The sequence below is a fragment of the Pseudomonas sp. M2 genome (assembly GCF_015751845.1).
Taxonomy (GTDB): Bacteria; Pseudomonadota; Gammaproteobacteria; order Pseudomonadales; family Pseudomonadaceae; genus Aquipseudomonas; species Aquipseudomonas putida_E.
In genome coordinates, this window is record NZ_JADOUD010000001.1 from 5,602,495 (window position 1) to 5,657,131 (window position 54,637).

Annotated in this window: 57 protein-coding genes (2 of these 57 running past the window's edge); 27 read left to right on the top strand and 30 right to left on the bottom strand. The window is 63.4% G+C overall.

What is annotated here, in order from left to right:
• The 3 genes from IWW33_RS25880 to IWW33_RS25890 all read right to left on the bottom strand — a co-directional run.
• A protein-coding gene (locus IWW33_RS25880) for a TIGR00366 family protein (RefSeq protein WP_012314293.1) crosses the window boundary here: on the bottom strand, window positions 1–854 show its 5' portion. It extends 565 nt beyond the left edge of the window; the window shows 854 of its 1,419 coding nt (coding positions 1–854); it begins with the start codon at window positions 852–854; the stop codon falls past the left edge of the window.
• Between the two features lie 148 nt (window positions 855–1,002).
• Window positions 1,003–1,659, bottom strand: a complete 657-nt coding sequence (locus IWW33_RS25885; protein WP_046787689.1) for a CoA transferase subunit B — start codon at window positions 1,657–1,659, stop codon at window positions 1,003–1,005.
• Between the two features lie 35 nt (window positions 1,660–1,694).
• Window positions 1,695–2,393 carry a CoA transferase subunit A gene (locus IWW33_RS25890; protein ID WP_046787715.1) on the bottom strand — a complete coding sequence of 233 codons (699 nt, stop codon included), beginning with the start codon at window positions 2,391–2,393 and terminating at the stop codon, window positions 1,695–1,697.
• A gap of 139 nt (window positions 2,394–2,532) precedes the next feature.
• Between IWW33_RS25890 and IWW33_RS25895 the strand changes: the two genes are divergently transcribed.
• The gene (locus tag IWW33_RS25895; protein ID WP_125923048.1) at window positions 2,533–3,438 is read left to right on the top strand and encodes a LysR family transcriptional regulator; all 906 of its coding nucleotides are present in this window, start codon (window positions 2,533–2,535) and stop codon (window positions 3,436–3,438) included.
• Complete coding sequence (locus IWW33_RS25900) at window positions 3,426–4,247, top strand: aldo/keto reductase (RefSeq protein ID WP_115275012.1); 822 nt, start codon at window positions 3,426–3,428, stop codon at window positions 4,245–4,247. The genes IWW33_RS25895 and IWW33_RS25900 overlap by 13 nt, the downstream gene beginning before the upstream one ends.
• 55 nt (window positions 4,248–4,302) lie before the next feature.
• Here IWW33_RS25900 and IWW33_RS25905 read toward each other — a convergent pair whose 3' ends face one another.
• The 4 genes from IWW33_RS25905 to lexA are packed head-to-tail and all read right to left on the bottom strand — an operon-like array spanning window position 4,303 to window position 10,042.
• Window positions 4,303–7,383, bottom strand: coding sequence for an error-prone DNA polymerase (locus IWW33_RS25905; protein ID WP_174141490.1), 3,081 nt, complete (start codon window positions 7,381–7,383; stop codon window positions 4,303–4,305).
• A complete protein-coding gene (locus tag IWW33_RS25910) occupies window positions 7,380–8,798 on the bottom strand; it encodes a DNA polymerase Y family protein (RefSeq protein WP_115275014.1) in 1,419 nt (472 codons plus the stop codon). The genes IWW33_RS25905 and IWW33_RS25910 overlap by 4 nt, the downstream gene beginning before the upstream one ends.
• Before the next feature lie 6 nt (window positions 8,799–8,804).
• Window positions 8,805–9,425, bottom strand: coding sequence for a translesion DNA synthesis-associated protein ImuA (imuA, locus tag IWW33_RS25915; RefSeq protein ID WP_046787694.1), 621 nt, complete (start codon window positions 9,423–9,425; stop codon window positions 8,805–8,807).
• On the bottom strand, window positions 9,425–10,042 hold the full coding sequence (gene lexA, locus IWW33_RS25920) for a transcriptional repressor LexA (RefSeq protein ID WP_174141489.1): 618 nt from the start codon (window positions 10,040–10,042) through the stop codon (window positions 9,425–9,427). The genes imuA and lexA overlap by 1 nt, the downstream gene beginning before the upstream one ends.
• 93 nt (window positions 10,043–10,135) lie before the next feature.
• Between lexA and IWW33_RS25925 the strand changes: the two genes are divergently transcribed.
• From IWW33_RS25925 to IWW33_RS25935, 3 genes are all read left to right on the top strand, one after another.
• Entirely contained in the window at window positions 10,136–10,801 is a 666-nt protein-coding gene (locus tag IWW33_RS25925) for an HAD-IA family hydrolase (protein WP_174141488.1), read from the top strand.
• 119 nt (window positions 10,802–10,920) lie between these two features.
• Window positions 10,921–11,643, top strand: coding sequence for a thioredoxin family protein (locus tag IWW33_RS25930; RefSeq protein ID WP_115275016.1), 723 nt, complete (start codon window positions 10,921–10,923; stop codon window positions 11,641–11,643).
• 131 nt (window positions 11,644–11,774) lie between these two features.
• Window positions 11,775–13,355, top strand: coding sequence for a sensor domain-containing diguanylate cyclase (locus IWW33_RS25935; RefSeq protein ID WP_231386202.1), 1,581 nt, complete (start codon window positions 11,775–11,777; stop codon window positions 13,353–13,355).
• Here the strand turns inward: IWW33_RS25935 and ureG are convergent.
• From ureG to IWW33_RS25975, 8 genes are read right to left on the bottom strand one after another with little or no spacing between them, the layout of a single operon-like run.
• Window positions 13,318–13,941 carry an urease accessory protein UreG gene (gene ureG / locus IWW33_RS25940; RefSeq protein WP_119688944.1) on the bottom strand — a complete coding sequence of 208 codons (624 nt, stop codon included), beginning with the start codon at window positions 13,939–13,941 and terminating at the stop codon, window positions 13,318–13,320. The two genes, IWW33_RS25935 and ureG, sit on opposite strands and share 38 nt — an antisense overlap.
• An 11-nt stretch (window positions 13,942–13,952) precedes the next feature.
• Window positions 13,953–14,627: an urease accessory UreF family protein gene (locus IWW33_RS25945; protein WP_046787699.1), complete on the bottom strand. Its 675-nt coding sequence runs from the start codon at window positions 14,625–14,627 to the stop codon at window positions 13,953–13,955.
• Complete coding sequence (locus tag IWW33_RS25950) at window positions 14,627–15,172, bottom strand: HupE/UreJ family protein (protein ID WP_046787700.1); 546 nt, start codon at window positions 15,170–15,172, stop codon at window positions 14,627–14,629. The genes IWW33_RS25945 and IWW33_RS25950 overlap by 1 nt, the downstream gene beginning before the upstream one ends.
• A gap of 20 nt (window positions 15,173–15,192) precedes the next feature.
• The gene (ureE, locus tag IWW33_RS25955) at window positions 15,193–15,684 is read right to left on the bottom strand and encodes an urease accessory protein UreE (RefSeq protein ID WP_119688943.1); all 492 of its coding nucleotides are present in this window, start codon (window positions 15,682–15,684) and stop codon (window positions 15,193–15,195) included.
• 10 nt (window positions 15,685–15,694) lie between these two features.
• The gene (gene ureC / locus IWW33_RS25960; RefSeq protein WP_012314277.1) at window positions 15,695–17,398 is read right to left on the bottom strand and encodes an urease subunit alpha; all 1,704 of its coding nucleotides are present in this window, start codon (window positions 17,396–17,398) and stop codon (window positions 15,695–15,697) included.
• Window positions 17,395–17,712: an urease subunit beta gene (locus IWW33_RS25965; protein WP_039602758.1), complete on the bottom strand. Its 318-nt coding sequence runs from the start codon at window positions 17,710–17,712 to the stop codon at window positions 17,395–17,397. The genes ureC and IWW33_RS25965 overlap by 4 nt, the downstream gene beginning before the upstream one ends.
• 19 nt (window positions 17,713–17,731) lie before the next feature.
• Window positions 17,732–18,034: an urease subunit gamma gene (locus tag IWW33_RS25970; RefSeq protein WP_046787702.1), complete on the bottom strand. Its 303-nt coding sequence runs from the start codon at window positions 18,032–18,034 to the stop codon at window positions 17,732–17,734.
• A 9-nt stretch (window positions 18,035–18,043) separates the two neighbouring features.
• On the bottom strand, window positions 18,044–18,877 hold the full coding sequence (locus IWW33_RS25975) for an urease accessory protein UreD (protein ID WP_174141486.1): 834 nt from the start codon (window positions 18,875–18,877) through the stop codon (window positions 18,044–18,046).
• A 328-nt stretch (window positions 18,878–19,205) separates the two neighbouring features.
• Between IWW33_RS25975 and IWW33_RS25980 the strand changes: the two genes are divergently transcribed.
• The 6 genes from IWW33_RS25980 (at window position 19,206) to IWW33_RS26005 (ending at window position 25,129) form a co-directional block, all read left to right on the top strand.
• The gene (locus IWW33_RS25980) at window positions 19,206–19,583 is read left to right on the top strand and encodes a glyoxalase superfamily protein (protein WP_119688940.1); all 378 of its coding nucleotides are present in this window, start codon (window positions 19,206–19,208) and stop codon (window positions 19,581–19,583) included.
• Complete coding sequence (locus IWW33_RS25985) at window positions 19,580–19,939, top strand: hypothetical protein (protein WP_119688939.1); 360 nt, start codon at window positions 19,580–19,582, stop codon at window positions 19,937–19,939. Before IWW33_RS25980 ends, IWW33_RS25985 begins: the two co-directional genes overlap by 4 nt.
• Window positions 19,940–20,107: 168 nt before the next feature.
• Window positions 20,108–21,700: an ATP-binding cassette domain-containing protein gene (locus tag IWW33_RS25990; RefSeq protein ID WP_115275022.1), complete on the top strand. Its 1,593-nt coding sequence runs from the start codon at window positions 20,108–20,110 to the stop codon at window positions 21,698–21,700.
• A 122-nt stretch (window positions 21,701–21,822) separates the two neighbouring features.
• The gene (locus IWW33_RS25995) at window positions 21,823–22,842 is read left to right on the top strand and encodes a branched-chain amino acid aminotransferase (RefSeq protein WP_046787706.1); all 1,020 of its coding nucleotides are present in this window, start codon (window positions 21,823–21,825) and stop codon (window positions 22,840–22,842) included.
• A gap of 237 nt (window positions 22,843–23,079) precedes the next feature.
• Complete coding sequence (locus IWW33_RS26000; RefSeq protein ID WP_046787707.1) at window positions 23,080–23,760, top strand: response regulator transcription factor; 681 nt, start codon at window positions 23,080–23,082, stop codon at window positions 23,758–23,760.
• Window positions 23,738–25,129, top strand: coding sequence for a HAMP domain-containing sensor histidine kinase (locus IWW33_RS26005; RefSeq protein WP_161871477.1), 1,392 nt, complete (start codon window positions 23,738–23,740; stop codon window positions 25,127–25,129). Before IWW33_RS26000 ends, IWW33_RS26005 begins: the two co-directional genes overlap by 23 nt.
• 487 nt (window positions 25,130–25,616) lie before the next feature.
• Here the strand turns inward: IWW33_RS26005 and cysS are convergent, their stop codons facing one another.
• Window positions 25,617–26,999: a cysteine--tRNA ligase gene (gene cysS / locus IWW33_RS26010; protein ID WP_039603150.1), complete on the bottom strand. Its 1,383-nt coding sequence runs from the start codon at window positions 26,997–26,999 to the stop codon at window positions 25,617–25,619.
• A 9-nt stretch (window positions 27,000–27,008) separates the two neighbouring features.
• Window positions 27,009–28,712, bottom strand: coding sequence for a glutamine--tRNA ligase/YqeY domain fusion protein (locus tag IWW33_RS26015; RefSeq protein WP_115275025.1), 1,704 nt, complete (start codon window positions 28,710–28,712; stop codon window positions 27,009–27,011).
• Between the two features lie 249 nt (window positions 28,713–28,961).
• Here IWW33_RS26015 and IWW33_RS26020 point away from each other — a divergent pair, with 249 nt between their 5' ends.
• Together IWW33_RS26020 and IWW33_RS26025 are read left to right on the top strand one after the other, a co-directional pair.
• On the top strand, window positions 28,962–29,462 hold the full coding sequence (locus IWW33_RS26020; protein ID WP_039603152.1) for a peptidylprolyl isomerase: 501 nt from the start codon (window positions 28,962–28,964) through the stop codon (window positions 29,460–29,462).
• On the top strand, window positions 29,459–30,181 hold the full coding sequence (locus IWW33_RS26025; protein WP_115275026.1) for a UDP-2,3-diacylglucosamine diphosphatase: 723 nt from the start codon (window positions 29,459–29,461) through the stop codon (window positions 30,179–30,181). Before IWW33_RS26020 ends, IWW33_RS26025 begins: the two co-directional genes overlap by 4 nt.
• Before the next feature lie 118 nt (window positions 30,182–30,299).
• Here the strand turns inward: IWW33_RS26025 and IWW33_RS26030 are convergent, their stop codons facing one another.
• Window positions 30,300–32,591: an acylase gene (locus tag IWW33_RS26030; RefSeq protein WP_115275027.1), complete on the bottom strand. Its 2,292-nt coding sequence runs from the start codon at window positions 32,589–32,591 to the stop codon at window positions 30,300–30,302.
• A 223-nt stretch (window positions 32,592–32,814) separates the two neighbouring features.
• Here IWW33_RS26030 and IWW33_RS26035 point away from each other — a divergent pair, with 223 nt between their 5' ends.
• Entirely contained in the window at window positions 32,815–33,189 is a 375-nt protein-coding gene (locus IWW33_RS26035; RefSeq protein ID WP_115275028.1) for a fe2+ zn2+ uptake regulation protein, read from the top strand.
• A 36-nt stretch (window positions 33,190–33,225) separates the two neighbouring features.
• Here IWW33_RS26035 and IWW33_RS26040 read toward each other — a convergent pair whose 3' ends face one another.
• Window positions 33,226–33,414 carry a hypothetical protein gene (locus tag IWW33_RS26040; protein WP_012314261.1) on the bottom strand — a complete coding sequence of 63 codons (189 nt, stop codon included), beginning with the start codon at window positions 33,412–33,414 and terminating at the stop codon, window positions 33,226–33,228.
• Window positions 33,415–33,565: 151 nt separating this feature from the next.
• Between IWW33_RS26040 and IWW33_RS26045 the strand changes: the two genes are divergently transcribed.
• The 4 genes from IWW33_RS26045 to IWW33_RS26060 all read left to right on the top strand — a co-directional run bounded on the left by IWW33_RS26045 (window position 33,566) and on the right by IWW33_RS26060 (window position 36,033).
• The gene (locus IWW33_RS26045) at window positions 33,566–34,024 is read left to right on the top strand and encodes a hypothetical protein (RefSeq protein ID WP_046785436.1); all 459 of its coding nucleotides are present in this window, start codon (window positions 33,566–33,568) and stop codon (window positions 34,022–34,024) included.
• Window positions 34,025–34,299: 275 nt separating this feature from the next.
• Window positions 34,300–34,680, top strand: coding sequence for a transcriptional regulator (locus IWW33_RS26050; RefSeq protein ID WP_115275031.1), 381 nt, complete (start codon window positions 34,300–34,302; stop codon window positions 34,678–34,680).
• A gap of 65 nt (window positions 34,681–34,745) precedes the next feature.
• The gene (locus IWW33_RS26055) at window positions 34,746–35,402 is read left to right on the top strand and encodes a DUF2589 domain-containing protein (RefSeq protein WP_115275032.1); all 657 of its coding nucleotides are present in this window, start codon (window positions 34,746–34,748) and stop codon (window positions 35,400–35,402) included.
• Window positions 35,403–35,475: 73 nt separating this feature from the next.
• On the top strand, window positions 35,476–36,033 hold the full coding sequence (locus IWW33_RS26060; RefSeq protein WP_115275033.1) for a DUF2589 domain-containing protein: 558 nt from the start codon (window positions 35,476–35,478) through the stop codon (window positions 36,031–36,033).
• A gap of 10 nt (window positions 36,034–36,043) precedes the next feature.
• On the opposite strand, the gene IWW33_RS26065 is transcribed toward IWW33_RS26060, so the two are convergent.
• From IWW33_RS26065 to IWW33_RS26075, 3 genes are read right to left on the bottom strand one after another with little or no spacing between them, the layout of a single operon-like run.
• Complete coding sequence (locus tag IWW33_RS26065) at window positions 36,044–39,718, bottom strand: translocation/assembly module TamB domain-containing protein (RefSeq protein ID WP_115275034.1); 3,675 nt, start codon at window positions 39,716–39,718, stop codon at window positions 36,044–36,046.
• The gene (locus IWW33_RS26070) at window positions 39,715–41,457 is read right to left on the bottom strand and encodes an autotransporter assembly complex family protein (protein ID WP_115275562.1); all 1,743 of its coding nucleotides are present in this window, start codon (window positions 41,455–41,457) and stop codon (window positions 39,715–39,717) included. The genes IWW33_RS26065 and IWW33_RS26070 overlap by 4 nt, the downstream gene beginning before the upstream one ends.
• Before the next feature lie 51 nt (window positions 41,458–41,508).
• Window positions 41,509–42,159, bottom strand: a complete 651-nt coding sequence (locus IWW33_RS26075; protein WP_046785440.1) for a GNAT family N-acetyltransferase — start codon at window positions 42,157–42,159, stop codon at window positions 41,509–41,511.
• Window positions 42,160–42,322: 163 nt separating this feature from the next.
• On the opposite strand from IWW33_RS26075, the gene xthA reads away from it, so the two are divergent.
• Window positions 42,323–43,135 carry an exodeoxyribonuclease III gene (gene xthA, locus IWW33_RS26080; RefSeq protein WP_115275035.1) on the top strand — a complete coding sequence of 271 codons (813 nt, stop codon included), beginning with the start codon at window positions 42,323–42,325 and terminating at the stop codon, window positions 43,133–43,135.
• 159 nt (window positions 43,136–43,294) lie between these two features.
• Here xthA and IWW33_RS26085 read toward each other — a convergent pair whose 3' ends face one another.
• The gene (locus IWW33_RS26085) at window positions 43,295–44,047 is read right to left on the bottom strand and encodes an anti-sigma factor (RefSeq protein ID WP_046785442.1); all 753 of its coding nucleotides are present in this window, start codon (window positions 44,045–44,047) and stop codon (window positions 43,295–43,297) included.
• On the bottom strand, window positions 44,044–44,565 hold the full coding sequence (locus tag IWW33_RS26090) for a sigma-70 family RNA polymerase sigma factor (protein WP_046785443.1): 522 nt from the start codon (window positions 44,563–44,565) through the stop codon (window positions 44,044–44,046). Before IWW33_RS26090 ends, IWW33_RS26085 begins: the two co-directional genes overlap by 4 nt.
• A gap of 129 nt (window positions 44,566–44,694) precedes the next feature.
• Between IWW33_RS26090 and IWW33_RS26095 the strand changes: the two genes are divergently transcribed.
• The 4 genes from IWW33_RS26095 (at window position 44,695) to IWW33_RS26110 (ending at window position 48,180) form a co-directional block, all read left to right on the top strand.
• Window positions 44,695–45,741 carry a catalase family peroxidase gene (locus IWW33_RS26095; RefSeq protein ID WP_115275563.1) on the top strand — a complete coding sequence of 349 codons (1,047 nt, stop codon included), beginning with the start codon at window positions 44,695–44,697 and terminating at the stop codon, window positions 45,739–45,741.
• Window positions 45,738–46,271: a cytochrome b/b6 domain-containing protein gene (locus IWW33_RS26100; protein ID WP_115275036.1), complete on the top strand. Its 534-nt coding sequence runs from the start codon at window positions 45,738–45,740 to the stop codon at window positions 46,269–46,271. Before IWW33_RS26095 ends, IWW33_RS26100 begins: the two co-directional genes overlap by 4 nt.
• A gap of 84 nt (window positions 46,272–46,355) precedes the next feature.
• Window positions 46,356–47,558 carry an MFS transporter gene (locus tag IWW33_RS26105; RefSeq protein ID WP_115275037.1) on the top strand — a complete coding sequence of 401 codons (1,203 nt, stop codon included), beginning with the start codon at window positions 46,356–46,358 and terminating at the stop codon, window positions 47,556–47,558.
• 76 nt (window positions 47,559–47,634) lie between these two features.
• Window positions 47,635–48,180, top strand: a complete 546-nt coding sequence (locus tag IWW33_RS26110; protein ID WP_012314247.1) for a cupin domain-containing protein — start codon at window positions 47,635–47,637, stop codon at window positions 48,178–48,180.
• A 57-nt stretch (window positions 48,181–48,237) separates the two neighbouring features.
• Here IWW33_RS26110 and IWW33_RS26115 read toward each other — a convergent pair whose 3' ends face one another.
• Together IWW33_RS26115 and IWW33_RS26120 are read right to left on the bottom strand one after the other, a co-directional pair.
• Window positions 48,238–48,831 carry a 2-hydroxychromene-2-carboxylate isomerase gene (locus IWW33_RS26115; protein WP_115275038.1) on the bottom strand — a complete coding sequence of 198 codons (594 nt, stop codon included), beginning with the start codon at window positions 48,829–48,831 and terminating at the stop codon, window positions 48,238–48,240.
• 26 nt (window positions 48,832–48,857) lie between these two features.
• Window positions 48,858–49,589, bottom strand: coding sequence for an SDR family oxidoreductase (locus tag IWW33_RS26120; protein ID WP_046785447.1), 732 nt, complete (start codon window positions 49,587–49,589; stop codon window positions 48,858–48,860).
• Between the two features lie 89 nt (window positions 49,590–49,678).
• On the opposite strand from IWW33_RS26120, the gene IWW33_RS26125 reads away from it, so the two are divergent.
• Window positions 49,679–50,242 carry a TetR/AcrR family transcriptional regulator gene (locus IWW33_RS26125; protein ID WP_046785657.1) on the top strand — a complete coding sequence of 188 codons (564 nt, stop codon included), beginning with the start codon at window positions 49,679–49,681 and terminating at the stop codon, window positions 50,240–50,242.
• The gene (locus IWW33_RS26130; protein WP_115275040.1) at window positions 50,229–50,822 is read left to right on the top strand and encodes a DUF4157 domain-containing protein; all 594 of its coding nucleotides are present in this window, start codon (window positions 50,229–50,231) and stop codon (window positions 50,820–50,822) included. Before IWW33_RS26125 ends, IWW33_RS26130 begins: the two co-directional genes overlap by 14 nt.
• A gap of 15 nt (window positions 50,823–50,837) precedes the next feature.
• On the opposite strand, the gene IWW33_RS26135 is transcribed toward IWW33_RS26130, so the two are convergent.
• On the bottom strand, window positions 50,838–51,830 hold the full coding sequence (locus tag IWW33_RS26135) for a bile acid:sodium symporter family protein (RefSeq protein WP_046785449.1): 993 nt from the start codon (window positions 51,828–51,830) through the stop codon (window positions 50,838–50,840).
• Between the two features lie 118 nt (window positions 51,831–51,948).
• On the opposite strand from IWW33_RS26135, the gene ampC reads away from it, so the two are divergent.
• Window positions 51,949–53,088, top strand: coding sequence for a class C beta-lactamase (ampC, locus tag IWW33_RS26140; RefSeq protein WP_119688930.1), 1,140 nt, complete (start codon window positions 51,949–51,951; stop codon window positions 53,086–53,088).
• 298 nt (window positions 53,089–53,386) lie between these two features.
• Window positions 53,387–53,719 carry a hypothetical protein gene (locus IWW33_RS26145; RefSeq protein ID WP_012314240.1) on the top strand — a complete coding sequence of 111 codons (333 nt, stop codon included), beginning with the start codon at window positions 53,387–53,389 and terminating at the stop codon, window positions 53,717–53,719.
• 57 nt (window positions 53,720–53,776) lie between these two features.
• On the opposite strand, the gene IWW33_RS26150 is transcribed toward IWW33_RS26145, so the two are convergent.
• The 3 genes from IWW33_RS26150 to IWW33_RS26160 all read right to left on the bottom strand — a co-directional run.
• Window positions 53,777–54,076 carry a hypothetical protein gene (locus tag IWW33_RS26150; RefSeq protein ID WP_115275043.1) on the bottom strand — a complete coding sequence of 100 codons (300 nt, stop codon included), beginning with the start codon at window positions 54,074–54,076 and terminating at the stop codon, window positions 53,777–53,779.
• 143 nt (window positions 54,077–54,219) lie between these two features.
• The gene (locus IWW33_RS26155) at window positions 54,220–54,408 is read right to left on the bottom strand and encodes a hypothetical protein (protein ID WP_115275044.1); all 189 of its coding nucleotides are present in this window, start codon (window positions 54,406–54,408) and stop codon (window positions 54,220–54,222) included.
• A gap of 142 nt (window positions 54,409–54,550) precedes the next feature.
• Window positions 54,551–54,637, bottom strand: partial view of a YbjQ family protein gene (locus IWW33_RS26160; RefSeq protein ID WP_012314237.1) — the 3' portion only. 234 nt of this gene lie beyond the right edge of the window; the window shows 87 of its 321 coding nt (coding positions 235–321); its start codon lies beyond the right edge, outside the window; its stop codon occupies window positions 54,551–54,553.

Genomic DNA, 54,637 nt, shown 5'->3' on the forward strand with positions numbered 1-54,637 from the left:
AGCCCGGAGATTGCAGTAATGGCCGGTTTGGTGGCGAACTCCTGGTACAGCCAGCCGCCGGCCAGCGCCACCATCAGCAGGATCAGGATCGGGCTGTATTCCAGCCATTCACCCGGGCGAGTGCGCTGGGGTGCGGGCGGCGCGGTAAAGCTGGGGTCGACGCCGCAGTCTTCGGCACTGCGCGCACTGTTCGGGCCGGGTGCGGTCGCGTAGGCGATCACCAGCGAGACGATGACCAGCGCGGCCAGCAACACCCCGGACTGCCAGAGGAAGATGGTCTCGGTGAACGGGATCACGCCGGTTATCGACAGAATGGACGGCGGCAGGCTGGCCGGGTTGGCCTGCAACTGCGCCGCTGAAGACGACAGGCCCAAGGCCCAGACCGCCCCCAGGCCCAGGTAAGCAGCGGCACCGGCGGCGCGGTAGTCCATCTTCAGGTCACTGCGCCGTGCCAGCGCGCGCACCAGCAGGCCACCGAACACCAAGGACAGGCCCCAGTTGAGCAAGGATGCCAGCATCGAGATCAGCGCCACCCAGCACACCGCCGAACGGCCGTTCTTCGGCACCCGCGCCAGGCGGTCGATCAGCCGTGCGGCAGGGGGTGAGCTGGCCACCACGTAGCCGCCGATGACCACGAAGGCCATTTGCATGGTGAAAGGGATCAGGCTCCAGAAGCCATCGCCAAAGGCCTTGGCGGTATCGGTAGGTTTGGCGCCCATGACCATGGCGCCGAGGCATACCAGCACCACTGCCAGGGCAGCGAACACCCAGGAATCAGGGAACCAGCGCTCGGCCCAGTTGGAGCAACGCAGGGCAAAGCGGGCGGAGCGGCTGTCTTGGATTTCAGCGGCCACGGTAACGTCCTTTTATTGGTTTTATGGGGGGCTACGTTTCAAGCACAACGCACAAAACCCTGTGGCAGCTACGGCACCCGCGAAAGCGTTGGTGCATTGACCATCGCATTCGTAGCTGCCGCCGCTGCCACAGGGCTGGGGGGGTGTATCAGAAGGTCATTTCCTTCACATCATCCGGCACGATCAGCTTGCCGGCGGTTTTCGCGATGATTTCTTCAACACTCACCCCGGGCGCGGTTTCGCGCAGGATGAAGGCGCCGTTGTCGATTTCCAGGTAGGCCAGGTCGGTGAGCACCTTGCGGATGCAGCCGGCACCGGTCAGCGGCAGGCTGCAGCGCGGCAGCAGCTTGGACTCGCCATCCTTAGAGGCGTGGGTCATGGTGACGATGATGTTCTCGGCCCCGGCTACCAGGTCCATGGCGCCGCCCATGCCCTTGACCAGCTTGCCCGGGATCATCCACGAGGCGATGTTGCCCTCGACGTCCACTTCGAAGGCCCCGAGCACGGTGAGGTCGACATGGCCGCCACGGATCATGGCGAACGATTGTGCCGAATCGAAGATCGAGGCGCCGCGGCGGGCGGTGACGGTCTGCTTGCCGGCGTTGATCATGTCGGCGTCGATCGTGCTCTCGGTGGGGAATTCGCCCATGCCCAGCAGGCCATTTTCCGACTGCAGCATCACATCCATGTCAGCAGGGACGTAGTTGGCCACCAGGGTGGGGATGCCGATGCCGAGGTTGACGTAAAAGCCGTCCTTCAGTTCACGTGCGACGCGTTGTGCCATCTGTTCGCGGGTCAGTGCCATGGTGAGAATCTCTTTGTTGTTCTGGAGGACGGCGCTCAGGCCTTGACGGTGCGCTTTTCGATGCGTTTTTCGAAGGTACCCACAATGACCCGGTCGACGAAGATGCCGGGGGTGTGGATCTCGCTGGGCAGCAGCACGCCTGGCTCGACGATCTCTTCCACTTCGACCACGGTGATCTTGCCGGCGGTGGCAGCCAGCGGGTTGAAGTTTTGAGCAGTGTTGCGGTAAACCACGTTGCCGTAGTGGTCAGCCTTCCAGCCTTTGACGATGGCGAAGTCACCGGTGATCGATTCTTCCAGGATGTATTTGCGGCCCTTGAACTCGCGCACTTCCTTGCCTTCGGCAACTGGCGTGCCATAGCCGGTGGCGGTATAGAAGGCCGGAATGCCGGCGCCGCCGGCGCGCATTTTTTCGGCAAGGGTGCCTTGCGGGGTCAGTTCCACTTCCAGCTCGCCACTGAGCAACTGGCGCTCGAACTCGGCATTCTCGCCTACGTAGGAGGCAATCATCTTGCGGATCTGCCGCTCTTCCAGCAGTACGCCCAGGCCGAAGCCATCGACGCCGCAGTTGTTGGAAACCACGGTGAGGCCCTTGACGCCACGGCGCTTGATTTCGGCGATGAGGTTTTCCGGGATGCCGCACAGGCCGAAGCCGCCGGCCAGTACCGTCATGTTGTCGGTCAGGCCTTCAAGGGCCTGTTCATAGGTTGCTACGCGCTTGTCCAGTCCGGCCATGCTGATCCGCCTTTTGTAGTTGTTGACCGACGAGGCTGTCGGTGAGCGTGTGCAGGCATCTTCACCGCTGGCGACTGATTTGTTAATTTTGTTTTCGTCATCGATTGATAACTTTTTCAAAACAACCTGTGAGCCCGCCATGAACGTCAAGCAACTACGCGCCTTCGTCGCCGTGGCCAAGTACCAGAGTTTTGCCCAGGCCGGCGAACACCTGCATGTCTCGCAACCGGCATTGAGCCTTACCATCAAGGCGCTGGAGGACAACCTTGGCGGCGCCCTGCTCACCCGTACCACGCGCAGCGTCAGCCTGACGGCCGAAGGTGAGGTACTGCTGCCACTGGCCCGGCGCCTGCTGGCCGACTGGGACGACACCGAGGAGATGCTGCGCCAGCGTTTCACCCTGCAATTGGGGCGGGTGTCGGTGGCGGCCATGCCGGCTTTTGCCGGCAACCTGCTGCCCCACTCACTCAAGGTGTTTCGCCAACGTTACCCGAAGGTCAACGTCACGGTGCACGACGTGATCAACGAGCAGGTACTGGAACTGGTGCGCCACCGCCGCGTCGAACTGGGCATCGGCTTCGAACCGGAAAACACAGACGGCCTGAGCTTCCACCCGCTGTACCTGGACCGTTTCGTTGCCGTGGTGCCCACCGACTCCCCGTTGGCCGAGCTGGCCGAAGTCAGCTGGGCGCAGTTGCTGGCCGAGGATTTCATCGCCCTGCAGCGCCCTTCGGCCGTGCGCCTGCTGCTGGAGCAGAACGTGGCGGCACTGCACGGCAAGCTGGCGGTGGCGTTCGAAAGCCACCAGCTCTCGACCATTGGCCGCATGGTCGCCAGTGGGCTGGGCGTGAGTGCGGTGCCGGCGCTGTGCATCAACCAGATGCAGGAGCTTGGCGCGCGTTGCATTACCCTGGTAGCGCCCACCGTAGAACGGCGGATCGGCGTAATTGCCTTGAGCGACCATAAACTTTCCACTGCAGCGCAGGCGCTGCTCGAGGTACTGCTTTCCCACACACAGACTCCGGAGGTGACATGCGTTACATGAAACTGGCAGGTTGCAATGTGCCGGCCATTGGCCAGGGCACCTGGTACATGGGCGAAGACCCGGCACGCAGGGCTGACGAGGTGGCCGCCCTGCAACAAGGCATCGACCTGGGCATGAACCTGATCGATACGGCCGAGATGTATGCCGAAGGTGGCGCCGAGGAAGTGGTCGGGCAGGCCATTGCCGGGCGGCGCGATCAGGTCTTTCTGGTCAGCAAGGTGTACCCGCACAATGCCAGCCGGCGCGGCGTACCCGCTGCCTGTGACCGCAGCCTCACTCGCTTGGGCACCGATGTCATCGACTTGTACCTGCTGCACTGGCGTGGCCAATACCCGCTGGAAGAAACCGTCGAGGCGTTCGAACGCTTGCGCGAACAGGGCAAGATTCGCCACTGGGGTGTTTCCAACTTCGATGTCGACGACCTGCGCGAGCTGGACAACCCTGATTGCGCCACCAACCAGGTGCTGTACAACCCGGTGCAGCGTGGCATCGAGTTCGACCTGCTGCCCTGGAGCCGGCAACGCGGGCTGCCGACCATGGCTTACTGCCCGTTGGCCCAGGCCGGGCAGCTGCTGCAGCATCCGCTATTGCACGAGATTGCAGAGCGCCATGGCGCCACCCCGGCGCAGGTCTGCCTGGCCTGGGTGACGCGCGAAGACGGGGTCATAGCGATTCCCAAGGCGGTGTCGCCGGAGCACGTACGGTTGAATGCGGCCGCCGCAGGCTTGACTTTGACCAGTGAGGACTTGCGGGCCATTGACAGGGCATTCCCGGCGCCAACACGCAAACAGCACCTGGCAATGGTCTGACAACTCGGCCAACAACGGCGACTGCGGCTGCTTTGCAGCCCGTTCGCCGGCCAAATCAATGGAAGTCCCGGCTCCTCACATCCAGCCCCTGCAGCAACACACTGACATCCTCCAACCGCCGTGCAATCAGGTGCCGCACCCCGTTCGCCTGTTCCAGGCGGCCACTCACCTTGAGCAATTGAGACCCCACCAGCGCGCGCCGCTGCCGCTCGGCCAACTCGCGCCAAACCACCACATTGACCATGCCGAATTCATCCTCAAGGGTCACGAACGTCACCCCGCTGGCGGTCTGTGGCCGTTGCCGCCCCACCACCAGCCCGGCCACGGCGACTGCATCGCCATGCTCAACGCCCGCCAGTTCCTGCGAGCTGCGACAGCCCAGCACCCGAAGGCGCTGGCGCAGCAACGTCAGCGGGTGGGGCCCCAGCGTGGTGCCCAAGGTGGCGTAGTCGGCCACCAGGTCTTCGCCGACAGTAGGCACAGGCAATGCCACCGCGGCTTCGGGCGTTGCCTGCAGCTCGGCGAACAGGGGCAGTTGCGGCTGCACCGCTGCGACCTGCCAGCGTGCTTGGTGGCGATCATGTGCCAGGGCGCGCAACGCACCGGCATCGGCCAGCCGGGCGCGGGCTTTGCTGTCGAGGCCGGCACGCAAGCACAGGTCCTCGACATCGCGCCACGGCCTGACCGCCCTCACCGCTTCGAGCCGCCGAGCATCGGCTTCGGCGAAACCGCGGATCTGCCGCAACCCCAGGCGGATGGCCAAGGCACCCTCGGCGACTGGCTCCAGTGTGCAATCCCACTGGCTGTGGCCTACATCCACCGGCCGTACCTCGATCCCTTGGCGGCGTGCCTCCTGCAACAGTTGGTCGGGGCTGTAGAAGCCCATCGGCCAGCTATTGACCAGCGCACAGGTGAAAATCGCCGGCTCATGGCATTTGAGCCAACTGCTGGCATAGCACAGCAAGGCGAAACTGGCCGCGTGCGATTCCGGGAAGCCATAACTGCCAAAACCCTTGATCTGCTCGAATATGCGCTCGGCAAACGCAAGGTCGTAGCCGTTGCGCAGCATGCCCTGCACCAGCCGTTCGCGGTGTGGCTCCAGGCCGCCATGGCGCTTCCAGGCGGCCATGCTGCGGCGTAACTGGTCAGCCTCGCCGGGGCTGTAGTCTGCCGCCACCATGGCCAGTTCCATGACCTGCTCCTGGAACAGCGGCACGCCCAAGGTGCGCTCGAAGACTTCCTTGAGCTTGAGCGATGGGTAGGTCACCGGCTCCTGCTTCAAGCGCCTGCGCAAGTAGGGGTGGACCATGTCGCCCTGAATCGGCCCCGGGCGCACGATGGCGACTTCGATTACCAGGTCATAGAAGGTGGTGGGCTTGAGCCGCGGCAGCATGGCCATCTGAGCGCGTGATTCGATCTGGAACACGCCCATGGTCTCAGCGCGGCTGATCATCGCGTAGGTGGCCGGGTCTTCGGGGGGGATCGTCGCCAGGGTCAGGTGCCGACCCCGGTGCTGCTGCAACAGGTCGAAACAGCGGCGCAAGGCACTGAGCATGCCCAGGGCGAGTACATCGACCTTGAGCAGGCCGACCATGTCCAGGTCGTCCTTGTCCCACTGGATGACCGTGCGTTCAGCCATGGCGGCGTTTTCGACCGGCACCATGTGGTCCAGCGGTTGCTCGGAAATGACGAAGCCGCCTGGGTGCTGAGACAGATGACGTGGAAAACCTATCAGCTGCGCGGCCAGCACCAGAATGCGGCGCAACGAAGGGCTGCCGGGCTCGAAGCCGGCCTCGGCCAGGCGTTGCTCGTCCGGGATGCGATCGCTCCAGCGGCCACAGCACTTGGCCAGGGCATCGACCTGATCGGCAGGCAAACCCAGCACACGGGCGACATCACGCACCGCGCCAGCGGCGTGATAGGTGTTGACCACTGCGGTGAGCGCTGCGCGGTGCCGGCCATAACGCCGGAACACGTACTGGATCACTTCTTCGCGACGATCGTGCTCGAAGTCGACGTCGATGTCCGGTGGCTCGTTGCGCTCGCGTGACAGAAAACGCTCGAACAGCAGACGATGCTTCATCGGGTCGAGCTCGGTGATACCCAGCACGAAACACACCACCGAGTTGGCTGCCGAACCGCGGCCCTGGCAAAGGATGTGCTGGCTGCGGGCAAAGGCGACGATATCGTGCACGGTCAAAAAGTAGCTTTCGTAGCCAAGCTCTGCGATCAAGGCCAGCTCCTTGGCCAGCACCTCGCGCACCTTGTCGCTCGGCCCCGACGGCCAGCGTTGCGCCAGGCCACGCTCGCACAGCTGGCGCAACCAACTGGCCGGGGTTTGCCCCTCGGGCACCAGTTCACGCGGATACTGGTAGCGCAATTCACCGAGGTCGAACTGACAGCGTTCGGCAATGCAGAGTGTTTCGCTCAGCAGGTCGGGCGGATAAAGCTCGGCCAGTTGCTCCAGCGTACGCAGGTGACGCTCGCCATTGGCGAAGAGAAACCGACCTGCCTCGGCGACGCTGCAATGCTGGCCGATAGCGGTCATGCAATCCTGCAAGGCCCGCCGGCCGCGTATGTGCATGTGTACATCACCGCAGGCCACGGCGCGAATGCCCAGTTGCCCAGCCAGGCCGCGCAGCCGGGCCAGGCGGGCCTGGTCATCGCTGCCCCGATGCAGGTGCACACCCAGCCACAAGCGTTCGCCGAACAGGGCATGCAGCCACTGGCCGGTGACCAGGTCGCTGGAGTCCTCGGCAAGCCATAACGCCAGCAGCCCTTGGTGCAGTTCGCGCAGGTCGTCACGGAACAATTGGTAGCTGCCCTTCTCCGCTCGCCGACGGGCGCGGGTAATCAAGGCGCACAGGTTCTGGTAACCACTAAGGTCCTGTACCAGCAACACAAGCTTCGGGCCGTCGTGCAGGCGCACTTCACTGCCGACGATCAAGCGTATCTGCTGCGCTTTGGCAGCCTGCCAGGCACGCACGATGCCGGCCAGGGTGCACTCATCGGTAATCGCCAGGGCTCGGTAACCCTGTTCCCGAGCCCGGCGCAGCAGCTCTTCGGCGCTGGATGCACCGCGCTGGAAGCTGAAGTTGGACAGGCAATGCAGTTCGGCGTAGCCCGGTGCGCTCATGCGAACCAGCCCTGCAGCCACAAGGGGCCGGGCTGGGCCAGGTCGCGATAGGCCCAGCCGCGCAGGCCTTCTCGGGTTTCGATGCGGTAATAGTCGCGGCGCACATCACCGCCATCCCACCAGCCCGACTCGATACGCTCGGCCTGGCCCAGCACCCTGTGAACGCTGGCGTCCAGTGCCATTGGCTGGGGCAACAGCCAGCCTGGGCGGCTCCCAGGCAAGGCGGGCAGGCTGCCCTGCCCGCCTTGCTCGGCGGACTGCCAGGCACATTCGGGGCGGTGGTCGGCTTCAGCGCGCAGGCCCTTGACCGCGTCGTCGCCAAGCCGGGCACGCAAGCGCTCACGCAGTTGCTCCCAGGGTTGGGCCTGCTGGGCGCGTGGGTCGAACAGCGCGTGGTGCTGGGGCACGAAAGCCGGCAAGTCATCGGCCACCAGGCGCAGTTTACGCACCGGTGCCGGAATGCGCAGAGGCTCCAGGCGCCCGCGCGCCAGCTCGAAGAGCATTGCCGCATCACGTTCTGCAGCCAGTAAGCCGACCTGCAGTTGCGTGTCCGGCCCCTCGGCGTGCTCCAGGTACAGGCAAAACCGCTGTACACCGCAGTCTCGCCCGGCGAGGAAAGCGGCCAGGTCGTTGAGCATGCGCCGCAACGGGAACAGCAACGCCTGGTGCGATTCGACGTCGAAGTTGAGCTCCAGTCGCGTTTCGAAACGGTCCGGCGGCTGATAGAAACCCAAGCCAAGCGTACGCAGGCCCAGCAACTGGTCCAGGTGCAACTGGACCTGGGCACTGAAGCGCCTGGCCAATGCATCACGCGGCAAGGCCAGTACCTGGCCGAGCTGATGCAGCCCCATGCGGGCGAACGCTTCGGCGGCGTCCTGCGGTAAACCCACCCGCGCAATGGGCATGCGCGCAAGCGCCGCCCGGGTTTCTTGCGGGCAGCTCAATGCCAGCCCGTCATGGCCGTTGGCAAGCATGCGCGCCGCCACCGGGTTGGTGGCCAGGACAATCCGCTGACGCAGCCCCAGGGCTGCGAGTTCCCCGCGCAGGCGCGCCTCGAATACCGGCCAGGGGCCGAACAGTTGCAGGCTGGAGCCCACTTCCAGCAACAAGGCACGCGGGTAGTGCAGGCTGACCTGGGCACTGAAGCGGTAGGCCCAGGCCGCCAGCAATTGCTGCAGTTGCTCGATGCGCGCCGGGTCTGCTTCAACACAGGTGAAACCGTCGGCCAAGGCGCGGGCGGCCGTCAGGGTTAGCCCAGCGCGCAGACCGAGCGCCGCCGCAGCGGGGTTTACGGCTTGCACCACACGCCGCTGCACAGGCCCGCCAATCAGCACCAGTGGCGCATCGGCGTCATCGCGTTCACGCAGGATCGAGTCCAGCGCCAACTGTGGCAATAAGATGCAGGCCCAGAGCATGTTGCATCAACCCTGCCCGGCACAGGCTATGGCTGCAGCCGGCGGTAAACCGCCCCGGCACTTGAGCACACGCCATTGTGCGGGCCGCGCGTCGATGGCGATGCGCACCGCGGCCGGTGATGGATTGTGCGCGGCCTGTTGCGGCCTGCAGGCAAAAGCCAGCGCCTGCCCGGTTTCTGCCGCCACCTGCAAGCGCCGCAGCGCACGGTCATCGGCACGCTCCGGCCAGCACAGCACGGCGGCGCAACTGCCAGAGCGCAGGCACTGCTCGGCAGCCCAGAGCGCGTCGGCCTGTTCGGCATCGACCTGGACCAGCCAGCGCAAGTCCACCCCGGCCGCTTGCCAGGCCGGTGCGTAGGGAATGAAAGGGGGCGCCACCAGCACCACTCGCCCGCTATCGGCGGTCAGCCGGGCCAACGAGGGCCACAGCAGTTGCAGTTCGCCACACCCGGGGCTGGCCAGCAGCAACTCGCTCAGCGCAGCCGCGGGCCAGCCACCCTCCGGCAACCGTTGATCAAGCGCCGCATGGCCAGTGGGCTGCAACCCGGTCGGCCGTACCCGGGCCTGCCGGCCGCGCCAGACCTGGCGCTGGTCCAGCAACCGGTCAAGATCGACCACCGCGCCCATCAGTCGCGCCTCAACAGGCCGCAGAACACGCCTTCGATGAAGAATTCGCGCTCAGGCCCCACATCGATCGGCGCATAGGCAGGGTTGCGTGGCAGCAGCCGGTAGCCGCCCGCTTGGCGTTGCAGGCGTTTGATGGTGACCTCACCGTCGAGGCGGGCGACCACGATCTGGCCATCACGGGCCTCGCCTTGCTGGCGGATGCCCACCAGGTCACCGTCGAAGATACCGTCATCGATCATGGAGTCGCCGCGCACCTTGAGCAGGTAGTCCGGTGTGCGTCGGAACAGGCTGGGGTCAATCAGCAACTGCTCGTGAATGCCAAGGTCGGGGCCAATCGGCGCGCCTGCAGCCACCTGGCCCAACACGGGCACTTCGAGAATTTCCGGGCGGCGCAAGGGTGCGGCCAGGCGGATGCCCCGTGCCTGGTTGGGCGTGACGTCGATGTAGCCGGCCTGACACAGGGCAGTGATGTGCTTGCGCGCAACGCTGCGTGAGGCAAAGCCGAAGCGGATGGCGATGTCGGCAAGGCTCGGCGGCTGGCCATGATCGGTGATGCGTTCACGGATGAAGTCGAGGATTGCGCGCCGTTTGGGGGTGAGATTGTCCATGGAGCACATTTGTACTCTTTTCGTCGAAGGCTGAACAGCCCCCTTCGTCGCCAGGTTTGGTTATCATCCCCTGACATGAGTTTTCTACTGCCTGGATGCCTGATGCTGACTGCACTGCTGTTCGATCTCGACGGGACCCTTACCGACACCGACACCCTGCATTTGCAGGCCTTCCGTCAGTTGTTGCGCGACCATGACGGCCGTGAACTGACCCAGGCCCAGTTCGATTCGCAGATCAGTGGCCGGGCCAATGGGCCATTGTTTGCCGAGCTGTTTCCAAACGCCGGCGCGCATGAATGCCTGGCGCTGGCTGATCGCAAGGAAGCACTGTTCCGCGAGCTGGCCCCTGCCCTTGAACCCATGCCGGGCTTGCTGCGCCTGCTGGACTATGCCCAGGCGAGCCGTATCGACATGTGCGTGGTGACCAATGCACCCCGGCTCAATGCCGAGCACATGCTCAATGCAATGGGCCTTGGCGCACACTTCGAGCATGTACTGGTGGCCGAAGAGCTGGAACGGCCCAAGCCTGACCCGCTGCCGTACCTGACCGGCCTGCAGCGCCTGGGGGCAACGGCCGAGCAAGCGCTGGCGTTCGAGGATTCGTTGCCGGGCGTGAACGCGGCGAGCGGTGCCGGGATCTTCACCGTGGGGGTGGCGACTACACAGACGGCAGAACGGCTGATGGCTGCGGGGGCCAGGCTGGTGGTGGATGATTTTGACGATCCACGGTTGTGGGAGGTCATTGAAGCGATGCAGTGTGGCGATTGAGCCTCATGGTGTGACTGGGGTGGCGCGGCGCACAACCATTCGTCGCAGCAACTGGGCCTGATGTCGATCTCACCCCGCCCCGCTCGACCACACTTGAACCCCCGTGCGGAGTCACCCTCATGAACCCTCAAAAGCCCGATATCGTCTCGCGCAGCCAATGGCTGGCCGCCCGCCGTCAGCTATGGCTGCATGAAAAGGCCTTCACCCACCAGCGCGACGAGCTGGCCGCCGCCCGCCGCGCCCTGCCCTGGGTCAAGCTGGAACAGCCCTACCGTTTTCAAGGCCCGGACGGCCAGCTGAGCCTCGCCGACCTGTTCGCCGGGCGCAGTCAATTGCTGGTCTACCACTTCATGTTCGCCGAAGGCTGGAGCGAAGGTTGCCCGGGCTGCTCGTTCCTCGCCGACCATTTCGACGGTGCCAACCTGCACCTGGCGCATCACGATGTTTCGCTGGTCGCCGTTTCGCGCGCACCCCACGCTGAGCTCCAGGCATTTCGCCAGCGCATGGGCTGGCGCTTTCCCTGGTACTCGTCAAACGGCAGCAGTTTCAATGAAGATTTCGGCGTCAGTGTCGCCACTGGAGGCAACAGCCAATACAACTACGAACCCTATACCGGCAACGAAAGCGAGCTGCCTGGGTTGAGCGCCTTCTACCGGGAGCCGGACGGCACAATATTTCATACCTACTCCACCTATGCCCGCGGGCTCGACATCCTGGTCAATACCTACAATTTCCTCGACATCGCGCCATTGGGGCGCAACGAGGCTGGTACCATGGATTGGGTGCGGCATCACGATCGCTACGAAGGCCAACCCGGCAAACCTCATTGCTGCCATGACTGAACACGCCACCGTGCCGCCTGCGCCATGGCTGAGCAGCCCGGGCGGCACAATGGCTGCAGTTCGGCAGAATACGGCCATACTTGAGCCCGTCGCCCTTGCATTACAGGCCCCCCATGCTCAAGCGCTTGCCCATGTTCCACCTACGAACCCTGGTCGTCGGCATTGTCGTGCTGGCGTGCCTGGCAACCCTGTGCAACACCCTCGCTGTCGCCTACCGGGTACAGCACCACGCCTTGGTAGACCTTGAGCTGAAGGCCAACCAAGCCTATGCGAGCAAACTGGCATCGGATATCAACGAGTTCCTGCGCTCGGCACACAACCACCTGTCCTACACCGCCGGGCAACTGGACGGTGGCCTGGACGACATGACCATGCTGAAAAAGGAAGCCAAGCGCCTGCAGGTGCAGGACAAGGACTTCAACTCCATCGTCATCGTCAACGCCCAAGGTCAGGTGCTGGTGGCTTATCCGAACATTGAACAGGTCACCAGCCACCACCAGCACTCCGGTGAAATCCGCCAAGCCGTGCAAGCCCGTCAGCCGTGGGTCAGTTCCGCCTACACCTCGCGGGGGGGCGAACTGGTGATATTCGTTTCGCAGCCGGTCTTTGCCGCCGATGGCCGTTACCTGGGCATTGTCGGCGGTTCGGTGTTCCTCAAGAAAGAAAGCGCACTGCATACGTTGATTGGCCTGCACTACCAGCAGGACGGTACCTTCGCTTTCGTCGCCGACGCCAATCGACGCCTGCTGCACCACCCCGACCATGCGCGCATTGGCACCCAGGTCAGCAGCAGCCCGACGATCAGCGCGGCCTTGCGTGGCGAGGCAGGCACCCTTGAAGTGCCCAACTATATCGGCGTTCCCATGCTCGCAGGCTTTGCCCCGGTGCCTGAAGCGCACTGGGCAGTGGTGGTCCAGACACCGCGGGATCTGGCCTTGGCACCACTGGGCGAAATGACCCGCAAGGTGCTGCTTTATATCCTGCCGGTCAGCATTATCGGCTTGCTGTTGATGCTATGGATGACCTACCGCCTGACCTTGCCGTTACGCCAACTGGCACACAGCGCCAGTCACCTGTCCGCCACCCAGACCGGCGAACAGCTGCGCCGTATCGACGCGTGGTACGTAGAGGTCGCAGCCATCCGCCGCGCCTTGCTGACAGGCGAGCAATTGCTGCAGGAAAAATTCGGCAAGCTGCGCCAGCAGGCTCAGAGTGATGCCCTCACCGGCCTTGCCAACCGGCGTGCCATGCAGCTGGCGCTGGATGCCTTGATGCAAAGCTCTAGAGCATTCGCCGTGCTGGCCCTGGACATCGACCACTTCAAACGGGTCAACGACACCTTTGGCCACGATGCTGGCGACGAGGTGCTCAAGCACCTCGCCGAGCTGCTGCGTCACAATTCACGCCAGGATGACCTGCCCTGCCGGGTCGGCGGCGAGGAATTCACCATGCTGCTGCCGGACACTGGCCTGGCCGATGCCCGGCGCATTGCCGAACGGATACGCAGCGCAGTCGAACAGGCTGACTCACCCCATGTGGGCAAGCTTAGCGTGTCGATTGGCGTAGCCTGCCGCCGGCCCGATACACAACAGGCCGACAGCGTGCTCAAGCAAGCCGACGAGCAGCTATACAAGGCCAAGCACAGCGGCCGCAACCGCGTCGAAGTGCTTGACCTCAGCCCCTCACCCCCAGCATCCCCCGCTCCACGATGAAATCGATCACCGCCTGCAGGCCCTCGCCTTTCTTCAGGTTGCTGAAAGTCCAAGGGCGCTCCGGGCGCATACGCTGTGTATCGCGCTCCATCACCTCCAGCGAGGCGCCGACGTAGGGCGCAAGGTCGGTCTTGTTGATCACCAGGAAATCGGACTTGGTGATGCCGGGGCCGCCCTTGCGCGGGATCTTCTCGCCTTCGGCGACATCGATCACGTAGATGGTCAGGTCGGCCAGCTCTGGGCTGAAGGTAGCACTAAGGTTATCGCCACCGCTCTCCACGAAGATCACTTCAAGGTTGCCGAACTTGCGTGCCAGCGCTTCCACTGCTGCAAGGTTCATCGAGGCATCCTCGCGAATGGCGGTGTGCGGGCAGCCACCGGTTTCGACGCCAACGATGCGCTCGGGCTCCAGGGCGCCAGCCTCGGTGAGGATGCGCTGGTCTTCCTTGGTGTAGATGTCGTTGGTGACCACGGCGATCTGGTAGTGATCACGCATGGCTTTGCACAGGCATTCGAGCAGCGCGGTCTTGCCGGAGCCGACCGGGCCGCCGACGCCGACGCGCAGGGGTTGCTGATAGCTTTGCATTAAGGCAGTCCTCAAGAACGGAACAAACGGGTGTATTGGGTTTCGTGACGCGATGATGCAATGGCCAATAGCGGCAGGCCGCCACCGAGCTGGTCGTCGCCAAGCGCCAGGGCCTGGTCGATGACGCCGGGCAGTATCTCGCCCAGGTCGCGCAGCAGGGTCTGGGCCGCCTGCTGGCCGAAGGGCACCAGTTTGACCCCAGCCATGACCGCGCCCTCCAGCCAGGCGAAGGCATGCCCGAGGGCAAGCTGGCGCAACGGGATCGACCAGTGCACGGCCAGCCAGGCCATGCCGCCCAACTGGCTGAGCTCAAGGCTTGGGCGCCAGGCCGGGGCCTGGCCCAGCTGCCAGCCATCGAGCAAGCGTGCCAGGGCCGCGCCACGCTGCTGCTCTTCCAGGCGCAGCTCGGCGGTTTCGCGGTTGGCCAGCAGAAAGCGGCTCCAGCGCGCAAACGCGTCGGCATCATCGGCCTTGCACGCGTGGTACAGGCGCGCCAGCACCGGCCAGTCCAGGTAAGCGAGGGTGTCGTGCATCTGCTCGCGCTGCCAGGCGCTGAAGCTTTTGATGTCACGCACCCAACCCGCCTCGACGGCCCACTCAAGGCCCTGTGAGTAGGTAAAGCCACCCACCGGCAAGCCGGGGCTGGCCAGCTGCAACAAGCGCAGCAGTGCCAGATCGCTGTTCATCAACCGGCCAGCACAACTGCGGCGCCGGCAAGCATGCCGCCGCCAAAGGCTTTCTGCAGGGCGCTATGGCGGCGCAGCAGGCAACCGACAGCGAAGCCCACTACCAGCAGCAAGCCGCTGACGGTGACGAAGCCGGCGCTGAACAGCCAGAAGGCGCTGGGTGTGGCTTCCACGCCGTGGGCCCAGCCATGGAACAGGGCAAACACCGGCATGGCCAGCGCCAGCAGCAATTGCCGGCTAGGCAGCAGTACGGCAACGCCAGCCACCAGCACCGACACGGCGATCATGGTTTCCATGCCCAGCACATCACCGAACAGGTGGCCGCATAGCGCACCAGCGAACATTGCTGCCAGGGTTGCCAGCGGCAAGGCCAGGTTGCGCCGGGTCAAGGCCGCCAGTACGCCGGTCCCCAACAGCATCAACAAGTGGTCAAGGCCGGTCAGCGGATGCAGCAGGCCATCGTGCAGCGGGTTGCTGTCATGGCCCGGGTGGGCGAAGGCCGGCAGCGCAACCAGCAGCAGGGCAAGGGCAAGCGTTTTTTTCATTGTGGGCTCCAAGGGGCAGTTCAGGAGTGGGCTGGCAGGCGCACGAAGGGGTGATCATGCGCATGGCTGTGGCTGTGGCTATGCGGTGCGCTCTGGTAGGCACCGGCTTCCGGCTCGAACGGCGCCTGCTCGGCCTCGACCGTCAGGCCCAGGCCGCGCAGCATGTCGTCGAGCACGTGGTCGTGCTGGTAACGCAGCAGGCCCGGCTCGATCTGCAGGGGGACGTGGCGGTTGCCCAGATGGTACGCGGCACGCGTCAGCAGGTGCGGGTCGCTGCAGCGCACGGTCGATACTGCCTCGGGCGCTGCGAGTACGCGCACCACCTGGCTGCCGGCGGCGTCGGCCAGCAGTTCGCCACCGCGCAGCAGGTGGCCGCGTTCGAGCATCAGGCCGGCCTCGCGGCCATCGTCGAGGGTTACGCGCAGGCGGCTCTTGATACGGCTGTCGACGTCCAGGGTAACGGTGCCGGTGATAGTGTCGGATGCATCGATCCGGCGGTTCAGGACAATCATCTTCGCTCCTTCAGAACAGGAAATAACGCTGGGCCAGCGGCAGTTCGCTGGCCGGCTCGCAAACCAGCAGTTCGCCGTCGGCGCGCACCTGGTAGGTCTGCGAATCGACTTCGATCACCGGTTGCAATGTGTTGTGGACCATGTCGGCCTTGCGCACCCGGCGGCAGCCGTGGGCCACACCGATCAGGCTCTGCAAACCCAGTTCCTGGGCCAGGCCACGGTCCATGGCGGCCTGGGGCAGGAAGGTCATGCGCGTGGCATGGCGGGCCGCACCGAGCGCGCCGAACATAGGCCGGTAATGCACTGGTTGTGGCGTCGGAATCGAGCCATTGATGTCGCCCATGGGCGCTGTGACGATCATCCCGCCCTTGATGACCAGCGCCGGCTTGACCGCGAAGAAAGCCGGCGACCACAGCACCAGGTCAGCCAGCTTGCCCACCTCCACCGAACCCACCTCATGGGCGATACCATGGGTGAGCGCAGGGTTGAGGGTGTATTTGGCGATGTAGCGCTTGACCCGGAAGTTGTCGCTGTAGCTGCTGTCCGGCGCCAGCGGGCCGCGGCGCACTTTCATCTGGTGGGCGACTTGCCAGGTGCGCAGCACCACCTCGCCGACGCGGCCCATGGCTTGGGAGTCGGACGAGGTCATGGCGAAGGCGCCCATGTCGTGCAGGATGTCCTCGGCGGCGATGGTTTCACGGCGGATGCGCGATTCGGCGAACGCCACGTCCTCGGCGATGCTCGGGTCCAGGTGGTGGCAGACCATCAGCATGTCGAGGTGTTCATCGACGGTGTTGACCGTATAGGGCAGGGTCGGGTTGGTCGAGGACGGCAGCACGTTAGCCTGCCCCGCCGCGCGAATGATGTCGGGTGCATGGCCGCCGCCGGCCCCTTCGGTGTGGAAGGTATGGATGGTGCGATCACCGATGGCGGCCAGGGTGTCTTCAATGCAACCGGATTCGTTGAGGGTATCGGTGTGGATCGCCACCTGGATGTCCATTTCCTCGGCGACGCTCAGGCAGCAGTCGATGGCTGCCGGGGTAGACCCCCAATCCTCGTGCAGCTTCAGGCCCACCGCGCCTGCAGCGATCTGCTCGCGCAGCGCTTCAGGTCGCGAAGCATTGCCCTTGCCCAGCAGGCCGATGTTGATCGGCAGGCTGTCGGCCGCCTGGAGCATGCGCGCAAGGTACCAGGGCCCCGGGGTGCAGGTGGTGGCGTTGGTACCGGTGGCCGGCCCGGTGCCGCCGCCGATGAACGTGGTGACGCCACTGGTCAGCGCCTCTTCCACCTGTTGCGGGCAGATGAAGTGAATGTGCGAATCGATGCCCCCGGCGGTGACGATCTTGCCTTCGGCCGCGATCACTTCGGTGCCCGGGCCGACCGGCACGGTGACGCCCGGTTGCACGTCAGGGTTGCCGGCCTTGCCGATGGCAGCGATGCGCCCGTGCTTGACGCCGATATCGGCTTTCACGATGCCCCAGTGGTCGATGATCAGGGCGTTGGTCAGCACCAGGTCCATGGCCTGGGCTGCAAGCATCTGGCCCTGCCCCATGCCGTCGCGGATGACCTTGCCACCGCCGAACTTGACCTCTTCGCCGTAAACCGTGAAGTCCTTCTCGACCTCCACCCACAGGGCAGTGTCGGCCAGGCGCACGCGGTCGCCAACGGTAGGGCCGAACATGTCGGCATAGGCCCGACGCGAAATGCGGCTCATGCCTGGCCCTCCAGTGCGCCCATCACTTTGCCCTGAAAGCCATACACCTCGCGCTTGCCGGCGTAGGCTACCAATTGCACGGTACGCGCCTGGCCCGGCTCGAAGCGCACGGCAGTGCCGGCCGGGATGTCGAGGCGAAAGCCGCGGCTAGGCTCGCGGTCGAACACCAGTGCCTCGTTGACCTCGTAAAAATGGTAATGAGAGCCCACCTGCACCGGCCGGTCGCCATGATTGGCCACTTTGACACTGACCGTTGCACGGCCGACGTTGAGTTCGATGTCGCCGGCGGCGACCTGGATTTCACCTGGGATCATGCTGGGCTCCTCGGCCAGGTCAGACGATGGGGTCATGTACGGTCACCAGCTTGGTACCGTCAGGGAAGGTGGCTTCGACCTGCACGTCATGGAGCATCTCGGGAACACCGTCCATGACCTGATCGCGGCCGATCACTTCGCGGCCCAGGCTCATCAGCTCGGCTACCGTGCGGCCATCACGGGCGCCTTCGAGCACGGCGGCACTGATCAGCGCCACCGCCTCCGGGTAGTTGAGCTTCAGGCCACGGGCCAGGCGCCGTTCCGCCAACAGTGCGGCGGTGAACAGCAGCAGTTTGTCTTTCTCTCTCGGGGTCAGCTCCATGGCGCTCTCTCAGGTGGCCCAGATGCGCGGCGGGCACGCCGGCAGGCCGAGAACGGCCGGCCGCAGCACGTGCCAGAGGCGCTGCAGGGTGTGTTGCAGATGTTGGTTGTCGTGGTCCAGCAGGCGAATCACCAGCAGCGAACCCAGCAAGGTGGCGCCGGCGGGCGTTTTCAGTTCCTCGAGCAGAGGCCGCACCCTTTCCAGCACGGATGGGTCTGCCGGGGACGCACAGAAGGTAGCGAGCAACGGGTGGCCGCCGAGCTTGTCGAGCTGGCCACCGGTGAGGCGCAGGCGTTCGCACAAGCCAGGGTCATCGGGCAACTCGATGCTCAGACGGCTGTCCAGCGCGCCCTGATCGAATCGTTCGCCCATCACCGGGCGGCCCAGGCACAGCGTTTCCCAGGCCAGCAGGCGGGCACCGGGCTCAAGGGTGAAGCGGCTGTCGAGGCTGGCGCGAGCACCGGAAAAGAAAATGCTGTCCTGGGGCAGCCACTCCAGGGTGCTGCCCGCTTGCAGATGGAAACGTTGGGTCAGCCACGCGGTTGGGCCGATACTTCGATAAAACTTGCTGGCGCCGGGCATGGTCAGCAATGCATGGCTGCCAGGCTCTAGCTGAATATCCAGCTCCAGGCGGTCACCGGCAACGATGCCCCCTGGCGGGTGCAGCACATAGACGTGGCACGGCGCACCTTCCGGGTAGAACGGCCGCTGCACCAAAAGCGGGCCGAAATGGCGGCGCGCACCAAGACGAGTCACGCCAGCACGCTCGACAAAGCGCAACTGCAGGTGGGCGCTCCAGCCTGCATCATGTTCAGATTGTTCGACGCGCTCCGCCAGCAACATCCTATAGCCCCTAATATCCACGGCCTGGTGGCCGTCAAGAGGATCACCGCCGCGCACTGAGGTGCTGCAGGCCTGACCACTCGATCAAATTCGATTGGCTGGGATATAGCAGTTTGCGGGCCAACTACGCAGGTGAAGCCAGATGAAATATATTGCGCGAGGCTCTGGCGTGGGGCATGCCGGGTAATGACGCACGACACGAGGGCACTCATAAGCCCTGTTTCAGTGCTCGAATCTGCCAGAGTAATCCGCGCGAACAAGACAGCTCGCCGCGACAATCAGTAGACTGGCAATCCACTTGAGTACCGCCCACGGCCAAGGAACCGCCATGCCTCTCGCCCCTGCCATCCCCATCCTGCGCATTTTCTCGGTCGAAAAGGCCAAGGAGTTCTACCTCGATTTCCTCGGCTTCACCCTGGACTGGGAGCACCGCTTCAGCCCGGACCTGCCTTTGTATGCGCAAATCCACCGCGAAGGCCTGGTCCTGCACCTGAGCGAGCATCACGGCGACGCGTGCCCAGGCTCGACGGTGTTTGCCCGTACCGACGAACTGCTGGCGCTGGAACGTGAACTGCTCGACAAACAGTATGGTTACGCCCGCCCACAGGCCGAGCGCGTCGACTGGGGCCTGCAGCTGCAGATACGCGACCCGTTCGGTAACCTGTTGCGTTTCTGCCAGCAGGTCGATGACGAGGCCGCGCAATGAAAGCACTGGGCAAACGCGAACTGGCGCGCCTTGAGCGTGAACTGGTGGCGTGCCTGACCGACGCCTGCGAAACGGCCAAGGCGCAAATCATCGGGTTCAGCTGGCTGACCCATCGCCTGGACCCTGATCAGTTCCCTGCCAGCTTGCGCATTACCTGGGTATTCGAGCGCGAGGTCGACAAGGCCGCAGCGCTGGCGGGTGATGCGAAGGTACGCATGCTCAAACTGACGGCCCAGGCGCTCGACGAGGCAGGTATAAGGCTGGATCACCCGGCATGGCATGTGCGCTTCGACAGTGAAGAAGCCTGCGAACGAAGCCACGCAGGCGACTGGAACAAGCGCTTGCAGGGGCGTTGAGGCCAACAGGCGAGCGGTGATTTACCTCCCCTCGCCTTTGCGCTAGGCTCTTGCATCTCACTACAGGAGGTATTCGTCCAATGCGCCATTGATGCCGCCGTCCCTTCGACGGCCAGCCTTCAGCCTCTGGTTTGCTCCGGAGATGTCGCGGCATGAGTGGAGTTGTGCATGACGAATACGTCGTTCCTGACGCTGGACAGCGTCTCCCTGGTTTTGCCCAATGGCAAGCCACTGTTTACCGACCTCAACGCGTGCTTTGACCAACGCCCGACCGGCATGGTCGGGCGTAATGGCGTGGGCAAAAGCCTGCTCGGGCAGATACTCGCCGGCCAGCGTTTGCCCAGCAGCGGCCGTTGCTCGCGCCATGGCAGGGTTCATCACCTGGGCCAGCAAGTGATCCGGCACAGTACCACCGTCGCCGATCTAGCCCAGGTCGGGCAGGTGATCGCTGCGTTGCAAAGTATCGAAAAAGGCAGCATCGACCTTTACGATTTCGACACTGTGGGCGATCAATGGGACATTCGTGAGCGGCTGCACATCCTGCTGGATCGCCACGGCCTGGGTCACCTCACCCCCGATTACCCCGCTGCCGAGCTCAGCGGCGGCCAGGCTATGCGCGTCGCCCTGCTCGGTGCCTGGCTCAGCGATAGCGATTACCTGATCCTGGACGAGCCCAGCAACCACCTGGACAGCGAAGGCCGCGCTCAGCTTATGGCCATGATCACGGCTTGGGACCGGGGCTTGCTGGTTATCAGCCATGACCGTGGCTTGCTCGAACACATGTCGCGCATCGTCGAACTGTCGAGCCTTGGCTTGCAGGCATTTGGGGGTCCTTACAGCTTCTATGCCAAGCGCAAGGCCGAACAACGCGAACAGGCTCAGCAACAACTGGTCCGCGCAAAGCATGAGCGCCAGCTCACCGCCAAAACGTTGCACGAACAACGGGAGCGCCTTGAGCGCCACCAGTCACGTGCCAGCCACCACGCCAAGCACGCCAACCAGGCCAAGATACTCATCGACCGCCAGCAGCAACGTAGCCAGGTCACGGCTGGCAAACAGCGTCGCGATCACCACGATGCCCTGCAGGCCCTGCAAACGCAGGTGCAGCAAGCGGCGCGCCAGGTAGAGCGGGACAGCGCGATCATTCTTCATGCGCCGACACCTCAATCGCACCCTGGTCGCGAAGTGCTGGCACTGCAGGGGCTTGTGCTGCCGCGCGGCAGTACCGAGCCGATCGACCTGCGCCTTTGCCTGGGCCAACGGCTCGGACTGGTCGGTACCAACGGTAGTGGTAAGTCAACACTCTTTCAGGTGCTGTGCGAAGGGCTGCCCTTCCAGGCCGGCCGCGTTCGGATGAGCGGCGAAGTCGCGATGCTCGACCAGCACTGCAGTTCACTACCCGGGCAGCAGACCGTTCTGGCACACCTGCGCGAGGCTAACCCGACGCTGCCATCCGGCGTTCTGCGCATACGGCTCGCTCAACTGGGCCTCGATGCCGCACGCATCGAGCTGCCCAGCAGTTTGCTCAGCGGCGGCGAGCGGCTCAAGGCAGCGCTGGCTGGTGTGCTTTATCGCAAACGCGGCGTGGACCTGCTGTTGCTCGATGAGCCCGGCAACCATCTGGACCTGCCGTCGCTGGAAGCGCTGGAGGCCATGCTACGGCAGTTTCAGGGGGCGATGCTGGTGGCTTCCCATGATTCAGTGTTTCTCCAGCAACTGGCGCTGGACGCTTACCTGCACCTGCCATCGGCGTCACCATGACCCAGATAGCCGCCAATTCGTGACTGGCCGTTCCCGATCCGCAGCGGATGTATTATCGTGGCGAGGTGCGCATATAACAGCAGCCCGAGCGATCGGGCACTTGCAAGACAATCGAGGGTGTCATGAGTAACGAAAGCATTAACTGGGACAAGCTGGGTTTCGACTACATCAAGACCGACAAGCGCTACCTGTCCGTATGGCGCAATGGTGAGTGGGACAAAGGCACCCTGACTGAAGACAACGTGCTGCACATCAGTGAAGGCTCCACTGCCCTGCACTATGGCCAGCAGTGTTTCGAAGGCCTCAAGGCCTACCGCTGCAAGGACGGTTCGATCAACCTGTTCCGCCCTGACCAGAACGCCGCCCGCATGCAGCGCAGCTGCGCTCGCCTGCTGATGCCGCACGTGCCGACCGATGTGTTCATCGAGGCCTGCAAGCAAGTGGTCAAGGCCAACGAGAAATTCGTCCCGCCACACGGCAAGGGTGCCCTGTACCTGCGCCCGTTCGTGATCGGCACCGGCGACAACATCGGCGTGCGCACCGCCCCCGAGTTCATCTTCTCGGTATTCGCCATCCCGGTTGGCTCGTACTTCAAAGGCGGCATGAAACCGCACAACTTCCAGATTTCCAGCTTTGACCGCGCCGCCCCGCAAGGCACCGGCGCCGCCAAGGTCGGCGGCAACTATGCGGCAAGCCTGCAGCCAGGTGCTGAAGCCAAGAAAGCCAACTTCGCCGACGCCATCTACCTCGATCCGCTGACCCACACCAAGATCGAGGAAGTCGGTTCGGCCAACTTCTTCGGCATCACCGCCAACAACGAATTCATCACGCCGAAATCGGCCTCGGTACTGCCAGGCATCACCCGCCTGTCGCTGATGGAACTGGCGTCCTCGCGCCTGGGCCTGAAGGTGATCGAAGGCGATGTCGAAATCAACAAGCTCGACCGCTTCATCGAAGCCGGTGCATGCGGTACCGCCGCAGTGATCACCCCGATCGGTGGCATCGAGTACAACGGCAAGCTGCACGTGTTCCACGACCTGGAAAAGGTCGGCCCGGTCACCCAGAAGCTCTACAACGAGCTGACCGGTATCCAGAGCGGCGACGTCGAAGCGCCGGCGGGCTGGATCGTCAAGGTCGCCTGAGCCATCGCGCCACGCTGAACCACGGGGCATGCCAGACGCTGGCATGCCCCTTTTTTTGGCTGAGCGTTCCGGCCCCATCGCCGGCAAGCCGGCCCACAGGGATTGCGTCATCTTTAGACGTTGAGCAAGACAGTTTGCCCCGCAGCAAACGAACTGCAGCCAGATGAATTTTTCTTAAATTCCCGGCAGTCTATTCTTTGGCACAATCAAGCCTCCATTAGACGCCCAGGAACCAGCATGCCACGCGTACTGACCATCGAAGACGACGCCGTCACCGGCCAGGAAATCGTCGCCGAACTCACCAGCCACGGTCTGGAAGTGGATTGGGCTGACAATGGCCGTGAAGGCCTGGCCAAGGCCATCGGCGGCGGCTACGACCTGATCACCCTGGACCGCATGCTGCCAGAGGTCGATGGCCTGACCATCGTCACCACCCTGCGCAACCTGAAAATCGCAACGCCCATCCTGATGATCAGCGCGCTATCCGACGTCGACGAGCGTGTGCGAGGCCTGCGTGCCGGTGGCGACGACTACCTGACCAAGCCATTCGCCTCCGACGAGATGGCCGCACGGGTGGAAGTGCTGTTGCGGCGCAATAGCGTGCCGATGACCCAGACCCGGCTGCAGGTCGCCGACCTGCAACTGGACCTGATCAGCCATGAGGCCCGCCGCGGCGAACAGACGCTCAACCTGCTGCCCACCGAGTACAAACTGCTGGAGTACCTGATGCGCCATAGCGGCCAGGTGATCACGCGGATGATGATCTTCGAGGAAGTCTGGGGCTACCACTTCGACCCTGGCACCAATCTGATCGATGTGCATATCGGCCGCCTGCGCAAGAAGATCGATGCCCCCGGGCAATCGCCGCTGATCCGTACCGTACGGGGCTCCGGCTATGCCATTGCTGAACCCGTCTAAGGGCTGGAGCTCCTCGACCAGCCGCCTGCTGGCGCTGTACAGCTTCCTCTTCGTGGCCTGGAGCAGCATCCTCATGGGGGTGCTGTACTTCGAGGTGTCCAGCTACCTGAACAAGCTGACCCGCCACTCCATGCTGCAGCGCCAGCACCTGTTCGCGCACATGAGCGGCAAGCAGCTGGACGACGCGCTGATCGCCAGCCAGGCGTTCGAGGAGCGCGCCTTTGATGCCTACGGCCTGTTCGACGCCCAGCTCAACCCGATCGGCGGGCGTATCCGTGCAATTCCGCCGGAACTCGGGCTGGACGGCAAGGTGCATGAACTCGAGCGGTGCCTGGACGCCGATGACCCGCACATGCCGCGTGACAGCTGCGACGCGGTGGCAATCAAGGTTCAGGACGGCCGTTGGCTGGTACTGCTGCGCGACAACGGCTCGTTGTTCGTGGTGACACGCATCATCCTGCACGCCTTGCTATGGGGCATCTCGTTGACCCTGATCCCAGGCTTCGCCGGCTGGTACCTGCTGCGCCGCAGGCCTTTGAAACGCATTCGGGCCATACAGGCGCAGGCAGAGCTGATCGTCGCCGGCGACCTCACCCACCGCCTGCCGCTGTCGGCCCGCCGCGACGAGCTGGACATGCTGGCCGCCATCGTCAACGCCATGCTTGACCGGATAGAACGGCTGATGCATGAGGTCAAGGGCGTGTGCGACAACATTGCCCACGACCTGCGCACACCACTCACCCGCCTGCGTGCACAGCTGTACCGCATCCGCCAGCAGACCGGGCTGGACTCGGCACAAGCCGAGGCACTGGACCAGGCCATCGGCGAAACCGATACCCTGATGGCACGTTTTCGCGGCCTGTTGCGCATCAGTGAACTGGAGGATCGCCAGCGCCGCGCCGGCTTCGTTCAGCTGGACCCGCGTGAGCTTCTGGTGGAGTTGCACGATTTCTACCTGCCCCTGGCCGAAGATGGCGGTATCCGCCTGCACCTGCAACAGCCTGAGCACTTGCCGGCGCTGCATGGGGACCGTGAATTGCTGTTCGAAGCGCTGGCCAACCTGGTGGGCAATGCCATCAAGTTCACGCCAGAAGGTGGCCAGGTGGCCATTACGGCTACGCAGGACGAAGCAGGCGTGCATATCGCTATCGAGGACAGTGGGCCTGGGATTGCGGAAGAAGAGCGCACTGCCGTGCTGAAGCGCTTTTATCGCAGCGAGGAAGGCCACCGCCACCCGGGGTTCGGGCTGGGTTTGTCGATCGTTGCGGCGATCGTCGACCTGCATGGGTTTGGGCTGGAGGTGGGTGACAGTGAGCTGGGTGGGGCTAAGCTGGTGTTGCATTGCGCGTTGGCGGGGTTGCCCAGGTAAAAGCGGGGGCTGCTATGCAGCCCATCGCCGGCAAGCCGGCTCCCACCACGACAGCACAACCTTCAAGCCCTGCGCAATACCTTTCGCCGGCTTGCCGGCTCTCACTACGACCGCGCAACCTTCAAGCCCTGCGCAATACCTGTCGCCGGCTTGCCGCCTCTCACCACGACAGTGCAACCTTCAAGCCCTGCGCAATACCTGTCGCCGGCTTGCCGGCTCTCACTACGACAGCACAACCTTCAAGCCCTGCGCAATACCTGTCGCCGGCAAGCCGGCTCCCACCACGACAGCACAACCTTCAAGCCCTGCGCAATACCTGTCGCCGGCTTGCCGGCTCTCACCACGACAGTGCAACCTTCAAGCCCTGCGCAATACCTGTCGCCGGCTTGCCGGCTCTCACCACGACAGTGCAACCTTCAAGCCCTGCGCAATACCTGTGGGAGCCGGCTTGCCGGCGATGGGGCCGCAAAGCGGCCCCTTCACATCATCAGTCAGCCAGACGCCAGGTGGTCGCGCCCTTGCTATCCTCCAGCACCACGCCCATGGCGGTCAGCTGGTCGCGGATACGGTCGGATTCTGCCCAGTTCTTGTCGGCACGCGCCTGCAGGCGCGCCTGGATCAGTGCTTCCACTTCAGCCGCATCGACCTTGCCCTCGGCCCCCGCACGCAGGAAGTCATCGGCCTCCAGCTGCAGTACACCCAGCACATCACCCAGCTCACGCAGGCGACCGGCCAAGCCGGCAGCCGCATCCGGGTCGCTGTCGCGCAGGCGGTTGATTTCGCGCACCAGGTCGAACAGCACAGCGCAGGCTTCGGGGGTGCCGAAGTCGTCGTTCATCGCCACGCTGAAGCGCTCGACGAATGCCTCACCACCCTTGGCCGCCACACGTGGCAAGCCACGCAGCGCGTGATAGAAGCGCTCCAGGGCGCCCTTGGCATCACGCAGGCTGTCTTCGGAGTAGTTGATGGCACTGCGGTAGTGGCTGGCCACCAGCAGGTAGCGCACCACCTCCGGGTGATACACATCGAGCACGTCACGGATGGTGAAGAAGTTGTTCAACGACTTGGACATCTTCTCGCCATTGATGCGGATCATGCCGCAATGCATCCAGGCGTTGGCGTACTGCTTGCCGGTCGCCGCTTCGCTCTGGGCGATTTCGTTCTCGTGGTGCGGGAACTCCAGGTCGCTGCCGCCACCGTGGATGTCGAAGCTCTCGCCAAGGCAGCAGGTGGACATCACCGAGCACTCGATGTGCCAGCCCGGACGGCCTGGGCCCCAGGGCGAATCCCAGTACGGTTCGCCCGGCTTGACGCCCTTCCACAGCACGAAGTCGAGCGGGTCCTGCTTGGCCTCGTCGACCTCGATGCGGGCACCGATGCGCAGGTCCTCGATCTTCTTGCGCGACAGCTTGCCATAGCCGACGAACTTGCCGACCCGGTAGTACACGTCGCCATTGCCCGGCGCGTAGGCGTAGCCCTTGTCGATCAGGGTCTGGATCATCGCGTGCATGCCGGCGATATGGTCGGTGGCACGCGGTTCCTGGTCCGGTTTGAGGATGTTCAGGCGCCGTTCGTCCTCATGCATCGCATCGATCATGCGGGCCGTCAGCGCGTCGAACGTTTCGCCGTTCTCGTTGGCCCGGTTGATGATCTTGTCGTCGATGTCGGTGATATTGCGCACGTAGGTCAGCTCATAGCCGCTCTTGCGCAGCCAGCGGGTGACCAGGTCGAAGGCCACCATGCTGCGGCCATGGCCCAGGTGGCAATAGTCGTACACGGTCATGCCGCACACATACATGCGCACCTTGTTGCCATCGAGCGGCTTGAAGACTTCCTTGGTTTTGCTCAGCGTGTTGTAAATGGTAAGCACGGTGGTTCCTTAGCTGCCCCAGGAGTCACGCAGGGTGACGGTGCGGTTGAACACCGGGCGGCCCGGCTGGCTGTCCTTGAGGTCGGCGCAGAAGTAGCCTTCGCGCTCGAACTGGAAGCGGTCTTCAGGCTGCGCCTGGCCCAGCGACGGCTCGGCACGGCAGCCGGTCAGCACTTGCAGCGAGTCCGGGTTGATGTTGTCGAGGAAGCTGGCGCCCTCCTCGGCCTTTTCCGGGTTCGGCGAGCGGAACAGGCGATCGTACAGGCGCACTTCGCATTCGACACTGGCGTCTGCCGGCACCCAGTGGATCACGCCCTTGACCTTGCGGCCCTCGGGGTTCTTGCCCAGTGTGTCCGGGTCGTAGGAGCAGCGCAGCTCGACGATGTTGCCCTCGGCGTCCTTGACCGCTTCGTCGGCGCGGATCACGTAGCTGCCGCGCAGGCGCACTTCACCGGCCGGTTCCAGGCGCTTGTAGCCCTTTGGCGGCTCTTCCATGAAATCGTCGCGGTCGATGTACAGCTCGCGGGCGAAGGGCAGCACGCGCACGCCCATGTCTTCCTTGGGGTGGCGCGGCAGCTCGAGCTGCTCGACCTGGCCTTCAGGGTAGTTGGTAATGACCACCTTCAGCGGGCGCAGCACGCACATGGCGCGCGGCGCGGTGCGGTCGAGGTCGTCACGGATGCTGAATTCGAGCATCGACATGTCGACCACACCGTCGGAGCGGTTGGTACCGACCATCTCGCAGAAGTTGCGGATCGAGGCCGGGGTGTAGCCGCGACGGCGGAAGCCCGAGAGGGTCGACATGCGCGGGTCGTCCCAGGCGCTGACGTGCTTCTCGTCGACCAGCTGCTTGAGCTTGCGCTTGGAGGTGATGGTGTAGTTCAGGTTCAGGCGGCTGAACTCGTACTGACGCGGATGCGCCGGTACCGGCAGGTTGTCCAGGAACCAGTCGTACAGCGGCCGATGGCCTTCGAACTCCAAGGTGCAGATCGAGTGGGTGATGCCTTCGATGGCATCGGACTGACCATGGGTGAAGTCGTAGTTGGGGTAGATGCACCACTTGTCACCGGTCTGGTGGTGGTGGGCATGACGGATGCGGTACAGGATCGGGTCGCGCAGGTTCATGTTCGGCGAGGCCATGTCGATCTTGGCGCGCAGCACGCGCTCGCCATCCTTGAACTCGCCGGCCTTCATGCGCGCGAACAGGTCGAGGTTCTCTTCGACGCTGCGCTCACGGAACGGGCTGTTCTTGCCTGGCTCGGTCAGGCTGCCACGGTAGGCCTTGGCCTGATCAGGGGTCAGGTCACAGACATAGGCCTTGCCACGCTTGATCAGTTCAACGGCCCAGTCGTGCAACTGGTCGAAGTAGTTCGAGGCATAACGCACGTCGCCGGCCCAGTCGAAGCCCAGCCATTTGACGTCGCGCTGAATGGCATCGATGTACTCCTGGTCTTCCTTGGCCGGGTTGGTGTCGTCGAAGCGCAGGTGACAGACGCCGCCGAACTCCTTGGCCAGGCCGAAGTTGACGCAGATCGACTTGGCATGGCCGATGTGCAGGTAGCCATTGGGCTCCGGCGGAAAACGAGTGACGATGCTGCTGTGCTTGCCCGAGTCCAGGTCGGCCTGGATGATCGGCCGCAGGAAGTTCGCAGGGACGGCGGGGGCGCCTTTGGCAGCGGCGTTGGGCGCGTTGTCGGCAGTGGGCTTGCTCATAGGATCCTTGAATGCACGTGTCCGGCCTGGGTAGGCCGATTGAATCAAAGGGCCTATCATAGCCGAAGCAGTCAAGCTGCTGACAGCCAGGCTCGGACAAACTGCCGTGATTTTATCGCAGCTTTTTGTCGCGGCCTGGCAAAATGGCCAGTGCGCGCCATGTGTCGCGGTCGCCCGATCCTGCGTCAGGTGACTACAGGCGCACTGCGCACCCTAATTCCCGAATGCCTTGAAAGAGCGAATTCCAGCATGTCCAAAGTCAAACTGACCACCAACCACGGCGTTATCGTCCTGCAACTGGACGCCGAGAAAGCGCCGCTCACCACGGAAAACTTCGTTCAGTACGTCAAGGACGGTCACTACGATGGCACCGTGTTCCACCGTGTGATCAAGGGTTTCATGATCCAGGGCGGCGGCTTCGAGCCGGGCATGAGCCAGAAGAAAACCCGCGCCAGCATCCAGAACGAAGCTGACAACGGCCTGAAGAACACCAAGTACAGCATTGCCATGGCCCGCACCATGGAGCCGCACTCCGCCTCGGCCCAGTTCTTCATCAACGCCTCCGACAACGACTTCCTCAACCACAGCGGCAAGAACACCCAGGGCTGGGGCTACGCGGTATTCGGCGAAGTGACCGAAGGCCGTGAAATCGTCGACGCCATCGAAAAGGTCGCCACCGGTTCCAAGGCTGGCCACCAGGACGTACCAAAAGACGACGTGATCATCGAGAAAGCCGAGATCGTTGAGTGATACTGCTGATCTCTGATCTGCATCTGCAAGAAGAACGCCCGGACATTACCCGGGCGTTTCTTGATCTGCTCGACGGCCGCGCACGCCATGCCAAGGCGCTGTACATCCTCGGCGACTTCTTCGAAGCCTGGATCGGCGACGATGCCATGACGCCGTTCCAGCAGTCGATCTGCCAGGCCGTGCGCCAGCTGAGCGACAGCGGCACCGCCGTGTACCTGATGCACGGCAACCGTGACTTCCTGATTGGCGAGGCTTTCTGCAAGGCCGCCGGCTGCACCCTGCTGGCCGACCCCAGCGTGATCAGCCTGGGCGGCGAGCAGGTTTTGCTGATGCATGGCGACACCCTGTGCACCCGCGACATCGGTTACATGAAAATGCGCCGTTATCTGCGCAACCCGTTGAGCCTGTGGATTCTGCGGCACTTGCCGCTTGCCACCCGGCAAAAGCTGGCGCGCAAGCTGCGTAACGAAAGCCGTGCACAAACGCGCATGAAGGCCACCGAAATTGTCGATGTCACACCAGAAGAAGTACCAGCGGTGATGGCGGCACATGGCGTGAAAACGCTGGTGCATGGCCACACTCACCGGCCGGCGATCCACAAGCTGGTGGTGAACGGGGAGCCTGCCCGGCGCATCGTGCTGGGCGATTGGGACCGTCGCGGCTGGACCCTGCAGGTGGATGCGCAGGGCTTTCAGCTGGAGCCGTTCGAGTTTTCCTGAAACTGATAGCTTCGCCATACCGGCCTCATCGCCGGCAAGCCGGCGCCTACAGGTACGCCACTATCCTTGATACCTGTGGGCCGGTTTGCCGGCGATGAGGCCGGTACAGGTTTGTAACTTAAGGCTGGCTCGCCACTGCCCCCTTGTCCCGCTCACTGATCACATACTGCCGATACTCGGGGTCAGCCTTGATTTGCGCCTCGGTGAACGGGATGTGCGCCAACTGCTTGGCCGAGAACGCTTTGGTCTGGTCGCTCGCATGCGCCGATGCGGCTTCGCTGGACTGCGAGAAGGCCAACAACCCGCGCGCCTGGGGCCCCTTATCGGTGAAGCTGACCAGTTGCAAGTAACTGGTGCCACTGACCACCAGCCGCTTGCCCGGCCCATGCGGGACGCTGTAGATCGCGTTATACACCCCCAAGCCCTGCGGGCCGCCCGGCACCGGTGTGCCATCGGCCGCCTGCTGGATCTGCCCCCAACGGCTGTCTTCAGCAACGCCGGCTTTGGCTACCTGCTGCAGTGAGGCCAGCGCCGCTTCGCGCAGCAACTTGCGCACCGCCGCCTGCTCCACTGCCAACCCACGCGGCGTGTGTTGCGGGTCTGCCGGGTCGAAGGCCACACGCCAGCTTTGCGGATACCTGGCCAAGGCGTCGACGATGTTCTGGAAGTGCACCAGGCCAATGCCGCTGTTCAGGTCAGCCTTGCCATCCCAGCTCGCCAGGCTCGTACACAGTGCCTGCAAATCGGCCTCAGCGCCTTTGCACCATTGCAACAAGTCTGGAAGCACCAGGCTGGCCAGGTAGACCTCGTCATCCATCACCATACGCTGCAGGTCCTCCATGCCCAGCTTGGCCTTGCCTTGCAGGCGCTCCAGCGCGAAGCGCCCGCGCATGCCCAAGGGCTGGTCGCTGCGGCTGATCAGCGGCGAGTACCCCGTCAAAGGCTGGGCGGGGTTGGTCATCCATGCCGGATCGTTGGAGCTTTGCACGAAATCGTTGCGCGCAAGGCTGGGCAACAGATGCGCCGGGAAGATGCCAGGCTGCGCTGCCTGTGCATCGACCTTCCACTGGCAGGCGCTGCGCGAACCGTCGAGCACCACCAGCGGCCCTTGCGCCGCCGGGTTGCTGCACTGGCTCAGCATCTGCTGGTCCACATAAGGCACCACCGACTGGTTAAGGTACAACGCTTGGCCACCGGCATCGACGGCCAAGGTATTGACCCAGGGGATGCCCTGCAACTGCTCGACCGAGCCCTTCAGTGCCGCCAGGCTATCGGCCCGGTTGATGCGATACCACTGCTGCAGCACGCGGGTATTTTCCAGATTGGCGTCGCGCAGGCTGTAGGCCGCTTTGCTGTCCCAGTCCAGGCGCCCTGGCCACTGCACCACGGGCCCGAAGCTCGAACTGTAGACCTGGCGCTGCACTTGGCTCAGCGTGCCATCCTCAGCCTTGACCGTGACACTCACAGCCTGGCGCGTCAGCGGCAGGGACTTGCCATCGAGCAGGTAGCGGGTCGGATCCTTGGGGTCCAGTTGCAGTCGGTAGAGGGTGAAGTGTTTGGACGTATCGACCGTGTGGGTCCAGGCCAGGTGACGGTTGAAACCGATGTTCACTACCGGCAAGCCAGGCAGTGCGGCGCCCATGACGTCCAGTCGGCCAGGGATGGTCAGTTGCATCTGATAGAAGCGCATCCCGCCCATCCAAGGGAAATGCGGGTTGGCCAGCAACAGCCCGCGGCCGTTGGCCGAACGCTCCGCACCCACTGCAACGGCGTTGCTGCCGCGCTCCGAAGCGAAGCGCTGTTGCTGGGCAAGTGCCTCGCCAAACGTGGGCGCTGCCTGCTGGCTCGCCAACTGCGGCGGCCGGGCAGCCGCCAGCGCTTCGGCGAACTGGCCCAACCCACCCTCAGCCAGCAGACGGCGGGTCAGCTTGACCAGGTCCAGGCTGGTGATCGGCCGCAACCACTGACCATCCCCGCACTCTGCCGGCAGCCCTTGGCTACGACGCTCGGCCAAGGCGCGGTTGAAACCACTGGCATAGCCCTCCAGCAAATCACGCACCTGAGCAGGTTGGGCCTGCAGGAAGCTGTTGACCGCAGTCGGCGTATTGAACCAGGTGAAGAACAGGTCGCTGGTCAGGTTATCGCGCTGCTCGAGGGTTTTGCCCTGCGCGCCAAAAAAGCGCGAACGTTCACCGTTGACCGTCAGCACTTCATTGGCCAGCAGGCACAGATTGTCTTGGCCATAGGCATAACCGATGCCGTAACCCAGGCCGCGCTCATCCTTGGCCACGATATGCGGCACGCCGAAACTTGTACGGCGAATTTGCGCAGTGGCATCAGACTTGGGTTCCAACGCCTGCGCGGCCATGCTGGAGACAACCAGCGCGGCCGCAAGGCCAGCGCAGGTCATGGGACGTGAAATTGAGAGCACGGGCACTCCTCGGCTTCTGGGATCATTCCCAATCAGACGAACGCCCACATGAAAATTTTACGCACAAGGAGAAACAGATTCGTCTTCATGAGACCGGCAGAGAATCTTTTTTTTGCGCAAAGGCTGCAGATTCTCCGTTCTCATTCGTCCTAGTAAGTGAGGCACCCATATTTCGGGAAAGTCCACGAAAAGGAGCATTCACATGTACAACCCGCAATCCTCACTTCAGACCGGGCGAACCCCGGCCAAAGCGGCCAATGGACAGGACGCCTGCGGGGAAGAGCGTGTCGGCAACGAACAGATCCGCGAGTTGCTGCGCACCTATGGGCTGCGTACCAGCCTGATTCGTCTCAAAGTGATCGACGCCCTGCACAGCGCCGGCCGTTCCGGCCGCAGCATTGGCGTGCGCGGTGTGCACGCGCATCTGGAACAACTGGATATTCCGCTGTCGTTTCTCAGTGTGCGGGAGGTGCTCAAGCGGCTGTGCGCAGAGGGCGTGATCAACCTGGGCAACGACAAGTGCTACAGCCTCAACCCGCAAGCGCGCGCCGTGCTCGAGCAACCCTCTGCACGCTGAGCGCATGGCCGGCCATACCTGGCCGGCCGGTACGGGTCAGGGCTTGACCTTGCGCCGCAGGATCCCGTTGATCACGACCACCACCACCGCAATGGCGATGGCCAGCAGCTGGAAAGTCTGTTCACTGATGGTGCCCTGCTTCTGCAGGTGTGACAGGCCCAGCATGAGGCCCAGCACCACCAGGATGATAAGAATCGAATATTTGAGGCGCTGCACGTGTGTCATCGATAGTTCCTTGCAACATCGGGGGCAAATGGCTCGCAACGAGCCGGGGCAATGATACAACGCCCATGGCTTTCGGCGCTGCATTTCCTGCTTAGCGTGGCACCTCAAGCCTGAAAGCATTGGCCTCCCTACCGCCCATGCTGGAGGCTCCATGCTCAAGCCCGCCCTGCTCATTCTGTTGTTACTGCCCTCTCTCCCCACCCACGCCCTGGATATCCGCCAGATACCACCTGAGCAATTGCTCAAAATGGGCCGCGAACTGGCGGACTACGCCGGCAGCAACCAATGGCAACAGTTATGGCATCGAACAAGGGCAGCCGGGCACCTGCTCGCAAGGCCCGGCCACGCCCATTTCACAATCGAGCAGCCGCAGTTGCCAAGGCTCGCCTACGAAACCTTGGCCAACGCCGGACAAGTCGAAGCAGTGGGCAAGACCCTTGCGCTCTATCGCCGATCCTTCCCCGGTAAAGTGCTGGGCCGGCACGATAAGCAATCTCTCAGTGCCCTCTGCCTCGTGGTCGACTGGCGCAGTCTGCCTCAAACAATGGCCGATTGGCCCCACGCCTACCTGCGCAACGTGAGCTTGATGCATGTTTACCCCTGCGGTTGAGGGTACTGGCACCCAGTTGCCTCACGGAAAAGTGCCCCCCTGAGTATCAACGGCTGTAGGGCAACGCCAGAGCGATGTCCTACAACACGCGAAATCGTTGCCTTCAAATCTTGCTCCCCGAGGCTACAACAGCTGGACCACTTGGCGCCTAGCGACGTTATTCGTCACTCACTGACAATCCTCTCACGCCAACGACAGAACGCCGATGGTAATCGCTGACCCGCCATTGCGGCTCATCAAAGCATCGCGCCCCATCTACCGCGAGGGAGCACCACATGGAATTGCCAGATCTCACAGCCATCGACATCAGCCTTCTGCCGCACTCGTTGCAGTCACTGATCGAATGTATCGGCATAGAAAACGCCTACCAACTGACCTGCGCCTTCGGCGGAAGGCCCAAATACATCCCCAAGCATCGTGAGCGCACCAAGCTCGCCGACGTGCTCCCTGGCGAAGCTCTGGACGCCCTGATCAAGCGGTTTGCCGGTGTAGCACTGGAAATCCCCAAGCCAGACCACTTCCTGCGGCAGTTGCGCAACCTGCAAATCCAGAAAGAAAGCGCTGAAGGGCTATCACGCAGCCTGCTGGCCGACAAGTACGGCCTGAGCCTGCGCCAGATCGGCAATATCCGTCGCCAGGAGCCTTGCACGCGCTGACGACCCCCACCCGGCCGCATTGACGGCCGTATTTGCATCATCCAACAGAGAAAGAGAATCCAGCAATGTCCCTAGACAACAGCCTTATCGGATCGGTCATCAACGCCTTGCCCATGGACCGTATGATCGCCGGGCCGCTACAAGCCATGGTTCAGGCTCAGGTCACTGCGAGCAAATCCTATGCGGACTTCCTCATGCAGGTCTGCGTACAGGATGGCAAAGCGGTTGCCATCCAGTTCGACTATGACGAGACCATCGTCAACGAACAGGGCGAATACAAAGGCGTCGTCAGCAAGTCCATGAAGGTCCCGCTGCTGGCGGCCATTACCCACCCGAACATTGTCATTGAAGAAGGCAAGGTCGAGTTCGAACTGACCATCAGCCAAGCGGCCGAGGATTTCAGTGAGTCCAGCAAAGGTGGTGACATGGCCGCCTCGCTGGGCTGGGGCCCTTTCAAGCTGGACATGAAGGGCAGTATCAGCCACAAGTCCACGCAGACCCGCAAATCCGATACCCGTGCCCGCTATGCATTCAACACCACCTTGCGCCGCCAGGATCCACCAGAGGCGGTGATGAGGGTCATCGATTTCCTCACCGATGCTGCCACCAAACCGACGGTGGTACCCAACTCGACCCTGATAAGCACGGATGCGATTTCCGATGCTGACGTACTGAAGGACGATACAGCGAGCACCGCCTCTGCAGGTGCCACCACTCCCTGATCCTTCGCCCTGTCTCAAAATGTCCGCCTCGCTGAACACAGCGGGGCTCCCCGTGTACCAAGGAGACAAGTGAGTGGACAACCACCCTGCCCCCATGACCGCGATTGACCTGCGGGATATCACCCGTGGCCTGCAGGAAGCCGCTGCGGCAACCAATAGCCTGATTGCCCAGCAGTACATCAATCTGTTCGATCACTTTTTCGACATCGATCCGCAGGCGCTCGGGGCTCCTATGAAAGCCAAGATGGTCGAGGTCGCCATGGACGACAAGCATGTGATACGCGTGCCGTTGTTCGCCCTGGTTTCACCCAAGGGGCTGGCTCTGGAGCGCATGCAGGTCGACCTCTCTGTGCGGGTCAATGGCACGGAGGCGCTGCGTGCGATGCAGGCGAATGAGGAGGCCGGCGGCGCTGCGGCCTTCAAGGTCACCATTGGCGCCCAGGGCCGCCAGGGGGAAACGCGAGACCCGGACGAGGTACAGATCCGCATGCAGTTTCAAGCCAGCGAGCCACCCGAGGCGCTCAACCGGCTGATCGAGGAATATACCAAGCTGATCAACCCCACCCGCAAGCCGCCCACTGCGCCTGCCCCTGAAACCAATGAGTTCATCGAGGCCGCCACCGTGCGGTGATGGCGCCCCTTCAGAAGTCGCGCTTGTAGAAAATATCCAGCGAACTGGCCAGGCCACTCGCCGCCTCAAGGTAGACCTTCTTGCTCAGCTTGTAGCGCAACGCAATGGTATTGGCCGGCTCGAACACCCCTACCCCATATCGCAAGCTCAGTTTCTCGGTCAGGTTACCGCTAGCCACCACACTGGTGGAGTTGCCCGAGCCCTCAGTGTCCAACTGGAAATCGTCAATACCCAGGCTTGACGCGAGGCTGCCGGTGATTCCTGCGCTGCCAGCCAGGCCCAGGCCCAGGGCCGCCTCGGCAAGCATGTTGTTGTCCTCGCCCGAAGTGCCCAGCGGTCGGCCCAGCACCAGGTAGGACAGCGCCTGTTCCTGGCTCATCGCCGGCTCCGAAAACACCTTGGTAGTAGGCTGCTCGGCACTGCCGCTCAGGCGAATACCGGCGATCACGTCATCAACTTGCCGAATGGCTTCGATGTCCAGGTAAGGCTGGTCGATGGGCCCGGCGAACAGCAAGCGCGCACGGCGAATGGTCAGGCGCTGACCGTAGGCGCGATAGCGTCCGTCAGCCAGGCTCAACTCACCACGGGTGTCCATGTTGTCGCCGATGTGTACATGGCCGAGCAAGTTGGCGGTAAGCCCAAAACCGCTGAACGACAGTTTGTCTTGCCCAACCTCTACATCAATGTCCATGGCCATCGCCATGGGCGTTTTGCCTTCTTCGGTCTGGTGGCCGACGATGACGGTGTCGTCCGATACTTTCACGGTCGACGGCGGCAGTTCGCGCACCGTGATCTTGCCTTTGGGCACCAGCACCTTGCCGGTCACCGCCAGTTTGTCGTCGATCAGGCGCAGGCTCAGGTCCGGCGCTACCTCAAGTGTTGCGTAGGGTTCGACGGTAACCGGCAACTGCTGGCCCTGCAGGCGCAGGTTCATGCCCAGGGCCTGGCCCCAGGTCAGGTCTCCGCTCAGCCGGCCACGGCCCGCCTCGCCACTGCGCCAACCACCGTTGAGCTGAACCTGCTCGCCAGCGATCAAGGCCTGCAGCGACAGGTCCTGCAAACTGACGGGCAGCTCAGCACCACTGACCTCGCCACCCCTGAGCATCAGGTTGCCGTTGACCTTTGGCGCCAGCAAGGTGCCGGACAATCGGCCACTGCCATTCAATTGGCCTGCCAGGCGCTCGACCATCGGTACGAAAGGCCGGGCAACCGACAGGTCCAGACCGGCGAGGCGGAAGTCACCCGACAGCGGCTTGTCTTTCCCCAGCGGGTCGAGACGGGCGTTCAGGCTCAACTCGCCGAGGCGCTCGCCACGGAAATTCAGCCGTGTATCGATGCGGCGAGGCGCCAGGGTGCTGTCCAGGCGCAGCGCCTGGTAAGGGAAATCGATCCAGCGCCCATTGTCCCGCACCCTCAGGGTGCCGCCACTGGCATCGATACGCACGACACCCTTGGGGCCGCTGGCTGGAATGTCCAGATTGACGTCAGCATTGAGCAGCCCCTGCCAGGCGAAATCCTTCGGCAGCCATTGGGCCAGGCTGTCCAGCGGGAACTGTTTGAGGTGATAACGCAGGCGTGGCTCTGGTGCCAGGCGTTGATCCTCGCCACACAGGCTGGCCTGACCGGAGCGCCAGCAGTGGGCACCGAAGTCCAGTTGGCCGCTGGCCAGGCGCTGCAGGCGGGCCGGCGCCTGCAACTGCCAGTCCTGGCCACCGGCCTGGACTCTGCCGCTGGCCAGCCGGCCACGCCAATCCCCCTTGTTCAACTGGCCGTCGAGCCCCAGGTCAAGCTTCAACTGCGGGCCATCGAGGCCCAGGGTCAGGGCTTGCTGGCGGATATCGCCCTTGCCGTTGGCCTGCAAGGTGCCCAACGCGGTATCGCCCAGGCGAATACCATTGGCCTTGAGGTTGATCACGCCACGCTGGGCGTTGTCCAGGCGTGCATTGAGGTCAAGCCGCTGGATACGGTTCTGCTCCTGCGCCAACTGCTGGCCTTGCAGGGTGAGGGTACCCTGGGGAGCGCTCAGCGTGCCGCTGACATCCAGCCGCCCTTTGGCCTGGCCTCGCAGCCCGGGCCACAGTTGCCCGAGCCGGGGCAGGTCGAGGTCGACACGCCCGGCCAGGCGCTGCTGCAGGCTGCCACTGCCGTTGATGCGGTTGTCACCCAACTGCACGGCCAGCGCACCGAGGGTCCAGTTCTGCCCGGCGCCTTCGGCCTGTACCTTGAGCATCGCAGGCTGGCCGCGCAGGCGGCCCTTTAGATCAAGCTGGGCATCGAGGGTGAGCTGCTCACCCTTCATTTCACCTTTGCTGCGCAACGGACCGGCCAGGGTACCGGGCAGTTCGGCGAGCCAGTAGGCGGGGTCGAGTGCCGACAACTGCAGGTCGACATCCCAGGCCAGGGTATCGGCAAAGCGCACCGCGACACTGCCGGCTGCCTTGCCTTGCCCGGCGGTCAGGGCCAATTGCGGCAGGCGCACCTGGCCAAGGTCACCCTCGAAAGGGCTGGCCAACGTAAAGGCTCCGGCTGGGCCGTCGAGGTCGCCATTGAAAGTACCCTGGTAACTGCCATCGCGGTATTGCACCTGCGCGTTGAAGCGCTTGAGCGTGACATCTGGCGGCGCGTCCAACGGGTACAGACGTAGCCACGGGAAATCCTGCCAGTCGAGCTGAGCATCGGCCACCAGGCCTTGCTGCCAGTCGGCGCTGGCCTGCAGCTTCACGTGCTGAGCGTCGCTGGCAGAAAGGTCCAACGCCTGAACGTTCGCCCCTTTGGCATCTACCTTGCCCTTGAGCAGCAGGGCGATCGGTGCCTGTTCTGCCGGCAGGCTGGCGCTACCAGACAACTGATAACCTTTGAGCAAATCGCCCTCGGCGTCGAGCTTGAGCTGATTGAGCTGCAGCGTGTCCGGCAGCGTTTGCGCGGGTTTGAAGGCATCGGAGCGCAGCTGCAACCTGGCTGGCAAGTGCTCGGCCAGTGCCTGCAACTCACCGGTCAGACGCGCGTTGAGATAACCGCTGCTGGTCGCATCCAGTTCAAGGGTTTTCTGCAACTCGCCTTTGGCGGTCAGTGCCAGTTGCCAGGCCTGCCCTTGCACCGCAGGCAGGTGCACCTGCCCCTGCAGTTGCACCGGCCAGTCACCCTCGGGTTGCAGATCGCCCTGCACATTCAATTGCAGGTCATCGCGCTGCAGTTGCAGGCTGTCGATCTGCAGCCCTGTGGCAGTCCAGTGCGCCGCCAGGTGAAGATCGCCGAGCAGGTCGCTGCCATCGAGGCGCACCTGGCCAACCTTGACGTCACCCAGCTCGATGGCCACCGGCAGCCGCAAAACCGGTAACTGCAGCGGCCCGCTGTCGGCAGGTTGTTCGCTCGGCGCGAACAGCATGTCGATACGCTGGGCATGCAGTTGATCGATGCACAGCGTTGCCCGCAATAAACAGCCAGGTGTCCAGTTCAGCAGCGGAGCCAGCACTTCGACGCGGTTGCCGCCGTCAGCCCAGGTCAATTGGCTCGCCTGCCACCTGCCCGCAAGGCGCCCTTGAAAGTTATCGACCTGCAGGCCTGGCACGCGCCCAAGTACCCAACGGCTGCCGCTTTCGGTACCAAGTAACGCTGCCAGCGCCAGAACAACCAGTAACACACTGCCAAGCAGGCCCAGCAGAATGAATTTGAACACACGTATCACAGCTCAGGCCCCATGGAGAAGTGCAGGCGGATACCACCGTCGTCATCAAGGGCCTTGGCCAGGTCAAGGCGCAATGGCCCGACCGGCGAAACCCAGCGCACGCCGATACCGACCCCGGTCTTGAGGCTCGGCAGCTCCAGCGTGTTGAACGAATTGCCCTGGTCGACGAATGTCGCCACACGCCACTTCTCGGTCAGCGAATACTGGTATTCGACGCTGCCTGCCACCAAGTAGCGGCCACCGATACGGTCGCCGTCGCTGTTCTTTGGCGACAGCGTCTGATAGTCGTAGCCGCGCACGCTCTGGTCACCACCGGCGAAGAAACGCAGCGATGGCGGGATGTTGTTCTTGTAACCGTTGGTGGCGCTGCCACCGAACTGCACCCTGCCGAGCAAGCGGTGGTTGTGCCCGAGCGTGGTCAGGCCCTTGAGCAGCACGTTGCCATGCAACAGGTTGGTGTCGGACACCAGCCCTTCCTTGGCCACCTGGGTATCGAACTGCAGGCGGTAGCCATTGTGCGGGTCGATGCGGTTGTCGCTGCGCAGGTAGGAGAAACTTACGCCCGGCATAAGCAGGTTGCTCAGGCCCGAATCGTCGCCAAGGCGATACTCTTCACGCTGGTACTTGAGCGAGATCACCCGTTGCCAGCCACTGGGCAGCTTGCTGTGCCATTCCGGCCCCACGGTCAGCAGCTTGCTGAGTGTGTCTGTACCGGCGATCTCTTCATTCTGATAGCCGCCAGCGAAACGCAACTTGTCGGTCAGGGGCGGGTCAAGGGGCACGTCGTACCACAGCCCCACGTTTTGCCGGGGGGCTGAAAGTTCTGTTTCCCAGCCGTAGCTGTGACCTTGGGGGTTGACCCAGTGGCGTGTCCAATTGGCTTTGCCGCGCGGCCCGACATCCGTCGAGTAACCCAGGCCCAGGCCTATTGTCCGCGGTTTGCGGGTATCGAGGCGCACGTCCACGGGGATTTGCTCAGCCACTGCGGCAGTGGGCGCAGCATCGACCCGCACACCCTCGAAATAGCCGCTGGACTGCAGGTCGTTGTTCAGCTCAGCGATCAGTTCGGAGTCGTATGGCGTGCCCGGTTCGAACGAGACCATGCGCTGCAGCAGTTCTTCGTCCAGCGGCGTGTCGCCACTGAACCTGACCGCACCCAAGCGATAGCGTGGGCCGCTCTGATACACCAGTTCGATATCGGCCACCCCGGCCTGCGGGTCGACGGCAAGGCGCTGGCGGCTGAAATGCCCACTGAAGAAGCCGTAGCGCGACGCCTGGTTCTGGATCAACCGTTTGGCGTCCTCGTACAGCCCATGGTTGAGTTGCTCACCGGCGCGCAGGGCTTTGCTGTCGGGTACGCGAAACGCTTTCATCTCGCTGGCAGGCCCTTCGATGCGCACGGTTACGTTGCGCAAGCGCACAGGCTCACCCGGGTCGATATGAAGGATCAGCTTCGCCGGTTGGTCGGCCTTGGCAGGCGGCCTGACCTCGCTATCGATCTGCGCCTGATAGTAGCCAAGCGCTTGCGCCGCTTTTCGCGCCTGCTCCTGCGCCCCGCGGCTGAAGCGCAAAAGCGCCTCTTCATCGCGGTCACCCAGGGTACCTATATAGCCTTCGACATTGGCTTTGAGCGCTTTGTTGGCAGGGTTTACCTGCACAAGCAATTCGCTCTGCCCCCATGCTGTGAAACTGGCGGCCCAGAAAACCAGGCCCCAAGTCAGTCTTCCTGAATACGTCATGCGGCGCATGCTACCAGAGCCAGGCGCTCAAGGGAGCCGCCTGGCGGGCTTTCATGCTGTCGGGGAAATTGAAGATACCGGACAGGGATGAAAAAACACTCTTTCTCGGATTGGCCCTACAGCCACCTCGCCAATCTCCTCATACCCCTGGCGCTCATAGAACGGGAGGTAATGCTCGTTGCCCGAATCCAGCACCACGCCTTGTGTGTTGGGGTCTTCTGCGCACCAGTCGTGCACGGCCTGTAACAATTGTTCGCCATAGTGCTGACCGCGAAACGCTGGGTGCACACCCAGGAGCGGCAACATGTGGACCTGTTCTGTCGGCAGGCAACCGACCAGCGCCGCCTGATAATCCATGTAGCGTCGGGTGCAGCGTTGCCCGGTGCCCAGCAGCATGCGCAGGCGCCAGGCCCAACTGTCGGCCACGCCCAACCGGCGCTGCGGCGGTACGATCAGCGCCAACGCTATCAGGCGGTCATCCAGCAACAGGCCAATGGCCGGCAACTGCAGGTAGAAATGCTGTCGTACCCACTCGCGCACCATCACGCGCAAGCGTCGTTCATAGCCAGGGCGCTGGGCCTCGAAGATGTAGGCAAAGGTGGGCTCTTTCAGGTAGGCGTTGTACAGCAGTGAGCGTGCCTCACGGCTGTAGCCATCATCGAGTGTGCAGATGCGAGCCTGGGCGGCAGTGGCTTCGGGCATTGCGGGCAGTCCTCCTGGAATGGGCATACAGTGCCTTGGAGGAGCCCCACGGCGCATCGTTCCCCCCTTGAGTGCACGTTAGCAGCGCCTTCGCGAAGCCGCCACGCTGGTGATCAGGGACGATGTCGGCTAGCATCCGGCCTTTTACCGGGATTGTCTTTCCATGAAGATCGTCTGTTTCAACATCAATGGCCTGCGGGCCCGCCCGCACCAGCTGGCGGCGCTGATCGAAAAGCACCAGCCGGACGTGATCGGCCTGCAGGAAACCAAGGTCAGCGACGATCAGTTCCCCTTGGCCGACGTTCAGGCCCTGGGCTACCACGTGCACTACCATGGCCAGAAAGGCCACTACGGCGTCGCCCTGCTCTCGCGCCAGGCGCCGCTGAGCCTGTTCAAAGGCTTTGCCACAGACGAAGAAGACGCCCAGCGCCGTTTCATCTGGGGCACGTTCGCTGATGCCAATGGCACGCCGATCACCATCATGAATGGTTACTTCCCGCAGGGCGAAAGCCGCGACCACCCCACCAAGTTTCCGGCCAAGCAGCGTTTCTACAGCGACCTGCAGGCGTTGCTGGAGGGGCAGTTCAAGCAGGACCAACCGGTGCTGGTAATGGGCGACATGAACATCTCGCCCCAGGACTGCGACATCGGTATCGGTCCGGACAACGCCAAACGCTGGCTGAGGACAGGCAAATGCAGCTTCCTCCCCGAGGAACGCGAGTGGATGGAGCGCCTCAAGGGCTGGGGGCTGGTGGACAGTTTCCGCCACCTGCATCCAGAAGTAACGGACCGCTTCAGTTGGTTCGACTACCGCAGCCGCGGCTTCGAGGACGAGCCCAAGCGTGGCCTGCGCATCGACCTGATCATGGCTTCGCAGCACCTGGTGCCGCGGATCAAGGCCGCAGGTGTGGACTATGAGCTGCGCGCAATGGAAAAACCCTCGGACCACGCGCCGATCTGGCTTGAATTGAGCTGACAGGCTCCGGCGCCTTCACGAGTGAGGCAGCCCAACGCTTGTCGTGTGAACCGGCTCGCAGCGATGCAGGCACTGCGGTGCATGGCACCGGCTTTGCCGGTGATCGCCGGCAAGCCGGCCCCCACAGCGGACGCGTCGCGACGGGGGGGCTGACCGACACTAAAGGCCCAACCGCAAGGCCTCCCCCACACCCGCCCCGCGCACATCATCCGCCGCACTGACCAGGGCAAAGTTATAGGCCCCATGCGACCAATACCTCGCCTCCAGCTGGCCATCGACACGCTGCCCTTGCGGCATGCGCTCGAAACGCTCCCCAGGTGAGCGCAGGAACAGGCTGATGCGCTGCCCTTGGCGGTCCTGGAACACCAGCAACGCCGCTGGCCCTTGCTCATTGCTCAACAATCGTGCGCCCACAGGCTGGAACCCGTAGCCGGTGAGGTCAGGCAGCTGCCCCACCCTGCTGAAATGCCTGCCCAGCCAGTCGCGCAACTGCGTCGGGTCACTGGCCTGGATATCCAGCGCCTCGCTGCCGGCGAACAAGCGGTGCGCCTGAACGGCGTCAGCCATGGGCAACTCGTTCCCTGCCAGCGTGACCTGCCGGGCCTGCCAACCACCCACCCCGCCTATGCCCAGTGCCAGCAGCAAAACCGCAGCCGAAGCCAGGCGGCGTTGGCGCCGTTGACGCACACGCCGCTGCAACTGGCCCCGATCCAACTGCGCCGCCCTAGGTTGATCGCCAAACCCGGCCAGGGCCGTGCGCAAGCGTCGAGCATCGTTGCGCCAGGCCTCGATACGTGCAGCTTGCTCAGGGTTGGCCGTCAGCCAGGCCTGCACCTCGGCACGCCGCGTCGGCTCGAGTCGATCGTCAACATAGGCATGCAGTTCGTCTTCGCTGGGTATCAGGCGCGTCATTTCAGTCTCCGCAAGGCCGGGGGCTGGGGGTTGCCCTCAGTCAGTTCACGCAAGGCGGCACGGGCACGTGACAGGCGCGACATCACTGTGCCGATGGGGATGCCCAGTGCCTGGGCCGCCTCCTTGTAGCTCAGCCCTTCGACACTCACCAACAGCAACAAGGCACGCTGTTCGGTCGATAGCCGGGCAAAGGCCTGCAGGTCGGCCTGGGCCAGAACGATGCTCTCGATGTTACCGCCGAGCGCTTCGCTTTCCTGCTCCGCGCGGCCGAACCACGATAGCCAGCGGTTATGCAGGCGCTCACGGCGTTTACCGTCGAGAAACAGCCGGTAAAGAATGGTGAACAACCAGGCACGCAGCGCATCGGCATCACGTTGCTGGCTGCTGCGGCTGAGGGCACGTTCTACAGTGCCCTGCACCAGGTCGTCGGCGCTGCCCGGTTCGCGGCTCAGCCACAAGGCAAAGCGGCGCAGGCGCTGCAGCAACTCGCGCCACTGCTGTTCGTCCAGGTCGTGCATGGCAAGGTACCGGCTCGGGGGTTGTCAGTGTAGGGGGCAGACGCGCCGCCACAAAATTTATTCCCATCGATGGAATAAATAGTTCCCTGCCCCGTCGTACCGGCATCTTCACTGAACCGGATGAACACCATGAACTCACCCTTGCACGGCCCGGACAAGGCCCTGCGCCTGGCCGGCATTGGCGCCGTGATGCTGGCTTTGGGCGCAGGCTTTGCCTACGCCGCAGGCTGGATCGGCGGGCCGCAGCTGACTCCGCAACGCATCATCGACACCTTCGAAGCCCAGGCCGGCCACTACCCGGGCTATCGCAAGAACCACGCGAAAGGCCTGTGCGTCAGCGGCTACTTCCAGCCCAGCGGCCAGGCCGCCACGCTGTCGACAGCACGCGCGTTCACCCAGGATCGGGTACCGGTAATCGGCCGCTTCGCCATCGGTGGCGCCAACCCGTTCGCCCCCGATACGGGCATACCGGTGCGCAGCCTGGCAATTGAGCTGAGCACCGACGACGGCCAAGTCTGGCGCACCGGGATGAACAACCCCCCTGTGCTGGCGATCAGCACACCACAAGGGTTTTACGACCAGGTGCTGGCCAACGCGCCAGACCCTGCCACCGGCAAGCCGGACCCGGCAAAGCAGCAGGCCTTCTTTGCCGCCCACCCGGAAAGCGCTGCCTTCCGCCAATGGGCCGCAAGCTACAAACCCAGCGACAGTTTCGCCAACACCCAGTACCACAGCATCAATGCCTTCCGCCTGATCGACGCCAGTGGCACTGCGCACCCGGTGCGTTGGCAGCTCGAGCCACAAACGCCTTTCGCTGCCCTGCCCGGCAAGGTCGACGACAAACAGTTCCTGCAGCATGACCTGCAGCAACGCCTGACCCAGGGGCCGTTGCGCTGGACCTTGCGGCTTGTACTGGCCAACCCCGGCGATGCACAGGACAACCCGGCCCAGCCCTGGCCCGCCGAACGGCGCAGCGTAGATGCCGGCACCCTGGTCATCGAACAGGTGGATGCACCGGAGCAAGGCGCTTGCCGTGACCTGAATTTCGACCCGTTGATCCTGCCCAGCGGCATCCAGCCTTCCAATGACCCGATTCTCGCTGCCCGTTCGGCGGCCTACTCGGAGTCCTTCAACCGCCGCAGCCGCGAATCCCTCGGCGCAGGAGCCCGCCCATGAAACCCGAAGCCTTCCACCCCCTTGCCCGCTTGGTGCATTGGCTGATGGCGATTCTGATCATCGCCATGCTGTTCATTGGCGTGAGCATGGTTGGCGACCTGTCGCTGCGCCACCCGGTGCTGGTAGAGTTGCACAAGGCCACGGGCCTGGCGCTGCTGCTTCTGGTGATCGTGCGTATCGGTCTGCGCCTGAGCCTTCCTCACCCCCCTCTGCCACAAGACCTGCCCCCGCTGCAGCGGCTCGCCGCAGGCGCATCGCACCTGTTGCTCTACGCGTTGATGCTGGCAATGCCGCTATTGGGCTGGGCCATGCTGTCGGCAGGCGGGTATCCGCGCCCGCTGCAACTGCCCGCGATCGCCCCGCACGACCTGCAACTGTACGCAATGTTGCGCCAGGCGCATGGCTGGGCCGGCTACCTGTTGTTCGCTACGGTACTGGTGCACCTGGGCGCGGCGCTGATGCATGCACTGGTGCGCCGGGACGGGGTATTGCGTAGCATGTGGCCAGGGCCGCTGCGCCGCAGTGACTGACGGCATGCGGTGCATGGGCTGGCCCGCAACGCTGAATGTCTCATCGATCTGCACGCCGTCTGTTCAACTGCCCTGGACTGCCCAATGAATGTCGCAAAGGACCCTGCCCCCTTGACCACCGCCAGTACACTGGACACGCGCCCGTTGCTGCTGGCCAACATGGCCTGCACCATGGCGATGATGGCATTCGTCGCCTTGATCGGGCCCATCGCCCGACTGCTCGGCATGGCCACCTGGCAAGCTGGCGCTGCGGTGACTGTGTCAGGTGTGGTCTGGGTGCTGCTGGCCCGCCCCTGGGGCCGCGCAGCCGACCGCCTGGGCCGCCGACGCATCCTGTTGCTGGGCAGTGCCGGCTTCACGGTGGCGTATTGGCTGCTGTGCCTGTTCGTCGAAGGCGCATTGCGCTGGCTGCCCGGGGCTACCTTGGCGTTCGTCGGCCTGATGCTCGCGCGCGGCTGCATCGGTGCCTTCTACGCGGCCATCCCGGTGGGCTGCAATGCGCTGATCGCCGATCATGTCGGGCCACAACAGCGCGCCCGTGCCATGGCATCGCTGGGTGCAGCGAATGCCGTGGGCCTGGTACTCGGGCCGGCGCTGGCGGCATTGCTGGCACGGTACAGCTTGAGCCTGCCCTTCCATGTGATGTCGCTGCTGCCTGCCAGCGCGTTTCTGGTCCTGCTGTTCAAACTCAAGCCACAACCCCTGGCCCATCGCCATGCGCCCAGCCCGGTGCACTTGAGCGACCCGCGCCTGCGCCGGCCGCTGCTGGTGGCATTCAGCGCGATGCTCAGCGTGACGGTGTCGCAGATCATCGTCGGCTTCTTCGCCCTTGACCGCCTGCAGCTGGGGCCGGCAGAGGCCGCCCAGGCTGCCGGCATCGCCCTGACCACCGTCGGGGTGGCACTGATCCTGTCACAAGTCATCCTGCGCCAGCTGGAATGGCCACCGCTGAAGATGATCCGCGTTGGCGCCAGCGTTTCGGCACTGGGCTTTGCCGCCGGTTCGCTGGCTACCAGCGCGCCGTGGCTGTGGGGGTGCTATTTTGTCGCTGCCGCCGGCATGGGCTTTGTCTTCCCGGCGTTCTCGGCACTCGCCGCCAATGCCATGCACGCTTCAGAACAGGGCGCCACCGCCGGCTCCATCGGCGCAGCTCAAGGTATGGGCGCGGTGATCGGCCCGCTGGCCGGGACACTGATCTACGCCCTCGACCCACGCCTGCCATTCCTGGTGGTGGCTGTGCTGTTGCTGCTGGTCGGGCTGTGGCCTATGCCGCGCTCACGCGCCTGACAAGCACAGCGCGCGAGCGTGCAGAGTGTGTTTTAATGCGCCCATTATTTTTAACACCTCTGATTACAAGGCGGCTATGGACACGGGGACACGACTCAAACTGGTGCGTGAACGCAACAACCTTTCCCAACGCGAACTGGCCCGCCGCAGCGGGCTCACCAACTCGACCATTTCGCAAATCGAGCAGAACCGCGTCAGCCCATCGGTAAGCTCCCTGAAAAAACTGCTCGAAGGCATCCCGATGACCTTGGCAGAGTTCTTCAGCTTCGACGAGCCGGTACGGGAAGAGCGCTTCGTGTTCCGCGCCAGCGAGCAGCCCGACCTGGGCCGCAATGGCCTGCGCATGCTGCTGGTCGGTGCCAGCGTCGAGGCACGGCAGATGCGCATGCTGCGTGAACTGTATGCACCGGGTGCCGATTCGGGTGAGCCGATCGTGCATGCCGAAGGCGAAGAATGCGGACTGGTCACACGGGGCACCGTGGAACTGTGGGTCGATGGCCAGGTCAGCGTTCTGAACTCCGGCGATGGTTACTACATCCCCACTACCCTGCCGCACAGCTTCAAGAACATTGGTCAGGACGAGGCGGAGATCATCAGCGCCAACACGCCGGCCAATTTCTGATTCAAGGCCCAATGGGCCGGGCTGATCGCGGCCAGCACCGCGAACAGCCCGCAGCGCTCAAAGCTTCAGTGCATCGGCCACGAAGTCCAGACGATCCTGGCCAAAGTACATCTGGCCATCGACAAAACAGGTCGGCGCACCAAACACCCCGCGCTCCACAGCCTCTTCTGTCGCCTGTTTCAATGCCGCCTTCACCTCTTCGTCGCCAGTCAGCAGCTGAAATTCAGCGGCGGTAAAACCGGCTTCAGCGAGCACCTGCTCCAATACGGTGACATCACCAAGGTTGCGCCGTTGTACCCATAACCCGTTGAACAGCGCCGCGAGCAAAGCGTCGAAGCGTTCCGGCGCGCGCAACTGCGTGCCCACCAGCCCACGCATCAAGGCCAAGGTGTTGATGGGAAAGCCAGGCGGCAGCCCGAACGGCACGCCATAGCGCGCGGCAAACCGCGCCAGGTCGGTGAACATGTAGCGCCCCTTGGCGGGGATCATCACTGGCGACGCGTTGCCTGTGGCCTGAAACACGCCGCCAAGCAACATCGGCCGGTAACGCAACGCTGCGCCATGGCGGGCGCACAGCGCCGGTAGCTGGGTCCAGGCCAGATAGCTGGCGGGGCTACCCAGGTCGAAGAAGAACTCCACGGTCTTGCTCATGCAACGCACTCCTTTAAGGGTAGGGCTTACCAGCGCTCCATCCACGGGCGCAGGTCGAGTTCAAAGGTCCAGGCGTCGCGTGGCTGTGCGTGCAGGAACCAGTAGCTGTCGGCGATGTGCGCCGGATCCAGAATGCCGTCCTGATCCTTGAGGGCGTAGCGTTCGGGGAAACTGTCACGGATGAATGCGGTGTCGATGGCGCCATCCACCACCACATGGGCAACGTGGATATTGCGCGGCCCCAACTCACGCGCCATGCTTTGCGCCAAAGCCCGCAGGCCATGCTTGGCTCCGGCGAAGGCCGCAAACCCGGCTGCGCCACGGGTGCCCGCGGTGGCACCGGTAAACAGGATTGTGCCGCGCTCACGCACGACCATGCGCCGTGCCACCGCCTGGGCGGTGAGAAAGCCTGCGAAGCAGGCCATTTCCCAGATCTTGAAGTACTTGCGCGGGGTTTCCTCAAGGATGCTACAGGGGACATTGGCGCCAATATTGAAAACGAAGGCTTCGATCGGCCCGATATCGCGCTCGATGGTTTCGACAAGCTCGGCGACTTCATCTTCCTTGCGTGCATCGGAGGCGAAACCGTGTGCCTGCCCGCCGGCAGCACGGATCTCTTCCACCAAGGGTTGCAGTTTGTCGACCTGACGCCGTGTGACGCAGGCGATGTACCCCTCACGGGCAAAGCGCTTGGCGATTTCGCCGCCAGTGGCATCTCCCGCACCGATCACCAGCACCACTTTTTGTTGTTCTGTCATGCGCGCCTCAATTGATGAACGATCGTTTAGTAAACGAACGCTATGTTACGATCACCGGCATCGTCAAGCCCGCCCGCGAGGTTTTTCAGGTGCGCTACTCAACTGAACACAAGCAACAAACCCGTGACAAGCTGCTAGCCAGCAGCGGTGCGCTGGCCAAGCGCGGCGGTTTTGCCAGCACCGGGGTGGCCGGGCTGATGAAAGCCATCGGCCTGACCGGCGGCGCCTTCTACAACCACTTCCCGTCCAAGGACGACCTGTTTACCGAAGTGGTCCGCCAAGAGCTTTGCAACAGCCCGCTGGCACGCCTGGCCAATCAGGGCGCCAGCCGCGAACGCCTGGTGCGCTGCCTGCAGCAGTACCTGAGCCTGGCGCACCTGCACAATCCCGAAGGCGGTTGCCCGCTGCCGCCACTGGGCGTGGAGATTGCCCGCGCCGAACGGCCGGTGCGTGAAGAAGCCGAGCACTGGCTGGTGAGCCTGCACAGTGCGTGGAGCCAGACGCTGGAGGATGAAGCCCTGGCCTGGGTGCTGATCAGCCAGTGTGTCGGGGCGCTGGTGGTCGGGCGCATGCTGGCCAGCGAGTCGGTCCAGACCCAGCTTCTGCAAGCCAATCGAAGTTGCGTCGAAAGGGCTCTGAATGAGAGCTGCTAGCCTGCTGTGTGCAATGTTGCTGAGCACTACGGCCTCGGCCGAGCAGGCCTGCCCACCAGGGCAGTATCAGGTCTGCCTGATGGGTTGCTTCTGCGCGCCGATCGACCTTGGCCAGGCCGGCCAGGTGCTCAAGGACGTCGAGGTCATGGCCTCCAGCAGCCTGGCCTTCGCCTTGCGCCAGGCCCGCGATGAAGCTACCGCCAACGGCAGTGAACCGATCCCCTTGCACATCCGAGCCCAGCTTGAGGGCTGGTATGACTTTGCCGTGCTCGATGCAGCGCGCTATCGGGTTGGGGACGAGCAGCAGATCAGCGCCGCCAATGCCCTGCTGCAGAACCCGGATGTGAATGCGGTGACGCTGATCGACACGATCATCTTCCGCCATGCCAGTGATGCAGAGGACAACGTGGCACTGTGGGCGCATGAGCTCAAGCATGTGCAGCAGTATCAGGAACTGGGGGTAGAGGAATTCGCCCGTCGCTATACGCGCAATTACGAGGCGCTCGAAGAGCCGGCCTACAAGATCGAGGCCGAGGTCGGCAAGGCCTTGCGCCAGCGCAGTTCGGGGCAGGCTCGTTAGCCTTCACCGGCCTCATCAGGAGGAAGCAGTAGCCCCCTCACCCTCTTCCACCCTGCTGGCATACCGCTGCGCCAGCACCGCACACACCATCAACTGGATTTGATGGAACAGCATGAGCGGCAAGATCATGGCGCCGATGCCACTGCCCACGAACAACACTTGCGCCATTGGCACACCCGTGGCCAGGCTCTTCTTGGAGCCGGCAAACAGGATGGTGATGCGGTCTTCCAGGCTGAAGCCCAACACCTTGCCCAGCAAGCGGGTACCGTACAGCACTACAGCCAGCAGAATCCCGCATACGGCGAACAAGCCCGCCAGGTGCTGCGGCGATACCGTGTGCCACAAGCCCGTCACTACCGCCTCGCTGAACGCGGTGTAGACCACCAGCAGGATCGAGCCCTGATCCACCACTTTGAGCCAGCGCGCATTGCGCTTGACCCATGCGCCAATCCAGCGCCGCGCAATCTGCCCGGCGATGAAGGGCACCAACAGCTGCAGGGTGATTTTCAGCACTGCATCCAGGCCCGACCCGGTATCGCCCCCAGCCCCCAACAGCAGCATCACCAGCAGCGGCGTCAGGAAGATCCCGATCAGGCTGGACGCCGCTGCACTGCAAATGGCAGCTGGCACGTTGCCGCGGGCCAACGATGTGAAGGCGATGGCCGACTGCACAGTGGCCGGCAAAGCGCACAGGTAGAGGACGCCCAGATACAACTCGTTGCCCACCAGCGGCACGAACAGTGGCTTGAAGGCAAGGCCGAGCAACGGGAACAGCACGAAGGTGCAGGAGAACACCAGCAAGTGCAGGCGCCAGTGCCCGGCACCGGCGATGATCGCCTCGCGCGACAGCTTGGCACCGTGCAGGAAGAACAGCAGACCGATGGCCAGATTGGTCAACCAGCCGAAATACACCGCGCCATCACCAGAGCAGGGCAACACGGTGGCGATCAGCACTACCCCGAGCAAGGCCAGGGTGAAGTTGTCGAACAACATGCGCAAATACTTCATAACAGTTTCCGTCTTGTCGTTGTGCAATGACAGACGATAAGGTCTTGGGCTTTTTCCCGCTAACGCTGGAACCCCCACCGGTGTCGCTCAACGGACACAGACTGAAAAGGATCTTTGCATGCACTTCGCTCCCCTCATTGCAGCTACCGCGCTGGCGTTGATCGCCGCCACGGCAAACGCAGCCGATCCCCTGCAGGCCCAGGTGGACGAGATCATCCGCCCACTGATGCATGACCAGGACATCGCCGGCATGGCCGTAGGCCTGTACGTAAACGGCCAGGCGCACTACTTCAGCTACGGCGTGGCCAGCAAGGCCGACAACAAACCCGTCACCGCCGATACGCTGTTCGAGATCGGTTCATTGAGCAAAACCTACACCGCTACCCTTGCCGCGCTGGCCAGCGCCGAAGGCAAGCTTGATCTCGACGCACCGGCCGAACGCTATCAGCCAGCCCTTGCCGGCACGTCGCTGGGTAAAGCCAGTGTGCTCGAACTGGGGGCGTACAGCGCCGACTGCCTGCCCCTGCAGTTCCCTGACGCTGTCCAGACTGACGAGCAAGCGCTGGAGTTCTTCCGAACCTGGAAGCCCCGTGCTGAACATGGTACCCAGCGCTGCTATTCGAACCCAAGCCTGGGGCTGTTCGGCGACTTGGCAGCACGCGCGCAGCAGCAGCCATTCGCAGAACTGATGACCAAAAGCCTGTTGCCACAAATGGGCCTGAAACACACCTACCTGCAGGTACCTGCCAGCGCGCAGGGCCTCTATGCCCAAGGGTATGACGCACAAAACCGGCCGGTGCACGTCAGCCCGGGCCCATATGCCGATGAGGCCTACGCAATCAAGACCAGCGCCAGCGACCTGCTGCGCTACGTGCGCCTGCACATGCAGCCAGCCGAGTTGTCGCCTGCGTTGAGAAAGGCGGCCGCCATTACCCAGGCGGGCTATTTCCAGGTCGGTGCAATGACCCAAGGCCTGGGATGGGAACGCTACCCCTACCCCGCAGCGCTCGATACGCTGGTCGATGGCAACGGTTCACGGATGGTTCGGGAGCCTCAGGCCACCCAGCGTCTGAACCCGACACGCCCCGCCCTGCCCCAGGCCTGGTACAACAAGACCGGCGCCACGGGCGGCTTTGGCGCCTATGCCGCGTTCATTCCGGCCGAAGGCAAGGCCATCGTTCTTCTGGCAAACCGCAATTATCCCAACGAAGAACGCGTGCGTGCGGCCTACCGGATCCTCTCCGGCATTGACCGCTGAAAGGCACCCCGAGCAGGATTGTCCGACAAGATGTAGTGGAAAAAAATATTCACTACAAAACGGTTGACGCCATTCATCGCGCTTGGGCATGATGAAGCCGTCTCCCTGATCGGGAGCGGTGGCAAGGGTGTTCCAGATGGCCTGCGCGGTAACGCAGGCCGTCCGTGGAGAGGGAACTGTCCAAAAGGCAGCGTGAGAAAGCCCCTGTTGCGATGCTGCTGTAGCAGCCTTGGTAGTGCGCTACATGCTGTAGCGCCAACTGTGAAAATCACCAACAAAAATGGGTAATGGGGGCTTTATGATGAACTTGAACAACAATCCCACAATTGACCAACTGGCCCAGCTGTTTGCCATGCGCAAGGACAGCCTCGACGACCACCTGCTGTGGGTCAGCCAAACCGGCGAAGTGCGCCTCGACCGCCTGCCGCCGAACACCATCGAAGATGAATTCGAAGAGCACCTGCCCAGCATGCGTGCCCGCTTCAAGGTCTACCGCCGTGGCCAGGGCTACGTCGGCAAGAAGGCCGCCGCCGACACCGAGTTCGTTGGCCGCGTGCTGCAGACCCTGCAACAAGAATGGCCCGCCGCCCGTGAGCGGCAGGCAGTCAAGGTGATCGAGCCGCTCAACTGACCCTTCATTGAGCTGCCACACCACTTCCTGAGCCCGGCCCGCATAGGCCGGGCTTTTTCATGCCTGGCGACGCTGTCGCTGCGGCAATGCCAATGCGCCAATCGCCAGCGCCCTGGCCCGCTCGACGCCCCATACCAAAGCACGTGTCATGGTCTCACCCGGGCGTGCCGGGTAATACTCTTCCAGCAACGCTTTGCCGTCCTGGCCGTACAGCCCAAGGAACAGTTGCGTGGCGCCCAGCCGTGACAGGCGCACCTGTACATCGATGGTGGTGCCATCGCTCAGTGCTTCATCGTGGCTGCGGCAGTGCAATTGCGCATCGGCCCACTGCCAGTAAGCCTCTTCCCTGACCCGCATGCAAACAGTGCTCCTTTCCTGAGGTCCCCAGGCAGAAGACCACAGCTGCATCGATTCGGCGAGCACAACCCAGCGTTACCATGAGCAAGATCAAACAAGGAACAAAAAAACCCCGCGAAGGGTGCGGGGTTATGTGAACGGGGTCACTTTCTCGGCGCAACCCTCGGCGTGAAGCGGCCCTTTTTGCTGCGTTGCAGATGTGCCGGTTGCAGCTGCTGCGAATCATCCAGCGTCATGTGGGCAAAGCCCAGGCGAAACGCTGCCTGACCGCAGCGCACCTGGCTGTTGATAGGGAACGCATCATTCATGTCTTCGAAAAAGGACTCACTCATGCCCTGTCTCCATTTCAGTGGCGACCGCGCCGGCAAGTGAAGGGTTTTGCCTGGAAAAACGCAGCCTGTGAAAGTGAGACTAGCCGGTCATTTACGGACTGCTCGGGCAAACCACCCGGAGCCGACAAGTGGCACAATGCCTTTATTTCAGGCGCACAGCGGTGCCCGTGGCGAACACTACAACCATGCCGCCTTGCACTGAGGGCATGCTGATTTCGAAATCCACACC

What these genes read in the sequence shown, in the direction of transcription:
- IWW33_RS25885 (WP_046787689.1), bottom strand. Translation starts at nt 1,659, where the DNA reads ATGGCACTGACCCGCGAACAGATGGCACAACGCGTCGCACGTGAACTG.
- IWW33_RS25890 (WP_046787715.1), bottom strand. Translation starts at nt 2,393, where the DNA reads ATGGCCGGACTGGACAAGCGCGTAGCAACCTATGAACAGGCCCTTGAA.
- IWW33_RS25895 (WP_125923048.1), top strand. Translation starts at nt 2,533, where the DNA reads ATGAACGTCAAGCAACTACGCGCCTTCGTCGCCGTGGCCAAGTACCAG.
- IWW33_RS25900 (WP_115275012.1), top strand. Translation starts at nt 3,426, where the DNA reads ATGCGTTACATGAAACTGGCAGGTTGCAATGTGCCGGCCATTGGCCAG.
- IWW33_RS25905 (WP_174141490.1), bottom strand. Translation starts at nt 7,383, where the DNA reads ATGAGCGCACCGGGCTACGCCGAACTGCATTGCCTGTCCAACTTCAGC.
- IWW33_RS25910 (WP_115275014.1), bottom strand. Translation starts at nt 8,798, where the DNA reads ATGCTCTGGGCCTGCATCTTATTGCCACAGTTGGCGCTGGACTCGATC.
- imuA (WP_046787694.1), bottom strand. Translation starts at nt 9,425, where the DNA reads ATGGGCGCGGTGGTCGATCTTGACCGGTTGCTGGACCAGCGCCAGGTC.
- lexA (WP_174141489.1), bottom strand. Translation starts at nt 10,042, where the DNA reads ATGTGCTCCATGGACAATCTCACCCCCAAACGGCGCGCAATCCTCGAC.
- IWW33_RS25925 (WP_174141488.1), top strand. Translation starts at nt 10,136, where the DNA reads ATGCTGACTGCACTGCTGTTCGATCTCGACGGGACCCTTACCGACACC.
- IWW33_RS25930 (WP_115275016.1), top strand. Translation starts at nt 10,921, where the DNA reads ATGAACCCTCAAAAGCCCGATATCGTCTCGCGCAGCCAATGGCTGGCC.
- IWW33_RS25935 (WP_231386202.1), top strand. Translation starts at nt 11,775, where the DNA reads ATGTTCCACCTACGAACCCTGGTCGTCGGCATTGTCGTGCTGGCGTGC.
- ureG (WP_119688944.1), bottom strand. Translation starts at nt 13,941, where the DNA reads ATGCAAAGCTATCAGCAACCCCTGCGCGTCGGCGTCGGCGGCCCGGTC.
- IWW33_RS25945 (WP_046787699.1), bottom strand. Translation starts at nt 14,627, where the DNA reads ATGAACAGCGATCTGGCACTGCTGCGCTTGTTGCAGCTGGCCAGCCCC.
- IWW33_RS25950 (WP_046787700.1), bottom strand. Translation starts at nt 15,172, where the DNA reads ATGAAAAAAACGCTTGCCCTTGCCCTGCTGCTGGTTGCGCTGCCGGCC.
- ureE (WP_119688943.1), bottom strand. Translation starts at nt 15,684, where the DNA reads ATGATTGTCCTGAACCGCCGGATCGATGCATCCGACACTATCACCGGC.
- ureC (WP_012314277.1), bottom strand. Translation starts at nt 17,398, where the DNA reads ATGAGCCGCATTTCGCGTCGGGCCTATGCCGACATGTTCGGCCCTACC.
- IWW33_RS25965 (WP_039602758.1), bottom strand. Translation starts at nt 17,712, where the DNA reads ATGATCCCAGGTGAAATCCAGGTCGCCGCCGGCGACATCGAACTCAAC.
- IWW33_RS25970 (WP_046787702.1), bottom strand. Translation starts at nt 18,034, where the DNA reads ATGGAGCTGACCCCGAGAGAGAAAGACAAACTGCTGCTGTTCACCGCC.
- IWW33_RS25975 (WP_174141486.1), bottom strand. Translation starts at nt 18,877, where the DNA reads ATGTTGCTGGCGGAGCGCGTCGAACAATCTGAACATGATGCAGGCTGG.
- IWW33_RS25980 (WP_119688940.1), top strand. Translation starts at nt 19,206, where the DNA reads ATGCCTCTCGCCCCTGCCATCCCCATCCTGCGCATTTTCTCGGTCGAA.
- IWW33_RS25985 (WP_119688939.1), top strand. Translation starts at nt 19,580, where the DNA reads ATGAAAGCACTGGGCAAACGCGAACTGGCGCGCCTTGAGCGTGAACTG.
- IWW33_RS25990 (WP_115275022.1), top strand. Translation starts at nt 20,108, where the DNA reads ATGACGAATACGTCGTTCCTGACGCTGGACAGCGTCTCCCTGGTTTTG.
- IWW33_RS25995 (WP_046787706.1), top strand. Translation starts at nt 21,823, where the DNA reads ATGAGTAACGAAAGCATTAACTGGGACAAGCTGGGTTTCGACTACATC.
- IWW33_RS26000 (WP_046787707.1), top strand. Translation starts at nt 23,080, where the DNA reads ATGCCACGCGTACTGACCATCGAAGACGACGCCGTCACCGGCCAGGAA.
- IWW33_RS26005 (WP_161871477.1), top strand. Translation starts at nt 23,738, where the DNA reads ATGCCATTGCTGAACCCGTCTAAGGGCTGGAGCTCCTCGACCAGCCGC.
- IWW33_RS26015 (WP_115275025.1), bottom strand. Translation starts at nt 28,712, where the DNA reads ATGAGCAAGCCCACTGCCGACAACGCGCCCAACGCCGCTGCCAAAGGC.
- IWW33_RS26020 (WP_039603152.1), top strand. Translation starts at nt 28,962, where the DNA reads ATGTCCAAAGTCAAACTGACCACCAACCACGGCGTTATCGTCCTGCAA.
- IWW33_RS26030 (WP_115275027.1), bottom strand. Translation starts at nt 32,591, where the DNA reads ATGACCTGCGCTGGCCTTGCGGCCGCGCTGGTTGTCTCCAGCATGGCC.
- IWW33_RS26035 (WP_115275028.1), top strand. Translation starts at nt 32,815, where the DNA reads ATGTACAACCCGCAATCCTCACTTCAGACCGGGCGAACCCCGGCCAAA.
- IWW33_RS26040 (WP_012314261.1), bottom strand. Translation starts at nt 33,414, where the DNA reads ATGACACACGTGCAGCGCCTCAAATATTCGATTCTTATCATCCTGGTG.
- IWW33_RS26045 (WP_046785436.1), top strand. Translation starts at nt 33,566, where the DNA reads ATGCTCAAGCCCGCCCTGCTCATTCTGTTGTTACTGCCCTCTCTCCCC.
- IWW33_RS26050 (WP_115275031.1), top strand. Translation starts at nt 34,300, where the DNA reads ATGGAATTGCCAGATCTCACAGCCATCGACATCAGCCTTCTGCCGCAC.
- IWW33_RS26055 (WP_115275032.1), top strand. Translation starts at nt 34,746, where the DNA reads ATGTCCCTAGACAACAGCCTTATCGGATCGGTCATCAACGCCTTGCCC.
- IWW33_RS26070 (WP_115275562.1), bottom strand. Translation starts at nt 41,457, where the DNA reads ATGACGTATTCAGGAAGACTGACTTGGGGCCTGGTTTTCTGGGCCGCC.
- IWW33_RS26075 (WP_046785440.1), bottom strand. Translation starts at nt 42,159, where the DNA reads ATGCCCGAAGCCACTGCCGCCCAGGCTCGCATCTGCACACTCGATGAT.
- xthA (WP_115275035.1), top strand. Translation starts at nt 42,323, where the DNA reads ATGAAGATCGTCTGTTTCAACATCAATGGCCTGCGGGCCCGCCCGCAC.
- IWW33_RS26085 (WP_046785442.1), bottom strand. Translation starts at nt 44,047, where the DNA reads ATGACGCGCCTGATACCCAGCGAAGACGAACTGCATGCCTATGTTGAC.
- IWW33_RS26090 (WP_046785443.1), bottom strand. Translation starts at nt 44,565, where the DNA reads ATGCACGACCTGGACGAACAGCAGTGGCGCGAGTTGCTGCAGCGCCTG.
- IWW33_RS26095 (WP_115275563.1), top strand. Translation starts at nt 44,695, where the DNA reads ATGAACTCACCCTTGCACGGCCCGGACAAGGCCCTGCGCCTGGCCGGC.
- IWW33_RS26100 (WP_115275036.1), top strand. Translation starts at nt 45,738, where the DNA reads ATGAAACCCGAAGCCTTCCACCCCCTTGCCCGCTTGGTGCATTGGCTG.
- IWW33_RS26105 (WP_115275037.1), top strand. Translation starts at nt 46,356, where the DNA reads ATGAATGTCGCAAAGGACCCTGCCCCCTTGACCACCGCCAGTACACTG.
- IWW33_RS26110 (WP_012314247.1), top strand. Translation starts at nt 47,635, where the DNA reads ATGGACACGGGGACACGACTCAAACTGGTGCGTGAACGCAACAACCTT.
- IWW33_RS26115 (WP_115275038.1), bottom strand. Translation starts at nt 48,831, where the DNA reads ATGAGCAAGACCGTGGAGTTCTTCTTCGACCTGGGTAGCCCCGCCAGC.
- IWW33_RS26120 (WP_046785447.1), bottom strand. Translation starts at nt 49,589, where the DNA reads ATGACAGAACAACAAAAAGTGGTGCTGGTGATCGGTGCGGGAGATGCC.
- IWW33_RS26130 (WP_115275040.1), top strand. Translation starts at nt 50,229, where the DNA reads ATGAGAGCTGCTAGCCTGCTGTGTGCAATGTTGCTGAGCACTACGGCC.
- IWW33_RS26135 (WP_046785449.1), bottom strand. Translation starts at nt 51,830, where the DNA reads ATGAAGTATTTGCGCATGTTGTTCGACAACTTCACCCTGGCCTTGCTC.
- ampC (WP_119688930.1), top strand. Translation starts at nt 51,949, where the DNA reads ATGCACTTCGCTCCCCTCATTGCAGCTACCGCGCTGGCGTTGATCGCC.
- IWW33_RS26145 (WP_012314240.1), top strand. Translation starts at nt 53,387, where the DNA reads ATGATGAACTTGAACAACAATCCCACAATTGACCAACTGGCCCAGCTG.
- IWW33_RS26150 (WP_115275043.1), bottom strand. Translation starts at nt 54,076, where the DNA reads ATGCGGGTCAGGGAAGAGGCTTACTGGCAGTGGGCCGATGCGCAATTG.
- IWW33_RS26155 (WP_115275044.1), bottom strand. Translation starts at nt 54,408, where the DNA reads ATGAGTGAGTCCTTTTTCGAAGACATGAATGATGCGTTCCCTATCAAC.